49 protein-coding genes (1 of these 49 only partly in view) are annotated in these 57,151 nt (G+C 63.9%); 27 read left to right on the forward strand and 22 right to left on the reverse strand.

Translation table 11 applies throughout. The features are described 5' to 3' along the window. Positions 1-85: 85 nt before the first annotated feature. The gene (locus PVZ80_RS22120) at positions 86-706 is read right to left on the reverse strand and encodes a TetR/AcrR family transcriptional regulator (RefSeq protein WP_007922198.1); all 621 of its coding nucleotides are present in this window, start codon (positions 704-706) and stop codon (positions 86-88) included. A gap of 239 nt (positions 707-945) precedes the next feature. On the opposite strand from PVZ80_RS22120, the gene PVZ80_RS22125 reads away from it, so the two are divergent. The 3 genes from PVZ80_RS22125 to copD all read left to right on the forward strand — a co-directional run bounded on the left by PVZ80_RS22125 (position 946) and on the right by copD (position 2,709). Further along, positions 946-1,386, forward strand: a complete 441-nt coding sequence (locus PVZ80_RS22125; protein WP_016702787.1) for an acetyltransferase — start codon at positions 946-948, stop codon at positions 1,384-1,386. 93 nt (positions 1,387-1,479) lie between these two features. Beyond that, positions 1,480-1,842, forward strand: coding sequence for a copper homeostasis periplasmic binding protein CopC (gene copC, locus PVZ80_RS22130; RefSeq protein ID WP_009048416.1), 363 nt, complete (start codon positions 1,480-1,482; stop codon positions 1,840-1,842). Positions 1,843-1,845: 3 nt separating this feature from the next. Continuing rightward, the gene (gene copD, locus PVZ80_RS22135) at positions 1,846-2,709 is read left to right on the forward strand and encodes a copper homeostasis membrane protein CopD (protein WP_273864550.1); all 864 of its coding nucleotides are present in this window, start codon (positions 1,846-1,848) and stop codon (positions 2,707-2,709) included. A 119-nt stretch (positions 2,710-2,828) separates the two neighbouring features. On the opposite strand, the gene PVZ80_RS22140 is transcribed toward copD, so the two are convergent. Both PVZ80_RS22140 and PVZ80_RS22145 read right to left on the reverse strand, forming a co-directional pair. After that, complete coding sequence (locus PVZ80_RS22140) at positions 2,829-3,974, reverse strand: HlyD family secretion protein (protein ID WP_009048414.1); 1,146 nt, start codon at positions 3,972-3,974, stop codon at positions 2,829-2,831. Continuing rightward, a complete protein-coding gene (locus PVZ80_RS22145) occupies positions 3,971-5,644 on the reverse strand; it encodes an MFS transporter (RefSeq protein WP_273864551.1) in 1,674 nt (557 codons plus the stop codon). Before PVZ80_RS22145 ends, PVZ80_RS22140 begins: the two co-directional genes overlap by 4 nt. 300 nt (positions 5,645-5,944) lie before the next feature. On the opposite strand from PVZ80_RS22145, the gene dapF reads away from it, so the two are divergent. Together dapF and PVZ80_RS22155 are read left to right on the forward strand one after the other, a co-directional pair. Continuing rightward, positions 5,945-6,739, forward strand: a complete 795-nt coding sequence (dapF, locus tag PVZ80_RS22150; RefSeq protein ID WP_273864552.1) for a diaminopimelate epimerase — start codon at positions 5,945-5,947, stop codon at positions 6,737-6,739. A 222-nt stretch (positions 6,740-6,961) separates the two neighbouring features. Then, positions 6,962-7,903 (forward strand): polysaccharide deacetylase family protein, encoded by a 942-nt coding sequence (locus PVZ80_RS22155; protein WP_273864553.1) that lies wholly within the window; start codon positions 6,962-6,964, stop codon positions 7,901-7,903. A 158-nt stretch (positions 7,904-8,061) separates the two neighbouring features. Here PVZ80_RS22155 and bkdR read toward each other — a convergent pair whose 3' ends face one another. After that, positions 8,062-8,550, reverse strand: coding sequence for a Bkd operon transcriptional regulator BkdR (gene bkdR, locus PVZ80_RS22160; RefSeq protein WP_009048410.1), 489 nt, complete (start codon positions 8,548-8,550; stop codon positions 8,062-8,064). Between the two features lie 197 nt (positions 8,551-8,747). Between bkdR and PVZ80_RS22165 the strand changes: the two genes are divergently transcribed. The 5 genes from PVZ80_RS22165 to PVZ80_RS22185 all read left to right on the forward strand — a co-directional run bounded on the left by PVZ80_RS22165 (position 8,748) and on the right by PVZ80_RS22185 (position 15,064). Next, a complete protein-coding gene (locus PVZ80_RS22165) occupies positions 8,748-9,983 on the forward strand; it encodes a 3-methyl-2-oxobutanoate dehydrogenase (2-methylpropanoyl-transferring) subunit alpha (RefSeq protein ID WP_009048409.1) in 1,236 nt (411 codons plus the stop codon). 1 nt (position 9,984) lies between these two features. Continuing rightward, positions 9,985-11,043, forward strand: a complete 1,059-nt coding sequence (locus PVZ80_RS22170) for an alpha-ketoacid dehydrogenase subunit beta (RefSeq protein ID WP_028682773.1) — start codon at positions 9,985-9,987, stop codon at positions 11,041-11,043. Further along, positions 11,044-12,333 (forward strand): dihydrolipoamide acetyltransferase family protein, encoded by a 1,290-nt coding sequence (locus PVZ80_RS22175; protein WP_273864554.1) that lies wholly within the window; start codon positions 11,044-11,046, stop codon positions 12,331-12,333. It begins immediately after the preceding gene. An 18-nt stretch (positions 12,334-12,351) separates the two neighbouring features. After that, on the forward strand, positions 12,352-13,743 hold the full coding sequence (gene lpdA / locus PVZ80_RS22180) for a dihydrolipoyl dehydrogenase (protein ID WP_273864555.1): 1,392 nt from the start codon (positions 12,352-12,354) through the stop codon (positions 13,741-13,743). Positions 13,744-14,044: 301 nt separating this feature from the next. Next, entirely contained in the window at positions 14,045-15,064 is a 1,020-nt protein-coding gene (locus tag PVZ80_RS22185; RefSeq protein ID WP_009048405.1) for a branched-chain amino acid aminotransferase, read from the forward strand. Positions 15,065-15,145: 81 nt separating this feature from the next. Here the strand turns inward: PVZ80_RS22185 and PVZ80_RS22190 are convergent, their stop codons facing one another. The 4 genes from PVZ80_RS22190 to PVZ80_RS22205 all read right to left on the reverse strand — a co-directional run bounded on the left by PVZ80_RS22190 (position 15,146) and on the right by PVZ80_RS22205 (position 19,415). After that, complete coding sequence (locus PVZ80_RS22190) at positions 15,146-16,030, reverse strand: N-acetylmuramoyl-L-alanine amidase (protein ID WP_273864556.1); 885 nt, start codon at positions 16,028-16,030, stop codon at positions 15,146-15,148. 227 nt (positions 16,031-16,257) lie between these two features. Then, positions 16,258-17,055 (reverse strand): transglutaminase family protein, encoded by a 798-nt coding sequence (locus PVZ80_RS22195; protein ID WP_273864557.1) that lies wholly within the window; start codon positions 17,053-17,055, stop codon positions 16,258-16,260. Beyond that, entirely contained in the window at positions 17,052-18,002 is a 951-nt protein-coding gene (locus PVZ80_RS22200; protein WP_007925069.1) for an alpha-E domain-containing protein, read from the reverse strand. Before PVZ80_RS22200 ends, PVZ80_RS22195 begins: the two co-directional genes overlap by 4 nt. A 3-nt stretch (positions 18,003-18,005) precedes the next feature. Further along, complete coding sequence (locus PVZ80_RS22205) at positions 18,006-19,415, reverse strand: circularly permuted type 2 ATP-grasp protein (protein ID WP_009048402.1); 1,410 nt, start codon at positions 19,413-19,415, stop codon at positions 18,006-18,008. A gap of 215 nt (positions 19,416-19,630) precedes the next feature. Here PVZ80_RS22205 and PVZ80_RS22210 point away from each other — a divergent pair, with 215 nt between their 5' ends. Beyond that, entirely contained in the window at positions 19,631-20,167 is a 537-nt protein-coding gene (locus PVZ80_RS22210) for a hypothetical protein (protein WP_273864558.1), read from the forward strand. 212 nt (positions 20,168-20,379) lie between these two features. On the opposite strand, the gene PVZ80_RS22215 is transcribed toward PVZ80_RS22210, so the two are convergent. From PVZ80_RS22215 to PVZ80_RS22225, 3 genes are all read right to left on the reverse strand, one after another. Beyond that, complete coding sequence (locus PVZ80_RS22215; protein WP_273864559.1) at positions 20,380-22,959, reverse strand: autotransporter outer membrane beta-barrel domain-containing protein; 2,580 nt, start codon at positions 22,957-22,959, stop codon at positions 20,380-20,382. 645 nt (positions 22,960-23,604) lie between these two features. Further along, positions 23,605-24,102: an AAA family ATPase gene (locus tag PVZ80_RS22220; protein WP_273864560.1), complete on the reverse strand. Its 498-nt coding sequence runs from the start codon at positions 24,100-24,102 to the stop codon at positions 23,605-23,607. A 71-nt stretch (positions 24,103-24,173) separates the two neighbouring features. Continuing rightward, on the reverse strand, positions 24,174-24,947 hold the full coding sequence (locus PVZ80_RS22225; RefSeq protein WP_009048399.1) for an ArsR/SmtB family transcription factor: 774 nt from the start codon (positions 24,945-24,947) through the stop codon (positions 24,174-24,176). Between the two features lie 81 nt (positions 24,948-25,028). Between PVZ80_RS22225 and PVZ80_RS22230 the strand changes: the two genes are divergently transcribed. The 3 genes from PVZ80_RS22230 (at position 25,029) to PVZ80_RS22240 (ending at position 27,584) form a co-directional block, all read left to right on the forward strand. Further along, positions 25,029-26,171, forward strand: a complete 1,143-nt coding sequence (locus PVZ80_RS22230; RefSeq protein WP_273864561.1) for a cytochrome P450 — start codon at positions 25,029-25,031, stop codon at positions 26,169-26,171. Beyond that, positions 26,171-26,518, forward strand: a complete 348-nt coding sequence (locus PVZ80_RS22235; protein ID WP_273864562.1) for an antibiotic biosynthesis monooxygenase family protein — start codon at positions 26,171-26,173, stop codon at positions 26,516-26,518. The genes PVZ80_RS22230 and PVZ80_RS22235 overlap by 1 nt, the downstream gene beginning before the upstream one ends. A 91-nt stretch (positions 26,519-26,609) precedes the next feature. Next, complete coding sequence (locus PVZ80_RS22240) at positions 26,610-27,584, forward strand: alpha/beta fold hydrolase (RefSeq protein WP_103331057.1); 975 nt, start codon at positions 26,610-26,612, stop codon at positions 27,582-27,584. Between the two features lie 2 nt (positions 27,585-27,586). Here PVZ80_RS22240 and dmeF read toward each other — a convergent pair whose 3' ends face one another. The 3 genes from dmeF to PVZ80_RS22255 all read right to left on the reverse strand — a co-directional run bounded on the left by dmeF (position 27,587) and on the right by PVZ80_RS22255 (position 29,407). Further along, the gene (gene dmeF / locus PVZ80_RS22245; protein ID WP_135006428.1) at positions 27,587-28,543 is read right to left on the reverse strand and encodes a CDF family Co(II)/Ni(II) efflux transporter DmeF; all 957 of its coding nucleotides are present in this window, start codon (positions 28,541-28,543) and stop codon (positions 27,587-27,589) included. A 14-nt stretch (positions 28,544-28,557) separates the two neighbouring features. Further along, a complete protein-coding gene (locus PVZ80_RS22250) occupies positions 28,558-28,830 on the reverse strand; it encodes a metal/formaldehyde-sensitive transcriptional repressor (RefSeq protein WP_009048394.1) in 273 nt (90 codons plus the stop codon). A 238-nt stretch (positions 28,831-29,068) separates the two neighbouring features. Then, positions 29,069-29,407 carry an FKBP-type peptidyl-prolyl cis-trans isomerase gene (locus PVZ80_RS22255; RefSeq protein WP_273864563.1) on the reverse strand — a complete coding sequence of 113 codons (339 nt, stop codon included), beginning with the start codon at positions 29,405-29,407 and terminating at the stop codon, positions 29,069-29,071. Between the two features lie 270 nt (positions 29,408-29,677). On the opposite strand from PVZ80_RS22255, the gene PVZ80_RS22260 reads away from it, so the two are divergent. From PVZ80_RS22260 to PVZ80_RS22270, 3 genes are all read left to right on the forward strand, one after another. Next, positions 29,678-30,871, forward strand: coding sequence for an S-type pyocin domain-containing protein (locus PVZ80_RS22260; protein ID WP_273864564.1), 1,194 nt, complete (start codon positions 29,678-29,680; stop codon positions 30,869-30,871). An 18-nt stretch (positions 30,872-30,889) separates the two neighbouring features. Then, on the forward strand, positions 30,890-31,246 hold the full coding sequence (locus PVZ80_RS22265) for a DUF6572 domain-containing protein (RefSeq protein ID WP_009048391.1): 357 nt from the start codon (positions 30,890-30,892) through the stop codon (positions 31,244-31,246). Between the two features lie 121 nt (positions 31,247-31,367). After that, the gene (locus tag PVZ80_RS22270) at positions 31,368-31,619 is read left to right on the forward strand and encodes a bacteriocin immunity protein (protein ID WP_016702807.1); all 252 of its coding nucleotides are present in this window, start codon (positions 31,368-31,370) and stop codon (positions 31,617-31,619) included. Between the two features lie 91 nt (positions 31,620-31,710). On the opposite strand, the gene PVZ80_RS22275 is transcribed toward PVZ80_RS22270, so the two are convergent. Next, entirely contained in the window at positions 31,711-33,354 is a 1,644-nt protein-coding gene (locus tag PVZ80_RS22275; protein ID WP_273864565.1) for an ABC1 kinase family protein, read from the reverse strand. A gap of 280 nt (positions 33,355-33,634) precedes the next feature. Between PVZ80_RS22275 and PVZ80_RS22280 the strand changes: the two genes are divergently transcribed. Together PVZ80_RS22280 and PVZ80_RS22285 are read left to right on the forward strand one after the other, a co-directional pair. Then, entirely contained in the window at positions 33,635-34,231 is a 597-nt protein-coding gene (locus tag PVZ80_RS22280) for a LemA family protein (RefSeq protein ID WP_009048388.1), read from the forward strand. A gap of 24 nt (positions 34,232-34,255) precedes the next feature. Continuing rightward, a complete protein-coding gene (locus PVZ80_RS22285) occupies positions 34,256-36,208 on the forward strand; it encodes a M48 family metallopeptidase (RefSeq protein WP_273864566.1) in 1,953 nt (650 codons plus the stop codon). 52 nt (positions 36,209-36,260) lie between these two features. Here PVZ80_RS22285 and PVZ80_RS22290 read toward each other — a convergent pair whose 3' ends face one another. From PVZ80_RS22290 to PVZ80_RS22305, 4 genes are all read right to left on the reverse strand, one after another. Further along, positions 36,261-37,514 (reverse strand): OprD family porin, encoded by a 1,254-nt coding sequence (locus PVZ80_RS22290; protein WP_041986781.1) that lies wholly within the window; start codon positions 37,512-37,514, stop codon positions 36,261-36,263. A 100-nt stretch (positions 37,515-37,614) separates the two neighbouring features. Then, positions 37,615-38,919 (reverse strand): CitMHS family transporter, encoded by a 1,305-nt coding sequence (locus PVZ80_RS22295; RefSeq protein WP_273864567.1) that lies wholly within the window; start codon positions 38,917-38,919, stop codon positions 37,615-37,617. Positions 38,920-39,046: 127 nt separating this feature from the next. Then, positions 39,047-40,369 carry a C4-dicarboxylate transporter DctA gene (dctA, locus tag PVZ80_RS22300; protein ID WP_016702814.1) on the reverse strand — a complete coding sequence of 441 codons (1,323 nt, stop codon included), beginning with the start codon at positions 40,367-40,369 and terminating at the stop codon, positions 39,047-39,049. A 45-nt stretch (positions 40,370-40,414) separates the two neighbouring features. Then, the gene (locus tag PVZ80_RS22305; protein WP_009048383.1) at positions 40,415-41,491 is read right to left on the reverse strand and encodes a 4-oxalomesaconate tautomerase; all 1,077 of its coding nucleotides are present in this window, start codon (positions 41,489-41,491) and stop codon (positions 40,415-40,417) included. A 168-nt stretch (positions 41,492-41,659) separates the two neighbouring features. Here PVZ80_RS22305 and PVZ80_RS22310 point away from each other — a divergent pair, with 168 nt between their 5' ends. The 5 genes from PVZ80_RS22310 to PVZ80_RS22330 all read left to right on the forward strand — a co-directional run bounded on the left by PVZ80_RS22310 (position 41,660) and on the right by PVZ80_RS22330 (position 48,557). Further along, positions 41,660-42,550 (forward strand): LysR family transcriptional regulator, encoded by an 891-nt coding sequence (locus PVZ80_RS22310; RefSeq protein WP_009048382.1) that lies wholly within the window; start codon positions 41,660-41,662, stop codon positions 42,548-42,550. Positions 42,551-42,769: 219 nt separating this feature from the next. Continuing rightward, on the forward strand, positions 42,770-44,593 hold the full coding sequence (locus PVZ80_RS22315) for a monovalent cation:proton antiporter-2 (CPA2) family protein (RefSeq protein ID WP_016702815.1): 1,824 nt from the start codon (positions 42,770-42,772) through the stop codon (positions 44,591-44,593). 191 nt (positions 44,594-44,784) lie between these two features. Continuing rightward, positions 44,785-45,888 (forward strand): DNA alkylation repair protein, encoded by a 1,104-nt coding sequence (locus tag PVZ80_RS22320; protein WP_110175564.1) that lies wholly within the window; start codon positions 44,785-44,787, stop codon positions 45,886-45,888. Positions 45,889-45,905: 17 nt separating this feature from the next. Beyond that, the gene (locus PVZ80_RS22325) at positions 45,906-46,301 is read left to right on the forward strand and encodes a YybH family protein (protein ID WP_009048379.1); all 396 of its coding nucleotides are present in this window, start codon (positions 45,906-45,908) and stop codon (positions 46,299-46,301) included. Positions 46,302-46,676: 375 nt separating this feature from the next. Continuing rightward, positions 46,677-48,557, forward strand: coding sequence for a DUF3857 domain-containing transglutaminase family protein (locus PVZ80_RS22330; RefSeq protein WP_273864568.1), 1,881 nt, complete (start codon positions 46,677-46,679; stop codon positions 48,555-48,557). A gap of 125 nt (positions 48,558-48,682) precedes the next feature. On the opposite strand, the gene PVZ80_RS22335 is transcribed toward PVZ80_RS22330, so the two are convergent. Next, positions 48,683-49,588, reverse strand: a complete 906-nt coding sequence (locus PVZ80_RS22335; RefSeq protein ID WP_009048377.1) for a LysR family transcriptional regulator — start codon at positions 49,586-49,588, stop codon at positions 48,683-48,685. Positions 49,589-49,719: 131 nt separating this feature from the next. Between PVZ80_RS22335 and PVZ80_RS22340 the strand changes: the two genes are divergently transcribed. Beyond that, positions 49,720-51,366 (forward strand): GMC family oxidoreductase, encoded by a 1,647-nt coding sequence (locus PVZ80_RS22340; RefSeq protein WP_273864569.1) that lies wholly within the window; start codon positions 49,720-49,722, stop codon positions 51,364-51,366. A gap of 176 nt (positions 51,367-51,542) precedes the next feature. After that, complete coding sequence (locus PVZ80_RS22345) at positions 51,543-53,165, forward strand: MFS transporter (RefSeq protein ID WP_016702820.1); 1,623 nt, start codon at positions 51,543-51,545, stop codon at positions 53,163-53,165. A gap of 130 nt (positions 53,166-53,295) precedes the next feature. Here the strand turns inward: PVZ80_RS22345 and PVZ80_RS22350 are convergent, their stop codons facing one another. After that, positions 53,296-54,729 carry a serralysin family metalloprotease gene (locus PVZ80_RS22350; RefSeq protein ID WP_273864570.1) on the reverse strand — a complete coding sequence of 478 codons (1,434 nt, stop codon included), beginning with the start codon at positions 54,727-54,729 and terminating at the stop codon, positions 53,296-53,298. A 279-nt stretch (positions 54,730-55,008) separates the two neighbouring features. On the opposite strand from PVZ80_RS22350, the gene PVZ80_RS22355 reads away from it, so the two are divergent. Beyond that, positions 55,009-55,305, forward strand: a complete 297-nt coding sequence (locus PVZ80_RS22355; protein WP_041986800.1) for a hypothetical protein — start codon at positions 55,009-55,011, stop codon at positions 55,303-55,305. 173 nt (positions 55,306-55,478) lie between these two features. Here PVZ80_RS22355 and PVZ80_RS22360 read toward each other — a convergent pair whose 3' ends face one another. After that, positions 55,479-57,151 carry the 3' portion of a DNA polymerase II gene (locus tag PVZ80_RS22360; protein ID WP_162473259.1) on the reverse strand. It continues 688 nt past the right edge of the window, so only the last 1,673 of its 2,361 coding nucleotides appear in the window; its start codon lies beyond the right edge, outside the window; it ends in the stop codon at positions 55,479-55,481.

Consider the following 57,151-nt stretch of genomic DNA (forward strand, 5'->3'; position numbering starts at 1 on the left):
GGAGCGAGGCTTGCCCGCGATGGAGGTGAACGATAACGCATACTGTCTGGTGCTCCAGCGATATCGATAGCAATCTCAGGGACGCCTACGGCTCCAACCCAATCCCCCGCAGAATCACACTGGTCACCGTCTGCACCGCTTTTTCGAACTGCATGTCCGACAGCGGCTGGTGCTCGTTGATGATCATGATCTGGTGGTCGAAGTCGGCGTAGTGCTGGGTCGAGGCCCAGATCATGTACAGCAGGCTCGACGGCTCCACCGGCAGGATGCGTTGGTCTTCGACCCACTGACGAATCTTCGCTTCCTTCATCTTCGCCCAGTCGTACAGGCTGGCGTCCAGGGCCTCGCCCAGGGTCGGCGCGCCGTGGATGATTTCGTTGGCCCAGACTTTCGAGCCATAGGGCCGGCTGCGGGAATGGTTCATCTTGGCGCGGATGTAGCTGCTGAGCACCACCCGCGGGTCGTCGAACATCTCGAAGCACAGGGCGTCCTGCTTCCACAGTTCCAGCAGCTCCAGCAGCACCGCGCTGTACAGCTCGCTCTTGGTGCTGAAGTAGTAATGCAGGTTGGAGCGCGGCAATTGCACTTCGGCGGCGATATCGGCCATGGCGGTGCCGCTGAAGCCTTTTTCGGCGAATACCTTTTCCGCCGCCAGGAGGATCTTCTCGACGTTGCTGCGACGGATCTCGATCTTGTGATTGCCCATATGGGCTCCCTGAAAACAGTCTGCTGCAAGACTACCATTGGCCTTCGTACAAAAACGAAACTTCCTGAACCTGGCTTTTCCCGGCAAAAACGATTGGTTAGGATCCTTCCCGCCTTCTTCCCAGGCACCTGAAGTGTTCCGTCCAGGCGTTGATTCGCGACACGGACATGCAGGCAGGACTTTCGCCGCCGAACCCTGAGGGTTTCGGCCATCCTGCAACGCCGCCATGGATCATGCTCATGCACATTCGAAAACGCTGGCCCGCGGACGACCCGCAGCTCGCCGCCCTGTGGGAACGCTCGGTACGGGCCACCCACGACTTCATTAGCGAAGACGATATCCAACTGCTCTACCCCCTGGTGCGCGACACCTACCTGCCGGCCCTCGAGGTCTGGCTGCTGGAGGATGACGACGGCACCCCGGCCGGTTTTATCGCCAGCGCCGGCGAAAAGGTGGAAATGCTGTTTATCGAACCGGCCCGCCGTGGCCAGGGCGTCGGCCGACAACTGCTGGACCACGTGCGCAGCCGCCATCCGCGACTCACTGTCGACGTCAACGAACAGAACCCCCAGGCCCACGGTTTTTATCGGCACTACGGTTTCGAAGACATCGGCCGCTCGGAAACCGACGGCCAGGGCCGGCCGTTCCCGATCATCCATATGCGCCTGAAAACCCCTTGAACGCCGCGCCGATGTTTCATCCAGGGCCCCTGCCACGGTCCTTATACTCATAGGCCCAGCGACGACCCGACACTCATTGAACAGGTATTTCCCATGCTGAAAAAACTGCTGACCGCCAGCGCCCTGCTGGCCTCTCTCGTTGCCGCTTCCTCGGCCTTCGCCCATGCTCATTTGCAAAGCCAGGTCCCGGCCGCCGACAGCACGGTGAGCGCGCCGGGTGAACTGCGCCTGGTGTTCTCCGAAGGCGTCGAGGCGGCCTTCACCCAAGTCAGCCTGAGCAAGGATGGCGCGGCGGTCGCCGTTAAGACCCTGGCCACCGAAGGCGCGGACAAGAAGACCCTGATCGTGACCCCGGCGGCGCCACTGACAGCGGGCGCCTACAAGGTCGAGTGGCACGCGGTGTCGGTCGATACCCACACGAGCGAAGGCAGCTACAGCTTCAAGGTTGGCCAGTAACCGATGTCGACCCTGTTGGTGCTCTGCCGCTTTGTGCATTTCGCGGCAGTCCTTTTGCTGTTCGGGGCCTGGGTGTTCAGGCCCCTGCTGTTGGGGCGCGAGCCCTTCGCCGCACTGGATCGCAACCTGACCCGACTCGGCCGCTGGCTGGCCGGGATCGCCCTGGCCACGGGCGTCTGCTGGTTGCTGCTGATCACCGCCAGCATGGCCGGCAGCGGCGCCGCGGCCCTGGATCCGGCGACCTTGCAGCTGGTGCTGGGCAAGACCTTTTTTGGCCAGGTATGGAGCTGGCATCTGCTGCTCAATGGTGCGCTGATGGTTGTACTGCTGACTCGCCTGGGTGAGCGGCTGGCGCTACGGTTGATCCTCGCCGCCCTGCTGCTGGCCACCCTCGCCCCGGTGGGCCACGGCGCCATGCTCGACGGCCTCGGCGGCCAGTTGCTGATCCTCAACCAGATCGTCCACCTGGGCTGCGTCAGCCTGTGGCTCGGCGGTTTGCTGGTGCTGCTGATGACTCTGCGGCAGCCCGGCGAGCAGCCTCTGGAGCGGGTCCTACTGCGTTTCAGCGGCGTGGGTTACGGGCTCGTAGGTGGGTTGCTGGTCACCGGCCTGATCAATGTACGAGTGCTGACCGGCCAGCTGTGGCCGACACCCTTGCTGTCCGGCTTTGCCCTGATCCTGCTGATCAAGGTGCTGCTGGTGTGCGGCATGTTCGCCCTGGCCCTGTTCAACCGCCTGCGGATCGAGGACTGCCAGCAGCGCCTGGGCACCCTGCGTCGTAGCGTGCTGCTGGAATGGCTGCTGGGGATCGCCGCGGTGGCCGCCGTGTCCCTGCTCGGCACCCTGCCGCCCCTGAGCGCCGCCTGAGCGCATCTGTAGGAGCGAGGCTTGCCCGCGATGAGGCCCGCCCGGCCAATACAGATCCGAAGCTGGTGTCAGATTCAAGATCCTATCGCGGGCAAGCCTCGCTCCTACAAGGGAGCACATCACTCGATGTGGGCATCACCCTCGGCCGCCGTATCGATACTCACCACCACCGACATCCCCGGGCGCAGGCGTTCGCTTTCTGCCTGGTCGGGGTCGACGGTGATGCGTACCGGTATCCGCTGGGCGATCTTGACGAAGTTGCCGGTGGCGTTGTCGGCCTGCAACAAGGCGAACTCCGAACCGGTGGCCGGCGAGATGCGCTGCACGTGGCCGTGGAATTTGCGGTGGTTGAGCGCATCGACAGTGAAGCTCGCGGGCTGGCCGACGCGGATGTTGTCCATCTGGGTTTCCTTCATGTTGGCGATCACCCAGAGCTGGTTCGGCACCAGCGACATCAGTTGCGCCCCGGAATTGACGTAGGCCCCCAGGCGCACGCCGATCTGCCCCAGCTGGCCATCGCGCGGCGCGGTGACCCGGGTGTTGGACAGGTCGATCCGCGCCAGTTGCACTGCCGCCTCGGCATTGGCCACCGCGGCCTCCAGCGAGCCGCGATTGACGATCACCGTCTGCAGGTCCTGGCGGGCGATGTCCAGCTGTGCCTGGGCCTGGGCCACCGCGGCAAGGGTCTGGGCGTTGGCGGCGCGGGTCACGTCCAGGTCACGCTGGGACACCGAACCGTCGGCGATCAGTTCCTGGTTGCGCCGCAGGTCGGCGGCGCTCTTGCGCGCCTGGGCCTGGCTGTCGGCCAGCGCCGCCTGGCGCAGCTTGATGGTGGCTTCGGCGCTGTTGCGTTGCTGCACCACATTGGCCAGGGCCGCCTTCTGCGACGCCAGCTGGGCCAGGGACTGCTCCAGGCGCTGCTTGTAGATGCGGTCGTCGAGGCGCACCAGCAGGTCGCCGGCCTTGACGAACTGGAAGTCCTGCACCGGCACCTCGAACACATAACCGCTGAGCTGCGGGCCGATGATCGTCACCTGGCCCCGCACCAGGGCGTTCTCGGTGCTTTCGATGGCGCTGCTGAACGGCGGCAGCTGCCAGGCATAGAGCACGACCAGCACGCCGCTGATGGCGATCGCGGCGAACCCCAGGGACGAGATGATCCGCACCCGCAGCGAACGCGGCTCGGTGATCGGCATCGAGGGCGGCGCGCTGCCTTCCGGCGTCGAGGCAATGGCGTTGGTGGTGGTGATGGTCGGTTCGGTCATGAAGAAATGGCACCGCTGGGTTGGACGGGAGTCGGGGCAGAAGTCGAGGTGGCGGGCGTGACCGCCTTGGTCGTGCTCATCAGCCACAGGCTGCGAATGAAGATCCAGATCATGGTCAGCACGGCGATCACCGCGATCAGCATGAACACATCGTTGTAGGCCAGCACGTTGGCTTCGCGGGTGGCGGCGCTGGCCAGGCTGCGGATGCCTTGCAGCTCGCGGGCCTGCGGGTCGGCGATCACCCTGCCGACCGCCGCCCCGCCGCTCTGCACCCGGCCCAGCACCCGCGGGTCCATCAGCACCAGTTGCTCGACGATATGGCTGGAATGGTATTTCTCGCGGACGATCTGGAAGGTCCCCAACAGCGCCGAGCCGATCAGCCCGCCGAGGTTCTGGCAGATGCCGAACAGCACCGAGAAGCTCACCAGGTTGCGCGGGTTAGTCAGCACGTTGCGCGTGCCCAGAACCATGGTCGGGCCGAGAAAGAAGGTCCCGCCGAAGGCCAGCAGGAACTGGCTGAAGTACATGTTGGCCGGGCGCGTGAGGTTATTGGAGAAGCTGTCCATCACCGAGCCCACGGCCATCAGCGCCAGGGAGATGACCAGCGGCATGAACAGGTGCGCCGGGTTGATGGTCAGGGCGCTGGTGGCGAGACCCGCGATGCTGCCCAGCAGCATCACCCCATACAGCAGGCGCATCTGCTGGCTGCTCATGTTCAGCGCCTGGAGAAAGCCCACGGCGCCGGTGGACTGCTCGGACAGCACCATGCGGATCAGGATCACCGCCAGGGCCAGGCGGATCGCCGCCCCGCTTCCCAGCCAGCGGGTCATCAGCATCGGGTTGCTGCGGTTATGTTCGATGGCCAGGCCGGCGAGGATCAGCACGATGGAACCGGCCGAGGCGTAGCCGATCCACGGCGCCTCCAGCCACCAGTCGATGCGCCCCAGGGACAGCACCGCGCAGAGCAGCGCGACGCCGCTGGCGAGGATGGCGAAGGTCAGGAAGTCGAGTTTCTCGAAGGTGCGGAAACGGTCGCCGGGCGGCAGCTTGAGCAGGAACACGCAGCCCAGGGACGCCAGCGCCAGCCCCAGCTCGAACAGGTACAAGCCGCGCCATTCGGCGATCTGCAGCAGGTCTTCGGAAAACAGCCGGGCCAGGGGCAAGGCCAACTGCGAAGCCCCCAATCCGAGCACCAGGGCTTTCATCCGCCACTTGGCCGGGAACGCCTGGACCATGTAGTACAGGCCCAGGGAACTCAGGGCGGCGCCGACCATGCCGTGGGCCGCGCGCACGGCGATGGCCGAACTCAGGTCGTTGACGAACAGGTGGCCGAAGGTCACCAGCGCATAGAGCACCAGGAACACCTCGGTAAAGGCACGCAGGCCGAACTGTTGGCGAAACTTCACCAGCAGCAGGTTCATCGACACGTTGGTCATCACGTAGGCCGCCGGCAGCCAGGCCATTTCCGCCGTGGTCGCGCCCAGCGCCCCTTGCAGATACGGCAAGTTGGCGACCACCAGGGAGTTGCCGAGGCCGCCGGTGATCGCCACCAGCAGACCGACCAGGGCATAGGCCAGGCGCTTGTGCGTGGGGTGCAGCGGCGTCGAGGGGGAACCGGGCAAACTGGGCTTTTCGTGGGGTTGCCAGTTGCGCGGGGCGTAGCTATCCATTCAGTGACCTTGCCATTCGCTGACCTTGTTCCATGTCCGCCCGAGTGGCGGACGCTCCAGAGTTGTTCCGGGTTGCCCGGCAGTGTGCCGGAAAACCTCGGGATCCAGGCACACTGCCGGGCTCGATTGACGAACTTTATGCAAAGCTAATCACGGCGCAGAGGATTTTTTCAGCCCACTGCCGGCCGCCGGACGAAATACCCGTGGCGCTGACGCAAATCCGCCACAGGCCCTGCCTATCATTGCCGCTGCTCGCCCCCTAGAATCGGCCGTCACCTGTGCCTCCCGCGGAGCCCCGCAATGCCCCTGTCCTTTCAGAAGCTGCATGCCAATGGCGACGACTTCATGCTGGTCGATGCCCGTGGACGCGACAACCCGATCACCGGCGAGCTGGCCAGGACCCTGGGCGACCGCCATCGCGGCGTGGGTTTCAATCAGCTGGTGGTGCTCAGCCATTGCCCCGAGACAGCGGCGCAACTGACCTTCTGGAATGCCGATGGTTCCAGCCTGAGCACCTGCGGCAGCGCCACCCGCGGCGCGGCCGACCTGCTGATGCGCGAAAGCGGCGAAGACTCGGTGCGGGTGAAAACCGTCCGCGGCATCCAGCACTGCATGCGCCTGGAGGATCAGTCGGTGTCGGTGGAGATGGGTGTGCCGCAATTCGCCTGGCAGGAGATTCCGCTGGCGACGGCCCTCGACAGCCTGGCCCTGCCCCTGTCCGGCGAGCCGGCGGCGTGCAGCATGGGCAACCCGCACTGCACGTTTTTTGTCGAGGACCTGCACGCCATCGATGTGGCGACACTGGGCCCGCGGATCGAGGCGCACCCGCTGTTCCCGCAGAAGACCAATGTGCACTTCGTCCAGGTCATCGACCGCCAGACCATTCGCCTGCGCATCTGGGAGCGCAACGGCGCCATCCCCTTGGGCTCCGGCTCGTGCTCCTGCGGCGCGGCGGTCAACGGCATACGCCGCGGCCTGCTGGACAGCCCGGTCCGGGTACTGTGCGACGGCGGCCCGGTCACCGTCAGCTGGGACGGCCAGGGCAAGGTGCGGCTGGCCGGTGGGGTGGAGCGGGTGTTCAGCGGGGTGATCTGAGAGCGGCGGCGTTTGGTGGATCTGATCGCGAGCAAGCTCGCTCCTACAGGATTTGCGCAAACTCTGTAGGAGCGAGCTTGCTCGCGATGAGGCCAGCGGCAGCGACGCCCTCCCCGGACTCGATTGGTAAATTTTCTTTAAAGGTGATCTGGTTTCGAGGGGATTTTTCAAGCAGAAACCGGATGCCAGCCTATCGGCACTTTTTCCTCAAGGAGTGCCACCATGTCCCCCCACAAAAACTTGCGCTGGTTCAAGCGCCTGCTCGCCCTCAGCCTGCTGGCGCCGGCCCTGGCGTTCGCCCAGGAGCGCCCTTGGCCGGACGGCTCGCAGCTGGTGCTGTCGTTTTCCATGCAGTTCGAGACCGGTGGCCAGCCGGAGGGCGCCGAAAGCCCGTTTTCCGCAAGCCCGTTGCCCAAGGGCTACCCCGACCTGCCGGCCAACACCTGGTTCGACTACGGCCACAAGGAAGGCCTGTGGCGCCTGCTCGATCTGTGGGACCGCACCGGGATCAAGGTCACCTCGCATGTGGTCGGTGAAGCCGCGCTGAAACACCCGGAGCTGGTCAAGGCCATCGCCGAGCGAGGCCATGAGGTGGCGGCCCACGGCATGCGTTGGGCCGACTCTTACAACATGAGCTACGCCCAGGAAAAACAATTCATCGGCGATGGCGTGGACGCAGTGCAGAAGCTCACCGGCCAGCGTTCGGTCGGCTACAACGCCAACTGGCTGCGGCGCAGCCCCAACACCCTGAAGGTGTTGCAGGACCTGAATTTCACCTACCACATCGATGACGTCAGCCGTGACGAACCTTTCGTCACCCTGGTGCGCGGCAAGAAATTCGCCGTGGTGCCCTACACCCTGCGCAACAACGACATCGTGCTGATCGAGGGCCGACACTTCTCCGCCGAACAGTTCTATCAGCAGTTGGTGCTGGAGTTCGATCGCCTGTACGCCGAAGGCGTGAGCCGGCGGCGGATGATGTCGGTGAGCCTGCACGATCGTATCGGCGGTACGCCGGCGATGGTCGAAGCGGTGGAGCGTTTTATCCGCTACGCCCAGTCCCACCCAAAGGTCAGCTTTATGCGCAAGGACCGGATCGCGCAGATCGTGCTGACGGAGAAGGACCCGCTGATCGATAACAGCGAGGCGGCGTATAACGATTGAGGCGTTATGCGTTGGGCGGGTGGTCGGTGGGTCGATCCGAGAACAGCGGCGGCCTGCCGATTTTTATCGCGAGCAAGCTCGCTCCTACAGGGACTGCACGGGTCCTTGTAGGAGCGAGCTTGCTCGCGAGAGGCCGGGCCTGCGGTTCGCCCATCAAGTCAATTCCCCAGCGTCAGACCATTAGCCGGCAACGGCAGCGCGGTCTTGTAGCGCACCTGCTTGAGGGCGAAGCTGGAACGGATATTGGCCACGCCGGGCACCTTGGTCAGGAAGTCCATCATGAAGCGCTCCAGGGCCTGGATGGTCGGCACCAGCACGCGGATCAGGTAGTCCGGATCGCCGGCCATCAGGTAGCACTCCATGACTTCCGGGCGGTCGGCGATCGCCTCTTCGAAGTGCTGCAACGCCTCTTCCACCTGCTTCTCCAGGCTGACGTGAATGAACACGTTGACGTGCAGCCCCAACAGGTCGGCATCCAGCAGGGTCACCTGCTCACGGATCAGCCCCAACTCCTCCATGGCACGCACGCGGTTGAAGCACGGGGTGGGCGAAAGGTTCACCGAACGGGCGAGGTCGGCGTTGGTGATGCGGGCGTTCTCCTGGAGGCTGTTGAGAATGCCGATGTCGGTACGGTCCAGTTTGCGCATGAGACAAATCAACCTGTTTTTTATGTTTATGCAGTTTTTTTATCTGCAAATCGTCTTTAGCGCAACGAAACAGAGATAAATATTCTCCTTGGCCCGGCCTATGATTGTTGTAGGACAAGATTTCTTTTACCCAAAGAATGACTGTCAGCTAAGCGCGCCCACTACAAGAAATTCACAAGATCGAGCGTAGACAAGCCATGACCCAAGCGTACGAACCGCTGCGCCTGCACGTGCCTGAACCCTCAGGCCGTCCCGGTTGCAAAACCGACTTCTCCTACCTGCGTCTGACCGACGCTGGCACGGTGCGCAAACCCCCAATCGATGTAGAACCCGCTGACACCGCCGACCTGGCCCGTGGCCTGATTCGCGTGCTCGACGACCAGGGCAATGCCCTGGGCGAATGGGCCGAAGAGGTGCCCAGCGAGGTGCTGCGCCAGGGCATGCGCGCCATGCTCAAGACGCGGATCTTCGACAACCGCATGGTGGTCGCCCAGCGCCAGAAGAAGATGTCGTTCTACATGCAGAGCCTCGGCGAGGAAGCCATCGGCAGCGCCCAGGCCCTGGCGTTGAACATCGACGACATGTGCTTCCCCACCTACCGCCAGCAAAGCATCCTGATGGCCCGCGACGTGCCGCTGGTGGACATGATCTGCCAGCTGTTGTCCAACGAGCGCGATCCGCTCAAGGGCCGCCAGTTGCCGATCATGTACTCGGTCAAGGAAGCCGGCTTCTTCACCATCTCCGGCAACCTGGCCACCCAGTTCGTGCAGGGCGTGGGCTGGGGCATGGCCTCGGCGATCAAGGGCGATACCAAGATCGCCTCGGCCTGGATCGGCGACGGCGCCACCGCCGAGTCGGACTTCCACACCGCCCTGACTTTCGCCCACGTGTACCGCGCGCCGGTGATCCTCAACGTGGTCAACAACCAGTGGGCGATCTCCACCTTCCAGGCCATCGCCGGCGGTGAAGCCACCACCTTCGCCGGGCGCGGCGTCGGTTGCGGCATCGCCTCGCTGCGGGTGGACGGCAACGACTTCATCGCGGTCTACGCCGCGTCCCGCTGGGCCGCCGAACGCGCCCGGCGCAACCTCGGCCCGACCCTGATCGAATGGGTCACTTACCGCGCCGGCCCGCACTCCACCTCCGACGATCCGTCCAAGTACCGCCCGGCCGATGACTGGAGCCACTTCCCCCTCGGCGACCCGATTGCCCGCCTCAAGCAGCACCTGATCAAGATCGGCCAGTGGTCCGAAGAGGAACACGCCGCGGTCAGCGCCGAACTGGAAGCCGAAGTCATCGCCGCGCAGAAACAGGCCGAGCAGTACGGCACCCTCGCCGGCGGGCAGATCCCAAGCGCCGCGACCATGTTCGAGGACGTCTACAAGGAAATGCCCGAGCACCTCAAGCGCCAACGCCAGCAACTGGGAATCTGACATGAACGACCACAACAACAATATCCAGTTGGACACCGCCATGACCACGACCACCATGACCATGATCCAGGCCCTGCGCTCGGCCATGGATGTGATGCTAGAGCGTGACGACAACGTGGTGGTGTTCGGCCAGGACGTCGGTTATTTCGGCGGCGTGTTCCGTTGCACCGAAGGCCTGCAGGCCAAGTACGGCACCTCGCGGGTGTTCGACGCGCCGATCTCGGAAAGCGGCATCGTCGGCGTCGCCGTCGGCATGGGCGCCTACGGCCTGCGCCCGGTGGCGGAAATCCAGTTCGCCGACTACGTCTACCCGGCCACGGACCAGATCATTTCCGAAGCGGCGCGCCTGCGTTATCGCTCCGCCGGCCAGTTCACCGCGCCACTGACCATGCGCATGCCTTGCGGCGGCGGCATCTACGGCGGCCAGACCCACAGCCAGAGCATCGAGGCGGTGTTCACCCAGGTCTGCGGCCTGCGCACCGTGATGCCGTCCAACCCCTACGACGCCAAGGGCCTGCTGATCGCCTCCATCGAAAACGATGACCCGGTGATCTTCCTCGAGCCCAAGCGCCTGTACAACGGCCCGTTCGACGGCCACCACGACCGCCCGGTAACCCCCTGGTCGAAACACCCCTCGGCCCAGGTGCCGGACGGCTACTACAAGGTGCCGCTGGACGTCGCCGCCATCACCCGGCCGGGCAAGGACGTCACCGTGCTGACCTACGGCACCACGGTGTATGTCTCGCAAGTGGCCGCCGAGGAAACCGGGATCGACGCCGAGGTCATCGACCTGCGCAGCCTGTGGCCGCTGGACCTGGAGACCATCGTCAAGTCGGTGAAAAAGACCGGCCGCTGCGTGGTGGTCCACGAAGCCACCCGCACCTGCGGCTTCGGCGCCGAGCTGGTATCGCTGGTGCAAGAACACTGCTTCCACCACCTGGAAGCGCCTATCGAGCGCGTGACCGGTTGGGACACCCCCTACCCGCACGCGCAGGAGTGGGCGTATTTCCCTGGCCCGTCCCGAGTGGGCGCGGCTTTGCAACGGGTCATGGAGGTCTGAATGGGCACGCACGTTATCAAGATGCCGGACATCGGCGAAGGCATCGCGGAAGTAGAACTGGCGCAGTGGCACGTCAAGGTCGGCGACCTGGTGGTCGAGGACCAGGTGCTGGCCGACGTCATGACCGACAAGGCCATGGTGGATATCCCCTCCCCGGTGCACGGCAAGGTCATCTCCCTGGGCGGCCAGCCCGGCGAAGTGATGGCGGTGGGCAGCATATTGATCAGCATCGAGGTCGAAGGCGCTGGCAACCTCAAGGCGTCCGATCAGCTGGTCAAGGAACCTGCCCCTATTAAAGAAGCAGCACCAGCAGTAGCAGCGCCCAAGGTCGAAACCGCGCCAGTGCTGGAAAGCAAACCCGCCGCCGCGTGCCGCCCCGCGCCACAGGCGCCGGTGGCCCGCGACGCCGACGAGCGCCCGCTGGCCTCCCCGGCCGTGCGCAAGCATGCGCTGGACCTGGGCATCCAGCTGCGCCTGGTGCAGGGCAGCGGCCCGGCCGGACGCATCCTCCACGAAGACCTGGACGCCTACCTGGCCCAGGGCACTCAGAACGCACGCAGCGGCTCGGCGCCGTCCGGCTACGCCGAGCGTCACGACGAGGAGCAAATCCCAGTGATCGGCATGCGTCGCAAGATCGCCCAGCGCATGCAGGAAGCCACCCAACGCGCCGCCCACTTCAGTTACGTCGAGGAAATCGACGTCACCGCCGTGGAAGAACTGCGCGCGCACCTCAATGAAAAACACGGCGCCACTCGCGGCAAGCTGACCCTGCTGCCGTTCCTGGTGCGGGCCCTGGTCGTGGCCCTGCGCGACTTCCCGCAGATCAACGCGCGTTACGACGACGAAGCCCAGGTCATCACCCGCCACGGCGCGGTGCATGTCGGGGTGGCCACGCAAAGCGACGTCGGCCTGATGGTGCCGGTGGTGCGCCACGCCGAAGCCCGCAGCCTGTGGGACAGCGCCGCGGAAATCTCGCGCCTGGCTACAGCCGCGCGCAGCGGCAAGGCGGCCCGCGACGAACTGTCCGGCTCGACCATCACCCTGACCAGCCTCGGCGCCCTGGGCGGCATCGTCAGCACGCCGGTGCTGAACCTGCCGGAAGTGGCGATCGTCGGGGTGAACAAGATCGTCGAACGGCCGATGGTGATCAAAGGCCAGATCGTGGTCCGCAAGATGATGAACCTCTCCAGCTCCTTCGATCACCGGGTGGTCGACGGCATGGACGCGGCGCTCTTCATCCAGGCCATTCGCGGCCTGCTCGAACAACCCGCCAGTCTCTTTGTTGAATAGGCATTTCTGGAGTAAGGCATGCAACAAACTCTGAACACTACCTTGCTGATCATCGGCGGTGGCCCCGGCGGTTATGTGGCGGCGATCCGCGCCGGCCAGTTGGGCATCTCGACCATCCTGGTGGAAGGCCAGGCGCTGGGCGGCACCTGCCTGAACATCGGCTGCATCCCGTCCAAGGCGCTGATCCATGTCGCCGAACAGTTCCAGCAGACCCGCCATCACAGCCAGGGCTCGGCCCTGGGCATCAACGTCTCGGCGCCGACCCTGGACATCGGCAAGAGCGTGGAATGGAAAGACGGCATCGTCGACCGCCTGACCACCGGCGTCGCCGCCCTGCTGAGAAAGCACAAGGTCCAGGTGATCCAGGGCTGGGCCAGGGTCATCGACGGCAAGACCGTGGAAATCGAAGGCGCCGACACCCGCATCCAGTGCGAACACCTGCTGCTGGCCAGCGGCTCGAAAAGCGTCAACCTGCCGATGCTGCCGCTTGGCGGGCCGATCATCTCCTCCACCGAAGCCCTGGCGCCCAAGGCCCTGCCCAAGCGCTTGATCGTGGTCGGTGGCGGTTATATCGGCCTGGAGCTGGGCATCGCCTACCGCAAGCTTGGCGCCGAAGTCAGCGTGGTCGAGGCCCAGGAGCGCATCCTGCCGGCCTATGACGCCGAACTGACCCAACCGGTGCTCGAATCGGTGAAGCAACTGGGGATCAAGCTCTACCTCAAGCACAGCGTCGAAGGTTTCGATGCCGGGACCCACACCTTGCAGGTGCGCGACCCGAACGGCGACAGCCTGCAGTTGGAAACCGATCAGGTGCTGGTGGCGGTCGGGCGCAAGCCGAACACCCAGGGCTGGAACCTCGAAGCGCTGAACCTGGACATGAACGGCTCGGCCATCCGCATCGACAACCGTTGCCAGACCAGCATGCGCAATGTCTGGGCCATCGGCGACCTCGCCGGCGAACCGATGCTCGCGCACCGGGCCATGGCCCAGGGCGAGATGGTCGCCGAGCTGATCGCCGGCCAGCACCGGGAATTCAACCCCACGGCCATTGCCGCGGTGTGCTTCACCGACCCGGAACTGGTGGTGGTCGGCAAGACCCCGGACGAGGCCAAGGCCGCCGGCCTGGATTGCATCGTCTCGAGCTTCCCGTTCGCCGCCAACGGCCGCGCCATGACCCTGGAATCGAAAAACGGTTTCGTGCGGGTGGTGGCACGCCGTGACAATCACCTGATTGTCGGCTGGCAGGCGGTGGGCGTCGGCGTGTCCGAACTGTCCACGGCCTTCGGCCAGTCCCTGGAAATGGGCGCGCGCCTGGAAGATATCGCCGGCACCATCCACGCCCATCCGACCCTGGGCGAGGCGGTGCAGGAAGCGGCATTGCGGGCCCTGGGCCACGCGCTGCATCTATAAACACCGGGTCTGTAGGAGCGAGGCTTGCCCGCGATAGGGCCAGTGAGCACGGCAGGGATATCAAGCCGTCTATGCCGACGCTATCGCGAGCAAGCTTCGCTCCTACAGAAACAGCTCGCCGCAGCCTTTGGGGTTCGCGCCACAGGACGACAGGAGGGTTCATGAGCAGGCTAAGTTTTTTTGCTTCCCCTCCCATCGCCCGGGATGCGGTGGCCCCCCGGAATGCAGTATTGTTGTGCCCATCCAAAAAACGTCAGAAGCCTTGAGCCGTTGCGACGGTTGTTAAGCGATAGAGGGTGTCATGGGTAACGAAAGCATCAATTGGGACAAGCTGGGTTTTGACTACATCAAGACAGACAAGCGCTATCTGTCGCACTGGCGTAACGGCGAGTGGGACAAAGGCACCCTGACCGAAGATAACGTGCTGCACATCAGCGAAGGCTCCACCGCCCTTCACTATGGCCAGCAGTGCTTCGAAGGCCTGAAGGCCTACCGCTGCAAGGACGGTTCGATCAACCTGTTCCGCCCGGACCAAAACGCCGCCCGCATGCAGCGCAGCTGCGCGCGCCTGCTGATGCCGCAGGTGTCCACCGAGCAATTTGTTGCCGCCTGTCAGGAAGTGGTTCGCGCCAACGAGCGCTTCATCCCGCCTTACGGCACCGGCGGCGCGCTGTACCTGCGCCCGTTCGTGATCGGCGTGGGTGACAACATCGGCGTGCGCACCGCCCCCGAGTTCATCTTCTCGATTTTCGCCATTCCGGTCGGCGCCTACTTCAAGGGCGGCCTGACCCCGCACAACTTCCTGATCTCCAGCTACGACCGCGCGGCGCCACAAGGCACCGGCGCGGCCAAGGTCGGTGGCAACTACGCCGCCAGCCTGATGCCAGGTTCGGAAGCCAAGAAGAAGCACTTCGCCGACTGCATCTACCTGGACCCTTTGACCCACTCGAAGATCGAGGAAGTCGGTTCGGCCAACTTCTTCGGCATCACCCACGACGACAAATTCGTCACGCCGAAGTCGCCGTCGGTACTGCCGGGCATCACCCGCCTGTCGCTGATCGAGCTGGCCAAGACCCGCCTGGGCCTGGAAGTGATCGAAGGCGACGTGCTGATCGACAAGCTGTCGGACTTCAAGGAAGCCGGCGCCTGCGGTACCGCTGCGGTGATCACGCCGATCGGCGGCATCGAGTACAAGGACAAGCTGCACGTGTTCTACAGCGAAAAGGAAGTCGGTCCGATCACCCAGAAGCTCTACAAAGAGCTGACCGGTGTACAGACCGGCGACATCGAAGCGCCAGCGGGCTGGATCGTCAAGGTCTGACCCCAGCCACCAGGTGCTGAAAAGCCCGCCCTTCGCCACCGCGAACGGCGGGCTTTTTCATGGGTGCCGAAACCTGTGCCTCTAGCCGAGCGCCGCCACTTCCGGCGGCAGCAGAATGGCGCTCGCCTTGTCCTTGCCGTGATATTTGTCGATCAGGGAAAACAGGATGGCCGCCGTGCGGATATCCACGATCCCGCTGACATTTTCCTGGTTGAAGCGCATCTGGAAGGCTTCCACCACCCTTTCCGGTTGTTGGTCCAGATAGCCATAACCATAGGTTTGCAGCGCCTTCGTGACCTGGACCATGCTCGGCGGCGACACGCTGAAGCGAGCCAGGTAGTCGTCGAGGGTGCGCTCGTCGGGCCAGGCGCCAATGCCGGCTTCGGCAAGCCGTTTCCAGGGAAAGAACGGCCCCGGATCGATCTTGCGCCCGGGGGCGATATCCGAGTGCCCGACGATGTCCGTCGGCTGTATGTCGTACTTACTGACCAGGTCGCGGGTCAGGCTGATCAGCAGTTCTATCTGCTGCTCGTTGTAGGGCTCGCCCAGCAACTGGCCGGTGTCCTGGTCCCAGCCAGCGTTGACGATCTCGATCCCGAGCGAGGTGTCATTCAGGTTGCTGCGGTTCTTCCACTGGCTCACTCCCGCGTGCCAGGAGCGGTCGTGGTCATCGACCAACTGGTCGGCCACCGGCAGGCCCTTGTGGGTCTTCGGCCGATCGGGAATCAGGTAGTTGGCGCTGACGTGTTCCGATCGCGTCAGCGTTTCGAAGGACTGCACCTGGTCGAGCGCGGTGTAGTGCAGGACCAGGAAACGGATCCGGTGATTCTTCGCCACCGCCCTTTCGCCTTTCGAAAGGACGTAGCCGTCTTTCTCCGTGAGCGTGGCCTCGGAGGTGTCTTGGTGGCTGCTGGTACAACCGGTCATCGCCAGCAAGAGGCTTAAGACCGTGGTGTATTTCTTCATGACTTGCCCTTGAACGTTGCTTTCCTTTCCCCGCCTGGCTTGCTGCGTTGCAGGCCTGCGGAGCGGCGCATGCTAGGGGCCGGGGGGAAAGACTGTCTTTAGGAAAAGTCCGAAAGTCGCTGAGAAAGTCGACGACAGAAAGCGCAGATGGGCCACGCAGGGCTACTGCGCCCCAAGGGGTGGGCATGCCGGGGCCGGCATGCCCGATGGTGCGGGAAAGGTCGCGGCTACTGGTGCTGGACCTGGAACATCGAGTTCACCTGGACCTGTGCCAGCATGTGCTCGGCGCCGCCGCCGCGACGCATGCCGCGCACCGGGCAGGCGTCGAGGTAGTCGAGGCCGACCGCCAGCTTCAGGTGCCGTTCCGGCCGCGCCAGGCGGTTGGTCACGTCGAAACTGTACCAGCCGCCGTCGATCCAGGCCTCGGCCCAGGCGTGGCTGGCCAGGTGGCTTTCGTCTTCGGTGCACAGGTAGCCGGAGACATAACGCGCGGGAATCCCCAGGCCGCGGGCGCAGGCCAGGAACGCATGGGTGTGGTCCTGGCAGACCCCGACCCGGCCGGCGAAAGCCTCGGCCGCGGTGGTGTCCACCGTGGTCGCGCCCGGGCTGTAGACCATGTGCGCGGCCAGGGCGTGCATCAGTTCGATCAGCGCCGCGCGGTCGCGCCGGGTGCCGCAGTGCTGCGCGGCGAAGGCGCTGAGGGCGGCGTCGGCCTTGGTCAGCGGGCTGCTGCGCAGGAACGGCAGCGGCGACTGGCTGTCGTGTTCCACCTCCCGGGCCTGGTCGATTTCCACCTGGCCATAGGCGCTCAGGACCAGGGCGCCATGGGGCTCGTCCATGGTCAGCACGTGCAGGATATTGCCGTAGGGGTCGAGCTGGCTGCGCACCAGGCGCGGCAGTTCCAGATGCCATTCGAGGATGTGCTGGCGCTCGCTGTTCTGCGGGGTCAGGCGCAGGAACTGGATGCTGGTGCAGACTTCATCGGCGTAGCTGTAGGTGGTGTCGTGGCGTATGGAAAGTTTCATACAACCTCCAGATAGGATTCGTGGACGGTCTGCCCCAGGTGACGGATCTGCGCGATGAAATCGCTCAGCCACAGGTGCAGGCCCGACGCGAGGATCTCGTCGATCCCGGTGTAGCGCAGGCGCGCGTTCAGCTCGGCGGCCAGGCGCTGGGCCGGACGGCCGTTATTGCCCGGCAGGCTGGCGAGGATCTGGTCCAGCTCCTCGACGCAGGCGTGCAGCGAGCGCGGTACGTCGGCACGCAACAGCAGCATCTCGGACACCTGCTCGGCTCCCGGTGCATTGCGGTAGATCTCGTTGAACGCCTCGAACGAGGACAGGGCACGGAGCAAGGCGCTCCACTGGTAGTAGCCACGGGCCGAGTTGTCGCTGACCTCCTCCGACTCCTCGCCGAACATTTCGTAGCGCGCGTCCAGCAGGCGCAGGGTGTTGTCGGCCCGCTCGATAAAGGTGCCCAGGCGAATGAAGCAATAGGCATCGTTGCGCATGATGGTGCCCGAGGTCGCGCCACGGAACAGGTGCGAACGCTCCTTGACCCATTCGCAGAAATGGCTGATGCCGTAGCGTCCCAGGCCACTCTTGGCGATGTTGCGCATCTCCAGCCAGGTGGCGTTGATGTTTTCCCACATGTCGGCGGTGATCCGCCCGCGCACCGCATGGGCGTTGGTCCGCGCCGCCCGCAGACAGCAATAGATGCTGCCGGGGTTGGTCTCGTCGAGGGCGAAGAAGTGCAGCATGCGCTCGGTGTTCAGTTCACCGTAACGCTGGTTGTAATCGTCCAGGGTGCCGGCGGCCAGCAGCGACATCGCCAGCTCGGCATGGCCATCGCTACGCCCCGCCTGGGGCATCAGCGACAGCGAGTAACTGACTTCGAGCATGCGCGCCAGGTTCTCGGCGCGCTCCAGGTAACGGGACATCCAGTAGAGGTCTGCAGCGGTTCTTGAAAGCATCGGTCAATCCTCCACGACCCAGGTGTCTTTGGTGCCGCCGCCCTGCGACGAGTTCACCACCAGCGAGCCTTCGCGCAAGGCCACGCGGGTCAGGCCGCCCGGCACCAGGCGGGTTTCGCTGCCCGACAGCACGAACGGACGCAGGTCGATATGCCGCGGCGCGATGCCGTTCTCGACAAAGGTCGGGCAGGTCGACAGGCACAGGGTGGGTTGGGCGATATAGGCTTCCGGACGGGCCTTGAGCCGGGCGCGGAAGTCTTCGATCTCCGCTGCGGTGGCCGCCGGCCCTACCAGCATGCCGTAGCCGCCGGAGCCCTGGGTTTCCTTGACCACCAGGTCCGGCAGGTTGGCCAATACGTGGGACAGCTCCGCGGGTTTGCGGCATTGCCAGGTCGGCACGTTCTTCAGGATCGGTTCCTCGCTCAGGTAGAAACGGATCATCTCGTCGACATAGGGGTAGATCGATTTGTCGTCCGCCACCCCGGTGCCCACCGCGTTGGCCAGCACCACGTTGCCGGAACGGTAGGCGGCGATCAGCCCGGGCACACCAAGCATGGAGTCGGGGTTGAACGACAAGGGGTCGAGGAAGGCGTCGTCGAGGCGACGGTAGATCACATCCACCGCCTGGGCGCCGGAGGTGGTGCGCATGAATACGCGGTCGTCGCGCACGAACAGGTCGGCGCCTTCCACCAGTTCCACGCCCATCTCCCGGGCCAGGAACGCATGCTCGAAATAGGCGCTGTTGAAACGCCCCGGGGTCAGCACCACCACCGTCGGGTTGTCCAGCGGGCTGGAGCTTTTCAGGGTATCGAGCAGCAGATTCGGGTAGTGGTCGATGGGCGCCACCCGTTGCGCGGCGAAGAGCTCGGGGAACAGGCGCATCATCATCTTGCGGTCTTCGAGCATGTAGCTCACGCCGCTGGGGGTGCGCAGGTTGTCTTCCAGCACGTAGTAGCTGCCGTCGCCGTCACGCACCAGGTCGACGCCGGAGATGTGCGAATAGATATTGCGATGCAGGTCCAGGCCGCGCATCGCCACCTGGTAACCCTCGTTGGCCAGCACCTGCTCGGCCGGGATGATGCCCTCCTTGAGAATGCGTTGCCCGTGGTAGATATCGGCCAGGAACATGTTCAATGCCTGGACCCGCTGGATGCAGCCGCGCTCGACGTTCCGCCATTCGCTGGCCTTGATGCTGCGCGGGATGATGTCGAAGGGAATCAGCCGTTCAGTGCCTTGCTCGTCACCGTACAACGTGAAGGTGATGCCAGCGCGGTGGAACAGCAGGTCGGCTTCGCGCCGACGCTGGTCCAGCAGCTCCACGGGGGTGTCCGCCAGCCAGCGGGCGAACTCCTGGTAATGTGGGCGACAGCCACCACTCGCATCATACATTTCGTTAAAAAAAGCACGGGACATACCCCAACTCCTCGCCGTGGTTTAAACGGCTTTTTTATTTAAACTCTCTGTTTCAATAAATCGGGCCTTACGCTGAGCGATAGAAACTGTTCTGTTGTGCACCTCATTGTGCGGCTTGAATATTCCGCTCGATGCCGACGGAAATACCCCCACTTATTGACGCCAGTCGTTTGGCGAAACTTCCCGTATGGATTTTCGGCAATGGATCGCCCGCGATGACGTCCATTGGTTGTGGAACTCGTCACCTCCTTTTTCGTTTTAATGTGAACTTTCAAACTGAAAGTTTTCCGAAACTTCAACAGCACACTTCGTTGGATTTCAAAGGCTGTCTATCTGCTTTAGCAATCGCTGTGCCCAAATCCCGTCTCCCCGCGAATAAAGTCCCCAAGGGTGGAAAAACGACAGTTTGGCGACACTTTTCACTCAACCAGGGGGCTCCACTCCCTGTTGATGCTGAAACGTTTTATCCGGAAGGCCGCCGGAACGGCTTTGCACAACACTGGCGCGAACGAAAAAAGTGCAGAAACTGTCGAGGAAGGTTTTTTTGCCCTGACACGGGGATTTTTGGCAAAGCAGCTGTTATCGCTTTGCACAAAGCAAGAGTTGACGCGGCCTGCCGAGAGAAAGAACAGCGCACCATTAGCGGTCCGGAAAACGCACCAACGGCGAACGAAACACCCAATAGCGCCAACTATTGGCGCAATTTCGGCTTTTCGCCAGCGCTACTTTGTAAAAGTGCCAGGAAACATTGAACCGGCTATTCCCGGCTTTGCGTGGTTCGCGACACCAGGATTAATGTTCACCGAAGTTACCCGCCGAATGCTTCATTCCATTGATTATCGATTCAGCGCAGATATTCACGACTTACCGCTGCCCCTGTAGGGGGGCAGCTTGCACGCAATACAGGCGCCGCAGTGAATCAGGCACACCGCCATCGCGGGCAAGCCTCGCTCCTACAGCCCCCTCAGAAATTGAAGCGATAGCCGACATTGGCCGCCCAAGGACGGTCGATGTTCGAGCTTTCGCTGGTCTCGGCCTCGACATACAGCTGATGGTTTCGAGTCAGTTGTCCGCTGATACCAGCGCCGGCGTACCAACCGCCACCGCTGCCATCCGGACGGCTACCGATGCCATTGGTACGGACCTTGTTCTGCGCCGAAAGATCCTCGATCCAGCCAGCCTTGAGGTAAGGCTGCAAGCGTGTGCCGTTGTCCAGTTGCAGGTTGCGGCCGATGCGAACACCTGCGCGTACCTGGGTCGACAACGCGGCACCGGGCTCCACTTGCAGTCCATTGCCCAGCTGGTAACTGTCCGAACGGGCGTAGAGCATGGAGACCTGCGCCTGAGGCTCGACGAACCAGTGGTTGTCGAGGTCGATCTGCTTGCCGGCTTCCATCGACAGACCTGCGCCCTTGCTGCGGAAGTGCCCCGAAACCTTGGCACCGTCGGTGCCCCACAGGTCCAACCCGGTGGACCAACGGTTCAACGTCAGCAAGCTGTCGACGTACCAACCGGAGTCATCCAGATACGTGGCATAACCGCCCAGGTGGTAGCTGTCGAGCTGGCCGCTGCCCTCATTCTTGAAGTTGCGGTCGGCCTGGCTGTAACCGGCGAGCGCGCCCACCACGAGTTCACCTCCAGCCGTATCGATCCGGGTATCGATCCCCAGTTGCGTACCCTGCACCCGCTGGGAAAAATCGCGGCCGACGCCGTTGTCCAGGGACTGCTGCTGGCCGAATCCACGTATCCATAATCCCTGCTGCCCCGTGCTTTGACGCAGCTCGCCGACCCGCTGCACCAGAGTCGCGCGCTCGGCGTCCCACGTGGCGCGCAGGGAGGCGATGGCGCTGCTGTTGATCGCCGCGCTGGCACCGGTGGACAGGTTGTCCGGACCCGGCTCTGGATCAGGCTTCAGATCGGACTCTGGATCAGGCTTCAGATCGGACTCTGGATCAGGCTTCAGATCGGACTCTGGGTCAGGTTTTGGATCAGGCCCCGAGTTGAAATTCACTAGACTCCAGTTGCCCTGGTCATCGCCTTTCAGTTTGTAGCGATAGGTCCCGGCATCCACCACCCCGCCCCGGTTGGCCAGGGTGAACGAACCCGGGCCACCGCTGCTTTGCACCAGGCTCAGGCTTTGCCCCTCGGCGTCGGGTTCGGCGCCGGAGTTGCGCACCAGGATATCGTTGTTACCGGTGACCTGGCCGTCGACAAGCAGGCGGTCGCCCTGCAACCGGCCCAGGTCAGTGTTCATTACGTAGTGGCCATCGCCGGACAGATCACCCTTGACCCGCAACTGCTTGAAGGCCCCCGACAACCCGGGGTCGGCGAACTCCACCCTGCCGTTGTTGGTCATCCGGGTGAGTACCGAATCCCCGCGCACGGTCCAGTTGCTGCTGTCGTCCAGGGTCAGTTGGGTATCCTGGTCCAGGCTCTTGATCGCCCCCTCCAGGCTGGAATGATCCGTCAGTGACAGTTGCAGGCTGCCGGCATCCACCCGCACATCACCCGACAACCGGGACCTGGTGGCATCGAGTTTCACCTCCCCCGCCGGCACCGGCACCGTACCCTCGTACTCGATCTCGGTGATCCATAGCGCCGTGCCCGCCTCACCGCCAGTGCGACCGATCAAGGTGCTGTCGGTCAAGTGCGCGTCCAAGCCGCCAGCTTCGACTTTGATGCCCGCGCCGTCCTGGGTTTCGATGCTGCTGCCAATGACCTCGAGAGTGTTCACCGCTCCGGGGTCGAAGCCTCGGCTGACGAAACTGTAAATGCCGTCAGCACCCGCGCCATCGGTGCGCACGCGGGAGCCCTGGAGCAATACGCTGGCGGTATTGAAAGCCAGGCCATAGCTCGTCGTACCGGCGGTCAGTACCTCGCTGTCGATCAACTGAACACTGGCGCCATTGACAGCCATCAGGCCAAAAGCGTCATCACCGTGGGTGACGACGCGGCTGTCGGCGAGGGTGACTTTAGTCCCCAGCATCTGTGCCCAAACACCTACCGCGCCGAGTCCCGAGGTTTCGATCAGGGTCCTGCTGACGTTGGATACGGTACTCCCGCCATTGAAGGAATTCGCCGATGCGTACAGGGCGTGCCCCCCTATGCCCCGGGTGATGATGGAGCCACCGTCCATGGAGAACACACCGCCAGCGTTCTCGACACCCTTCGCATGTTCGCCCTGGGCTTCCAGGATGCCGTTCTTGACGTCCACTCGGGTATTGAGCCCGCGCATCCGGATCGCCGAACCCTCGTCTCCCAGAGTGGTGATATTCAGATTCGACAAGTGAACCTTGCCGCCGCCCTCTGCTTGCACTCCCACCGCCGAACTGCCCGTGGCCAGGATGTCGTAGCCGGTGCCTTGCAGCTCGTTCTGTTCGCCGCTCACGCGTACTGCCGCGTCCGTACCGGAATAGTCGATGCTCACCTCATTCAGGGTCAGGGATTCACCTTCGGGCGAGGATAGATCGATTTTTTCATAGTCGGCGGCCGAAACGGACTGCATGGAAATGGCCATCAGCGACAGCGCCGAACTGACGGCCACACTTGTCGCCTTTTTAACAAACCTCATAACTTAAAAGCCTTTTCGCCAGATAAAAAGGCCTACAACATTGACTAAACCGGCAAACTGACCAATAAGAAAAATCTTAATCCAGGAGAAATTAAGAACCACCTTAAAAATAATATTAATTAGCCATCATTAAAAATCTAAAAAACAATTCAGAAAGTGTTCATCAATATGAGCCCATGCACAAAAAACCATCCATCATCTACCACCTGCCTCTCCATGCCCTGAAGTTCATGGCCTCGTCACGCCTGCCCCTGTTCAATCCGCCACCCTGAGTGCTGATCACTTCAGGTTATCGACTCATTAATCACTGTGTGATTTTCTCTCTGACCACCAATCAACGACATGAACTTTCGATCTTTAGCCAACAATAGAACCCTCACTTGAACAGTCCATCTTATCCAGACCACTTCCCTTCAGCCTTGCACACTCGCGGCATTAGCAGAGCACCCGATGAAGGTGTCCAGAATTATCAGGTCAGTTCAAACTTGTTCGCGATGCAGGCGCCACGGTGAATCAGGCACACCGCCATCGCGAGCAAGCTCGCTCCTATAAACAGCTATCTCACGCGCGCGCCCAAAACGTGTGAGAGCGGCGATCGGCGCCGCTGTGGGTCAGGTACTACAAGGTTTCCAGGTGTTCGAGGATGATCCGCACCGCCGCTGCCGGCGCCAGCACAGCGCTGTCCAGCCTCAAGCGCTCGCCGCTCCAGGCCAGGTAGTCGTGATCGAGCACCGACTGCCAGCTCGGCGGACGCAGGCCGGGCACATCCGCCTCACGGCTTTCCACCCGGCGCCGATGCTCGGCGATGTCCGTGCACACCACCTCGACATTCAGCAAGGGGCTCTGCTCGGCCTCGGCGATGCCCTGCCAGGCCTGGCGGCTCTCGGCGAGCGGATTGACGCAGTCGGCCACCACCCGGTTGCCCAGGGCCAGGTTGCTGCGGGCCAGGGCATTGGCGACCTCGTACCCGGCCTTGCCGACCTCCGCCAAGCCGCCGTTGCGCAGCGCCTGCTCGATAGTGTCGATGCGCAGATAGGCGGCCCGCAGATGGCTGGCCAGTGCCCGGGCGATGGTGGTCTTGCCGCTGCCGGGCAGGCCACTGAAGACGATGAGCATAGGGAGAACTCCAAGCAAAGCACTGCATGCGCAGGCTGACAGCAGCGCCAGCCATGGGGTTGTGGACCGGCCTATGAAGCCTGGGTAACGGATGGCCGATCCGGTTTGGCAGCGCTCCCGACCCGCAGGGTTGGGCTGTCGGGCTCTTCGAGCTGGACCGCGAACCGAGTGGCAAGCTCCTTGCGCCCCAGGGCGGTCAATCCCAGCGCCCGGCTGTCCAGGTCCTGGGTCAGCCATTTGCGCCGGATCGCCTCCTGCAACAACGCGGCTCCCAGCGCACCACCCAGATGCGGGCGGCGCATGCTCCAGTCCAGGCACGGGCAGGCAAAGCGTCGACGCAAGGTCGCCAGGGCCTGCACATCGATACCCAATCCGGCGAAAAACCCTTCGCCGGCCGGGCTCAGGCTGTACTCCTGGGCGCCCTCCTGCGGCTCCTGCAACCAGCCGGCGTCGAGCATGCGGTCATGCAACTGCACCGCCAGGGTGCCGGCCATATGGTCGTAGCAGGTACGGGCGAACTGCAGGCGGTCCGGGGTGCGCGGGCTGAAAGCTGGCATGGCGTTGCGGCCGATCACCATCAGGGCCTCCAGGGCCTGGGCCACGCGCTGGTCGGCCAGGCTGTAGTAACGATGGCGGCCCTGCACATGCAGGCGCACCAGGGCCAGGTCCTTGAGCTTGCCCAGGTGCGCGCTGGCGGTGGAGGCGCTGACATCGGCGATCGCCGCCAGCTCGGTGCTGGTGCGCGCATGGCCGTCCATCAACGCGCAGAGCATCTTCGTCCGCGCCGGCTCGGCAATGGCCGCGGCGACCTGGGATACGGCGTTGTCGTGCTGTTGTGCATTCATATTTCGCTCCCGAACGAATCGTGCCCTTCGCAGGTTGCCGATAGTAGCAACACTTCTCCCCCGCGAATAAGGCCGCCCGTCATGGACCCGATCACCGCCGTCACCCACGCCGATCCCTACCCTTACTACGCCAGCCTGCGGGTCCGGGATGGGCTGGCCTTCGACCCCAGGCTGGGGATGTGGCTGGCCAGCAGCGCCGCAGCGGTGGCCGCGGTGCTGGCCCATCCCGAGTGCCGGGTACGTCCCGCCCACGAGCCAGTGCCCCGGGCCATAGCCGACGGCGCCGCCGGCACAGTGTTCGGCCAACTGATGCGGATGAACGACGGCGAACGCCAGCGTTGCCCGCGGGCCGCGGTCGAGCCGGGCCTGCAACAGGTATATGCCGAGGAAATCCAGCAGCGGGTCGCCGCCCTGCTGCTGGGCCTGCCAAGGGATACCACTGCCAGGCTGCACGATTGCCAGTTCCGCCTGCCGGTGGCGGTGGTCGCCGGGCTGCTGGGCTTTGCCGCGCACCAGTTGCCCGAGATTACCGGGCTGACCCGGGACTTTGTCGCCTGCCTGTCGCCGGCCAGCAATCAGGCACAACGGGAGGCCGCCCACCGGGCAGCCGAAGCGTTGAGCCGACACTTCGAGGCCCTGCTCGATCAGGCCCCCGCCAGCCCGCTGTTGCAGCGGATCGTCAACGGCTTCGACAGGCAGGGTCACGACAGCCTGATCGGCAACCTGATCGGCCTGTTGTCCCAGACCTTCGAGGCCAGCGCCGGGCTGATCGGCAACAGCCTCTGCGCCCTGCTGAACAATCGCCAGTTACTCGCGGACCTGCGGGCGACGCCCAACCGGATCGCCGACCTGCTGGCCGAAGTGCAGCGTCACGACCCGCCGGTGCAGAACTCCCGGCGCTTCGTCGCCGCCCCTTGCAGCATCGCCGGGGTGACGCTCAAGCCAGGCGATGTAGTGCTGGTGCTACTGGCCTCGGCCAACCGCGACCCGCAACTGAACCCGGAGCCGGATCGCCTGCTGCTCGAACGTGAGGCCCGGCGCAGTTTCAGCTTTGGCAACGGCCGCCACCAATGCCCCGGCCAGCCCCTGGCCCTGAGCATCGCCAGCGCGGTGGTCGGTGCACTGCTGCCACAATCGACCCTCGACCAGCCCATCGCCTGGACCTACAAGCCCTCGCTCAACGGGCGCATCCCCCTGTTCACCCCCCTGCCGGAGTCGCACTGATGATCGCCGTGATATTCGAAGCCCTGCCGCACCCGGAACATCGCCAGCGTTACCTGGATATCGCCGCCGCGTTGAAACCGCTGCTGCTGGAGATCGACGGCTTCATTTCCATCGAACGTTTCCAGAGCCTGAGCGAGCCGGACAAGCTGCTGTCCCTGTCGTTCTGGCGCGACGAGCAGGCGGTCGAGGCCTGGCGCACCCTGGAGCGCCATCGCACCGCCCAGGCCCTGGGACGGACCCAGGTGTTCGCCGACTACCGGCTGCGGGTCGCCGAGGTGGCGCGCGACTACGGGCTGACCCGGCGCGACCAGGCCCCGGCGGACAGCCGCCAGGCCCATGCCGGGTAAAACTGCTGGGCGCCTATTCGACCAATGAATGGTGGTCAGAGGGTCATCGGGCTTCTGCTAGGGTCAGGCCTGGACTTGGGAGGACACCATCATGAGCCAGATCACCCAACATGCCCTGAAGCTCAACGGCATCGAATTGCACCTGCATGCCGACGGCCCGCTGGACGGCCCGCCGGTGTGGCTGCTGCACGGTTTTCCCGAGTGCTGGTATTCGTGGCGCCGGCAGGTCGCGCCATTGACGGCCGCCGGCTACCGGGTGCTGATCCCGCAGATGCGCGGCTACGGCGACAGCAGCGCCCCAGAGGATGCAGCCGCCTATGACGTGCTGACCCTGTGCGCGGATATCCAGCAGGCGATGGATGCCCTGGGCCAGGAGCAGGCCTGCATCGTCGGTCACGACTGGGGTGCCGTGATCGCCTGGCACCTGGCGCTGCTGGAACCGCAGCGGGTCAAGGCCCTGGTGGCACTCTCGGTGCCTTTCGCCGGCCGCCCCAAGCGCCCGGCCGTGGAGATCATGGCCGAGCTGTTCGCCGAGCGTTTCAACTACATCCTGTACTTCCAGGAGCCCGGCGTCGCCGAGCGGGAACTGGACGCCGACATCGACCGCAGCCTGCTGCATTTCATGCACGACTGCGAACACCTGCTGGATGAGAAGAGTCCGTCGGCCCTGCTGTTCGACGGCATGCCGCCGCACCAGGCACCGCCCGTCTGGTGCACGCCGGAGGACTTTGCGGTGTACCGGCGCACCTTTGCGGGGCGCGGTTTTCGCGGCGCCTTGAACTGGTACCGCAACTTCGAGCGCAACTGGCAGCGGACCGAACACCTGGGCGAACGCCAGGTGAGCCAACCCACGCTGTTCATGATCGGCGACCGCGACCCGGTGGGTCAGTTGGAAGCTCGCACTATGGAGCGCATGCCCGGCAAGGTGCCACGCCTGGAACAGCATCGGCTGGCGGATTGCGGGCACTGGATCCAGAGCGAACAGGCCGCAGAGGTCAATCTGCGGTTGCTGGATTTTCTTGGGAGAAACTACCCCTGCCCGCCTGCCGTGCAGACAGGGGCCTAGCGTTACAGGCTGCGATATTCGAGGGTGAGGTGCGCCAGTTCGTGGACCGGCGCCAGGCGCTGGCGGATGGTTTCGGCGCTGACGCCGGCAGCCGCCACCACACTGACGATCGCCGCCCGCGCCTGCGGGCCCACCTGCCACACATGCAGGTCGGTGATGCGCGCATCGCCGGCGGCTTCCACCGATTGGCGAATCTCGCCGGCCAGGTGTTCGTCCGTGGTGTCGAGCAGCACCGCCGCGCTGGACTTCATCAAGCCATAGGCCCAGCGGCCGATGACCAGCGCGCCAACCACACCCATCACCGGGTCGAGCCAGACCCACCCCAGATAACGCCCCGCCAGCAAGGCGGCGATGGCCAGGACCGAGGTCAGGGCATCGGCCAGCACATGGACGTAGGCCGAGCGCAGGTTGTTGTCGTGGTGATGGCCGTGCCCGTGTGAATGCGGATGCGGATGCTCATGAGCAGGCTGATGAGCGTGATCATGGCCGTGATGGGCATGGCCGCCGGAAAGCAGCAAGGCGCTGACAATGTTCACCAGCAGCCCGACCACGGCGATCACGGTCGCCTCGGTGAACGCCACCTGGGTCGGCTGCAACAGCCGCAGCAACGACTCGCCGGCGATGCCGATGGCCACCAGGCCGAGGATCAGCGCCGAGGCGAACCCCGCCAGGTCGCCGACCTTGCCGGTGCCGAAACTGAAGCGCGCATTGTCGGCATTGCGCCGGGCGAAACCATAGGCCGCCGCCGCGATGCCCAGGGCCCCGGCATGGGTCGCCATATGGAAGCCGTCGGCCAGCAAGGCCATGGAACCGGTGAGATAACCGGCGGCGATTTCGCCGATCATCATGATGAAGGTCAGCGCCACCACCCACAGCGTGCGTCGGGCGTTTTCATCGTGGGCGGCACCGAGGAAGTGGTGGTCGTGGGTCAAGCCTGCAGAGGGCAAGGTGGGGCGCATGGGGTGGTCTCCGGTCAGGAATAACGGCGAATGGCTTCGAGCAATTCGTTCACGCCCTTGGCCCGCTCTTCATCACTGAGCTCAGGGTGAGCCACATGCTCCAGGGCGTGGGCCTCGATGATTTCCCCCATCAGGCCGTTGATCGCACCGCGGGTGGCCGCCACCAGATGCAGGGTCTTGGCGCACTCCGCGCCGGACTCCAGGGCCCGCTCCACGGCCTGCACCTGGCCAAGAATGCGCCGGACCCGTTTGAGCAGATCGTCTTTCTGTGCGTGCGTGTGCGACATACCTATACCCCCTATACCTATATGGCACCCATCCTGGCCGATGACTGGAACAGACGCAAGAGGCCAAAGCCCGCTGCGTTTCAACCAGCCACAACCTGGCCCCGCCTGGCGAAAGCACGGAAGCACGATTTCAAGGGAGATCTAGGGAGCAAGGGCGTGGCGATTCTGTTCGAGCCCACGCCCAGCCCGGGTAACGCGGCCCGATCAGGCAGAGCCCTGATCTGGCCAATAAGCGAAATCAGTCGTCGCGAGTCAGGACTTCCAGCAACTCGATCTCGAACACCAGATCGGAATTCGGCGGGATCTTGCCCATCGAGCGCTCGCCGTAGCCCAGGTGCGCCGGCACCAAGAGCTTGCGCTTGCCGCCGACCTGCATGCCCATCAGGCCCTGGTCCCAGCCCTTGATCACCCGCCCGGTGCCGATCACGCACTGGAACGGCTTGCCACGCTCCCAGGACGAATCGAAGGGCGTGCCGTCTTCCAGGAAACCGCGGTACTGGGTGGTGATCAAGGCACCCTTGACCACCGCCTTGCCCTCGCCCACTTCGATATCGATCACCTGTAACTGGTCGCTCATCCACTCACTCTCTGCTTGGCGGCAGCCGACAGTGGCGGCCGAGGGTGCGGAAAATAGCAAATTTTCGGCCTCGCGACTTGTCAGGCATGCTCCTGGAAGGGGCTGAGGCAGGGCACATTATCGATGCCTCCTGGCCCAGCCACCATTTTTCAGATTGTCCCTACAGACCTTCCATAGCCGCATCCACTAGCGTCCCTAAGCCAACTGCAAATGCTCTTCGCTCCCCTCTGACGGGGGCTTTCTTTATGGACAATGTGGACGCGAACACGGATGAGTGGCTACGTACCGAACGCCCCGAAGGGCTATCGCAACAAGGGTGTAGAGCCCGTCGATCTTGGCGCCCAGCGCTGGGCGGAATACAAGGACCTGCCGCCAAAGGCAGAAGACAAACCCGCCACCATGGGTTGTGTCTTTGCCAAAAGCTGCAACCTGCCTGACGGTGTGATCGATCACAAGAATCCGGCCGGATTTGTGCCTGTTGAGAAGCTAGCTGATTACGGGCTATGGGCTGTATTAGCTACCGGGACGGCAATCACAGCGCAAGGTTCCTCTCTCCAATTGGTGGGCGGCTCTGCCACTGGCAGCGCCATTGCCAAACGTCTTGGCGGATCATTGGCTCTCACATTGCTGGAAGGGTCAGGTGTTGTTGCTACTGGCGCTGTAGTGGGCACTGTTGCGTTGCTGATTCCAAACACCAGCATTTCGCCTGACAGTGCCTTCTATAAGAATGAGCAGTACGCAATGCTCAAGACAGGCCGCACACGTGTTCGTGTCAATGTGAAGACCTTGCCGGATGGCTCCGTTAACGCCTATGGCTTCTACACGGGCGGCAAGACGGATTGGGAAAATGTCCCAGTCATTGAGGGCAGGAAAGACGGTGAGAAGTTTATCGCCGACATTGGCAACGGGATCGGCCTCACTTGGACACCAGCGGCAAGCGGTGACGGTGTACTGGGTATTCCTGCACTGGAAGGCGCGTCACAGTTGCCACCTGTTTGGGTGTATCCACCTACAGCACAATCTGACACGGTGTTGGCGAACCCCGCACATCCACCTGAATTCCGAGATGCAATTATCTGGTTCCCTGACTCGGGGATTGAGCCAATCTACATTGTGCTCAGTACACAGTTGGAGAAGAACAAGACGGCTGGCGCTGCTTTTGAAGATAAGGCTTACCCTCCATTTGCCGAAGAAATGGACGAGTCAACTCAACAGGTAACGCTGAAAACAAAGAGCGGCACCAGAACTCGTCTCGATATGATTGGCAGGGACGCGAACGGAGACATTGCGTGCGTCGAATGCAAAGCCTCCGACACAGCACCACTTACACGCAATCAAAAGCTGGCGTTCCCGGAAATCGAAGAGAGCGGCGGAGTCATTGTTGGTAAAGGTAAACCTGGCTTCCCCGGAGGAACGGTTATACCGCCAACCCGAGTACAAATCTTGCGACCGAAAATAGACTAACGCAATCAAGGAACAGCTATGTCAGTTACAGATACCGAAGTCATCGACATGTGGGGAATCCCAAAATGGGATCACAACAAAATAGTTCTCGGGATCACAGACCATCTTGGGTGGGCTGACAAAACCGAACAGGGCGAGCACCTTCTTGCGCTTCAAGAAAAGCTGAATGCGTACATCGCTTTCATCGAAAGCGGCGACATCTACACCGAGATTCCCGGCGCCCTTGGTAAGTCCCCCATCATCCGCATCATCGGGAAGTATGAGCTTTCAGAGCAAGGTGAACTCCTTGTTGATCGCGCTACCGAGGTGTTAAAGGAAGTAGGCATTGGCCTAGAGTTCGTGCTTAAACAAGACGATGTGACAGACAACGAGTGACCGGCGATGCGCTCCAGCTTAGGGGAGAGGGCAAGGCGCCAAAGCTCTGGCTACAGGGATCAAGAACTGACAGAAAAAGAAAAGCCCATTCAATGTGGGCTCTCATAGGGGGAGTTGAGTAATGGAATTGAAGAGCCATTTGGCTTACTACACCGAACAGGAATTCAAGGCCCTGATCCAAGCGATTGAAAATGCACGAACTGAGGAAGAGCGAGCCGAGCTTGTCGATCACTTCAACAAGATCGTTCCCCATCCAGCAGGGAACGATTTAATGTTCTATCCAGAGGCTGGGGAAGACGATTCAGCCGATGGCGTAACGCGGACTGTCAGCAGCTATTGCCGTGACAAGGGCCTACCGGGTTTCAAGATCTGATCAAAGGTGCTGAACGCAAACACCAAGGAGGAACTCAGGCACATCTGGAATGTGCAGCACCGGACATGATCCCCACGCTCAACCTCCCCCCTCAAGACCGCTTGAACAAACTCCAGACAAACGCCAGCAACCCACCCACAGTCGCCACTCCCGCCAGCCAGCCCACCACCGACAGCCCCTGCCAGGCCGGTCCGGCCGCGGCGATCTGTGGGCCGAAGGCGATCAGCAGTGCGCTGATCAGCAGGGCCAGGGACACGCGGGTCGAGGCCAGGCGCAGGGATTTTTCCAGGCGCTCGACGCCCGGCATGTCGAGGCGCAGGTCGACCATGCCGTGTTTCAGGCGGTTGATCAGCAGACGGGTCAACTGTGGCAGTTCGACGGCGACGCCGCGGCCCAGCTCCAGGCCGTCGAGGCCCAGGCGGCGGGCGAGTTTCCAGCTGAACTGCTGCTTGAGCATCTGGCTGATGGCCGGGCGCGCGGTGGCCACCAGGTCCAACTGAGGATCGAGACGGGTGAGCACGCCATCGGCGGTGATCAGCGCCTTGAACAGCACCAGCAGGTCAGCCGGCAGCAACAGTTGGTATGCGCGCATCAGGCCGAGGAAGTCCTCGATCATCGCACTCATGTTCAGCGCCTTGCCGCCGTGCCGGCCCATGAATTCCCGCGCAGCCTGTTCGATGGCGGACAGGTCGCGCACCTGCTCGCCGCTCCAGTCGATCAGCACCGCCACCAGCGCTTCGGTACTGCCCTCGGTCATGGCCCGCATAAAGCCCATGACCTCCAGGCGCCGGCGCTCGTCGAGGCGCCCGACCATGCCGAAGTCGATAAAGCCGACGCGGTTGTCGTCCATGGCCCGCAGGTTGCCGGGGTGCGGGTCGCCGTGGAACAGGCCGTCTTCCAGCAGCATCTTGATAAAGGCCTGGGCCCCGCGCTGCGCCAGCAGGCTCGGGTCCAGGCCTTGCTCGATCAGGGCCTGGCGTTCCAGTGGTGTATGGCTGGGGAGGAATTCCTGGACCAGCAGGCGCTCGCTGCTGTGCTGCCAGTGGATACGCGGAATGGCGATCTGCGGATGCTCGGCGAAATTCGCCGCCACGGTGTCGCAGTGCTGGCCTTCCTGGGTGAAGTCCAGTTCTTCGAGCATGGCCCGGGCCAATTGCCGGACCATCTGCCGCGGCTGGTAATGGGCCAGGGCGACGTTCTCTTCCACCAGCATCGCCACGCCTTCCAGCAGTTGCAGGTCGGCGCTCATCTTGCGCCGCAGGCCGGGGCGCTGCACCTTGACCACCACCGCCTCGCCGCTGAGCAGGCGCGCGCGATAAACCTGGGCGATGGAGGCCGCGGCCAGGGGCTCGGTGTCGAACTCGGCGAACACCTGGGCCAGCTCGCAGCCCAGGTCGTCGCGTACCTGGTCCTCCAGCTCGCTCCAGGGCAAGGTCGCGGCGCTGCTGTGCAACGACTCCAGTTCGCTGATCCAGTGCGGCGGCAGGATATCGCTGCGGCTGGCGAGGATCTGCCCGAGCTTGATAAAGGTCGGCCCGAGTTTTTCCAGGGCCAGGCGCACCCGTTGCGGCGTCGAGTCCTGCGGCTGCGTTTCAGTACCGGCTTGCGACTCGCCCAGCAGGCGCCCCAGGCCCAGGCGCAGTAGCACGTCCTGGGCACCGAAGGCCGCGAGCACGGCGACTATCTGATGCACCCGCTTATGGTGTTTGAGTGCCGTCCAGGTGGGTTCGAGCATGGTCGGGATGATCCTTCACAAGGTGACGCCCGCGGCGTGGCCGGCGGGCTCAAGGTTGGGTGGCGCGCCTGCCGGGGACTCCGGCACCGACAACGCACCCTGCAAGGTCCGACCACAACGAGCGGCAATCATTCAGAACGCGGCAGCGCCGATTGCACGCGCCTCCTCGTCCGAGGTGCTGCCGAAGACCGCATGCCGGCGGTTGCCCATGGCGGCGCCCGCGATAAATTCGGTTACCATGGCGCCCCCCTGAAATCCGCACGCCGATAAGGACATCCGTATGGCTGTTTCAACTATTGTGGTTCTGCTCGTTCTGGCCCTGCTGGTGGTCTACGTCATCACCGTCTACAACGGCCTGGTGGCCCGCCGGAACCGCTTCAAGAACGCCTTCGCGCAGATCGAAGTCCAGCTCAAGCGCCGTTACGACCTGATCCCCAACCTGGTGGAAACCGCCAAGGCTTACCTCAAGCACGAGCGCGACACCCTCGAAGCCGTGACCGCGGCGCGCAACGCCGCGCTGGCGGGTCTCAAGGCTGTCGCGGCCGAGCCCGGCAACCCGCAGCACATGGCCCAGTTGGGCCAGGCCGAAGGCGCGCTGTCCAGCGCCATGGGCCGGCTGAACCTGAGCATGGAGGCCTACCCGGACCTCAAGGCGTCGCAGAACATGCAACAGCTGAGCGAAGAGCTGACCAGCACCGAAAACAAAGTGTCCTTTGCCCGCCAGGCCTTCAACGACACGGTGATGGATTACAACAGCTACAAGCAGAGTTTCCCGCCGGTGATCCTGGCCGGCCTGTTTGGCCATGGCGCCGACGCCAGCCTGCTGCAATTCGCCGACAGCGCCCTGATCCAGGAAGCCCCCAAGGTCGCCTTCTAAGCCCCTGTCACCATGGATGGTCCGATGAATTTTTTTGAACACCAGGCCCGGGCCAAACGGCGTACCGGCACCCTGGTGCTGCTGATGATCCTGGCCGTGCTGTGCCTGGTGACGGTCACCAGCCTGGCGCTGAACCTGCTCTGGCTGCAATTTCTCAAGGAGATGAAGCAGTCGCCGAGCTTCGACTGGCAGCTGACCGCGATGATCGCCGCGGTAGTGTTCCTGGTGGTGATCGGCAGCAGCATGGGCAAGCACTCCGAACTGAAAGCCGGCGGCAAGGTGGTCGCCAAGCGCCTGGGTGGCCGGCTGATCAACCTGCACCCGGACGGCCTGGAAGAACAACGGCTGCTCAATGTGGTCGAGGAAATGGCCCTGGCCTCGGGCACGCCGGTACCGCAGGTGTACGTGCTGCCCGATGCCGGGATCAATGCATTCGCCGCCGGCTTTACCCCACAGGAAGCGGTGATCGGGGTCACCCGCGGCGCCATCATGGTGTTCAACCGTGAGGAACTGCAGGCGGTGATCGCCCATGAGTTCAGCCATATCTACAACGGCGACATGCGCCTCAACACCCGGCTGGTGGCGATTGTCCACGGCATCCTGGTTATCGGCTTGACCGGCGAGGCAATGGCCAACGGGGTCAACCAGGCCGGCCGGCTGGCACAGAATCGGGTCGGCGGGCTGGCGATGTGGAGTGGCCTGGCGCTGATCCTGCTGGGCTCGGTCGGGACCTTTTTCGGCAATATGATCAAGGGCGCCATCAGCCGCGAGCGCGAGTTCCTCGCCGATGCCTCGGCGGTGCAGTTCACCCGCAACCCGGCCGGCCTGGTCGGCGCGCTGAAAAAAATCGGCGGTTATGCCGCCAGCTCGAAACTCGACAGCGCTTTCAGCTCCGAATACAGCCACTTGTATTTCAGTGAAGGGGCCACCCTCTCCGTCTACGGCCAGTCCGCGACCCATCCGCCCCTCTCGGCGCGGATCCGCCGCCTGGAACCCGGCTGGGACGGCCGCTTGCCCACCGTCGAAGCCGTCGAACTGCCGGCCGAGCCCGCCCGCGCCGGCCTGGACAGTTCCGGGGAGTTCAGCCGCCAGTCGCAAGCGACCAGCGCCCTGGTCTTCGACCTGAATGCGATCAAGCAGTCGATTGCCAGCATCGGCAGCCCGAACGCGCAACATCTGCTGGCGGCACAAGCGGCGCTGGTCAGCCTCGACCCGGCGCTCCAGCGCAGCGCCCACAGCACCACCGGCGCCCAGGCGCTGGTCTATGGCCTGCTGCTGTCCGCCAACGATTCGATACGCCGCCGGCAACTCGCGCAGCTGGAGGCCAACAGCCCCACCGAGGTCTTCGGTTGCCTGCAAGCCCTGCAAAAACAGCTGGCGGCCCTCGACCCGAACCTGCGCCTGCCGCTGCTCGACCTGTCGATTCCGGCCCTGCAGCAGCTGGACAAGAAAGCCTGCAAGCCGTTCATGGACAACCTGCGACAACTGATCGACGCCGACGACCAGGTCGAGCTGCTGGAGTGGACGCTGCTGCGCATCGTGCAGCGCAATGTCGAAGGCCTGCCGGCGCCCGAATACAAATGGGGGCTGTTCCAGCGCAGCGAAGAACTGGCGATCCTGCTCGGCGCCCTGGCCAGCGCCGGGCAAAAGACCGCGCAGCAGGCCCAGCTGGCCCTGGCCCATGCCTGGACCGGCCTGCCCTTCGCCCAGCCGCAACCGGCGGAGGTCGACCTCGAACACCTGGATGCCGCCCTGGTGCGCCTGCGCCAGCTGATGCCCGAGGAACGGCCGACGCTGCTGCAGGCCATGGCCCGTTGCGTCTGCTACGACGGCCAGGTCACCGTGGCCGAAGCCGAGCTGATGCGTGCCGTGGCCGATGTGCTGGATTGCCCGATGCCACCGCTGCTGTCCTCGGCAGTCGCCGAACCCGTGTCTTCCCCGGCATCTGCCAGCGCCCCCCAGACCGCCACGCTCTGAGTACCGGTCAAGCATGCCTGCCCAGCGCCAGCCTGGGCAGGCACCGCCATCCTTACCAGAGCGCGATCTCGTAGGTGAAATAGAGGCGGTTGCTGTCGCGTCCCCGGGCGAATTCGGAACGGTACACGTAGTTGCGCAGCTTCACCCCCAGCCCCTTGAAGCGGCCTTGCTGCACCACATAGGCCAGTTCGGCATCGCGCTCCCATTCCTTGATCGCGGTGTTCGAGCGGCCGTCGCTGCCGCTCAGGTAGCGGGTGGAAAACGCCAGCCCCGGCACCCCGAGCGCGGCGAAGTTGTAGCCGTAGCTGAGCATCCAGGTTTTCTCGTCTTCCTCGATGAACTTGCCAATGCCCACGTTGCTGAATGAGTACACCGTGGCGCCGCTGATGTAAGGCAACCCGGCATCCCCGTTGAGCACCTGGTAGCCGCCGCCCAGGGTATGGCCGGCAATGGCATAGGACAGCAGGCCGCTGAGCATATCGTTGTCGATGTTGCCGCCGTAGGCCGAACCGCTGTCGCTGCTGTGGAAGTAACGCAAGTCACTGGTCAGTACGCCGGCGCCCAGCTTCAGGTCGTGCTGGATACCGGCGAAGTGCTGCCGGTAGAAGTTCTCGAGCTCGCCGTAGAAGTAGCTCAAACGCAGGTTCTTGCCGAGCTTGTAGTCGCCCCCGGCATAGGTGAAGTCCCCGGACTTGTCGCCGGCATAACCGTCCGCAACGATCGGCACGCTGTCGCTGGAATCGCGCAGCTTGAAGCGATCCAGCCGGCCAGCGGTGAGCGTCAGGTTGTCGATGTCGCTGCTGGTGAGCTGCGTGCCCTGGTAGGTCTGCGGCAGCAGGCGCGCGTCGTTGTAGATCAGCACCGGGTTCCTGGGTAGCAAGGTGCCGTACTTGAGCGTGGTCCCGGCCAGCCTGGCCTTGGCCGTGACACCGGCACTGGCGAACTCGTCGGCGGCGCGACCGTCGTCATGCACCGGCAACAAGCCGGTACCGCTGCGGCCCCGTCCCGAGTCGAGCTTGACCCCGACCAGGGCCAGCCCGTCGACGCCCAGGCCGAGGGTGCCGGGGGTGAAACCCGACTGGAAATCCAGCAGCAGGCCCTGGGCCCACTCCGTGCGCTCGCTCTTGGCCGTGCGTGCCGCCCGGGCACTCAGGCCATGCTCGTCACGGAAGTTCTCATTGAAATAGACATTGCGCAGTTGCAGCTTGAGCGTGCTGTCGTCGCCGAAACCTGCCGCGCCAACGGTTGTCAGCGGCAACAGCGCGGCCAGGGGCAGCAACGCCCCACGGGTGATCGAAAGGGTCATATCGGACTACTCATTGTTGTTATTCGAGGTGTTGCGCGCGCCACGCCCGTGGCGCGCCGGGGAACCCTTGGTGGTTCAGGGATGGCCCAGGAGAACGGGCTCAGGAAAACAGGGTCAGCGCGCCGGTCAGCAGGGCCAGGGCGGTAATCACCAGGGAGGTCAGCACCGCCCATTTGACGGTGGCTCTCTGGAAGTCGCCGATGTCGCGATCGACCATGCCCACCAACAGCAGGGTCGAGGCCACCAGCGGGCTCATCAGGTGCACCGGCTGGCCGAGGATCGAGGCCCGGGCGATTTCCAGCGGATCGATGCCATAGGCCGCCGCGGCATTGGCGAGGATCGGCACCACGCCGAAGTAGTAGGCATCGTTGGACAGCACGAAGGTCAGCGGCATGCTGGTGATGGCCACCACCAGCGGGAACAGGTGCCCCCACGACGGCGGGATCCACTCCACCAGGGTCTGTGCCAGGGCATCGACCATCTTGGTTCCGGAGAAGATCCCGGCAAAGATGCCAGCGGCGAACACCAGCAGCACCACCGTCATGGCATTGCCCGAATGGGCGAGGATCCGCTCTTTCTGCAGCTCCAGCTGCGGGTAGTTGATCATCAGCGCCAGCACGAAGCCGATCAGGAACAGGATCGCCGAATGCATCAGCCCCATCACCAGCGCCACCATCACCGCCACCACCAGCATCAGGTTGACGTAGGCCAGCTTCGGTCGCTTGCAGGGTGTGTCCTCGACTATGGCCTTGATGTAGCAGTTGCCTCCACCGCTCTGCAGTTGAGTGTTGCCGATGCGCTTGCGCTCGGCGCGGCCCAGCAGAAAGGCGCTGAACACCACCCAGGCCGCACCGCCGATCATGGTCGGCAGCAACGGCACGAAGTACTCGCCGGCATCCAGCCCGAGGGCGGCAATGGCCCGGGTGGCCGGACCGCCCCAGGGGGTCATGCCGCTCATGATGCTCAGGGAGAGCATGGCGATGGTGGCAAGGATCATCGGGTTCATGCCGATGCGCTTGTACAGCGGCAGCATCGCCGCGCAGGTGATCATGTAGGTGGTGGTGCCGTCACCGTCCAGGGCCACCAGCAGCGACAGCAACGCGGTGCCGACGGCGATCTTCACCGGGTCGCCGTTGACCCGCTTGAGGATCTTGCGAATCAGCGGGTCGAACAGGCCCGCGTCGATCATCAGGCCGAAGAACAGAATCGCAAACAGCAGCAGTGCCGCGGAGGGGGCGACCATTTTCAGGCCGTCGAGCATCATTTTTCCGGTGCTGCCGGCAAATCCGCCGAGCACCGCGAAGACGATCGGCACCAGGGTCAGGGCAACGATCGGGGACAAGCGCTTGGTCATGATCAGGAACGTGAACACGACCACCATGGCCAGGCCGAGTAATGCAAGCATGTGGGATTCTCTTGTTGTTATGGACAAGCATGGCCGACGCCCAGGCGCACGGCCCCCTTACCCGCCAGGCGGAGCCTGGCGAGGGTTGCAACCGGGTCGAACGGTGTTGTGAGGGCGCCGCGAACGGCTAGAGGTGTTTGCCGGTCTGCACCGGCTCCCAGGCTTCGTCACTGGCCTGGGTATTATTCGCCGCCTGGCCATCCAGGGCCTGCAGCAGCACCTGGCGTTCGCAGGCGTTTTCCGACAGCGAGATCACGACCGTGGCCACGGCATTGCTGGCCAGGCTGGTGAGCGCCCGGGCCTCGGACATGAAGCGATCGATGCCGATCAACAGCGCCAGCCCCGCCAAGGGGATGTCGTGGATTACCGTCAGGGTCGAGGCCAGCGCGACGAAGCCGCTGCCGGTGACACCCGCCGCGCCCTTGGACGACAGCAGCATGATCGCCAGCATCGTCAGCACCTGCCCCAGGCTCAAGTCGATGTTGCAGGCCTGGGCAATGAAAATCGCCGCCAGCGACAGGTAGATGGCCGTGCCGTCGAGGTTGAACGAGTAGCCGGTGGGCAGTACCAGGCCTACCACGCCTTTCTTGCAACCCAGCGCCTGGAGCTTTTCCAGCATGCGTGGCATCACCGGCTCGGTGGACGAGGTACCCAGCACCACCAGGAATTCTTCACGCAGGTAGCGCAACAGCTTCCACAGGCTGAACCCGTGGGCGCGACAAAGGCCGCCCAGCACCACGAAGACGAAGAATCCACAGGCGATGTAGAGGGTCATGATCAGCTTGGCCAGGGCGCCCAGGGAGGTAATGCCGTACTGGCCGACCGTGAAGGCCAGCGCGCCGAACGCTCCGATCGGGGCAAAGCGCATCAGGTAGGAGAAGATCTTGAACACCATGTGCGAGGCGGCTTCCAGCACATCCAGCACCGGCTTGCCGCGCTCGCCCAGGGACGACAGGGCAAAGCCGCAGAGCACTGCGATGAACAAGACCGGCAGCACCTCACCCTTGTTGAAGGCGCCGATAAAGGTCTCGGGGATGATGTGCATGAAAAACTCCACCACACCCAGCTTGGCCGCCGACTCGGTGTACTGCGACAGGCCCTGGGTACTCAGCTGGGTGGGGTCGATGTTCATCCCCGCGCCGGGCTTGAACAGGTAGACCGCCACCAGGCCGATGATCAGGCTGATCACCGTCAACGCCAGGAACAGCAGCAAGGTCTTGCTCAGGAGGCGCCCCAGGGAGCGCTTGTCGTTCATCCCGGCGATCCCGGTGACGATGGTGCAGAACACCACCGGCGCGATCATCATCTTGACCAGCCTGATGAAGGCATCGCCCAGAGGCTTGAGGGCAATGGCCTGCTGGGCCCAGAAGTGCCCGACCACCACGCCCAGCAGCACGGCACAGATGATCTGGAAGTAGAGCGATTTAACGACTTTCATGGCATCACCCATTTTTAGAATTGTTCTGATGCGAACGACTGTCACTGCGGTGCAGGACTATCCGGCCAGGCGTTGTGACGCCGGGGCGTAGACGAAACCGGAGAACAGCCTTCGCGCGGTGCGCACCACCGAGGCGCGAATGGTCTCTCCCTGGTTGCCGGTGTAGGACAATACGACATCGATCCCGCCACTGGGGTGCTCCAGGCGCACTTGCTTCAGTTGCGTGGCTCCGCCCAGCAGTTCGGCGGCGACACTGCCCGCGCTGACACAGGCGGTGGCCAGGCCGATGGACCCGGTGATAGCCAGCGCGCGATGGCAACTGTGGGGCATGAAATAGCGCACCTGCAAGGTTCCGCCCGCCTTGGCCGGGGAAACCAACACCGGTTTGGGAATCACCTTGTCACTGACGTCGCCCAGTCCCATGGCCAGGCCGGCCTGCAAGCGCAAGGACTCCAGCCGCTCCAGAAAGGCTTTGTCGGCGTCCAGCTCGGCGGGAGACTCATCGCCGCGCTTGCCCAATTGCCCTGCCTCGACGATCAGCATCGGCATGGCCATGTCGATGCAAGTCACCGGTACGCCATCGATCAGGTCCAGGGTGTTCCCGGTGGGAAAGAGTTTGCCGGTCTTGCTGCCCGCGGCGTCGAGGAACGTCAGTTGCACAGGAGCGGCGGTGCCGGGCACGCCATCGATGGCGGTATCGCCTTCGTAGCTGACCTTGCCCGCCGGCGTCTGCACCAGGGAGTGGACGAAGGTGCCGGTATTGAGATTGCGGATCCGCACCTGGGTCTGCTCGCCAGTGGCCTTGACCAGGCCTTGCTCGACGGCGAAGGGGCCGACCGCGCACAGCATGTTGCCGCAGTTGGGCGCCGTATCGACCCGGCGCTGGGACACCATCACCTGCACGAACAGGTAGTCGACATCGGCCTCGGGGTGCAGCGACGGGCTGACGATCGCGACCTTGCTGGTCTGCGGACTGCCACCGCCAATGCCGTCGATTTCCAGCTCATGCCCCGAGCCCATCAGGTCGAGCAGCAGCTCATCGCGCTGCTCGATGGACACCGGCAGATCCCAGGCGAGAAACACCGGTCCCTTGGAGGTACCGCCGCGCATGAGCACACAAGGAATTCGTTGCATGGACATAGACTCTTGTTAATCAATCGGGTTAATTGATGTTCTGGGCACAAGAGTGTCAGGGAACGAACGATGTTTCCAATGCAAAGATCGTAGCGATTATTGCGTTTCACACATGAAAATTCTAAAGTGGCAGCGCCTGCCTTCCTGCCCTCGCCTGAGACGAAAAACATGGAATATGAGCTCCAGGACATAAGATCCTTCGTGAAAATCGCCGAACTCGGCAGTTTCCATGAAGCCGCCGATGCCCTGCACTTGTCCCAACCGGCCCTGAGCCGCCGGATCAAGAAGCTGGAGGAAGGCCTGGGCACCGCCCTGCTCGACCGCACCACGCGCAAGGTCAGCCTGACCAGCGTCGGCCGGGATTTCCTGCCCAAGGCCCGGCGCCTGCTGGATGACTTCGACGACTCGATCCTCAATATCCGCGAACTGGCGGAACGGCAGATCGGCCAGGTGACCCTGGCCTGCATTCCCACCGCGGCCTTCTACTTCCTGCCGTCGGTGATCCGCCTTTATAACGAGCGCTATCCGAAAATCCGCATCCGCCTGCTCGACCTCAGCGCCAATGAAGGGCTGGAAGCGGTGCTGCGCGGCGAGGCGGACTTCGGTATCAACATGATGAGCGGCCAGCACCCGGACATCGAGTTCGTGCCCCTGGTCAACGAGCCTTTTGTACTGGCGTGCCGGCGTGACCATGAGCTGGCGAAAAAGACCTCAGTCACCTGGTCGGAACTCAGTGATTACCGGCTGATCGGCGTCGGCCGCCTGAGCGGCAACCGCATGCTGCTGGACCACGCCCTGTCCGGCCTGAGCTGGCGTCCCCAGTGGTTCTACGAGGTGCAACACCTGTCCACCTCGCTGGGCATGGTCGAGGCCGGGCTCGGCGTGTCGGCCATGCCCAGCCTGGCCATGCCCGCAGCCGACCACCCGACCCTGGTGAGCATTCCGTTGAGCGAACCGGTGGTCAACCGCACCCTGGGCCTGGTCTACCGGCGCGGCGCCTCGCTGTCGCCCGCCGCGGAAAAGTTCGTGTCGATCCTGCTTGAGCAGTGGCCGCATTGACGGTTCGTGGCGCAGGCAAGCTGGCGTGGAAGAGCACGAACACCTGAAACCTGCGCCTGACAACCTGCGGCGTATCGGCCATTAACGGCTGACTGCGCCGGGCCCAGACTTTATGCTGCACAGCCATCCCCCCATGGAACCTGCGGGCCAAACGGTTGCCTGAGGCGCAGCCGTTTTTTCCGTGCACCACCCAATACCCGTTTTCCCAGGAGTAAGCCCATGCCCCATGAAGGCAACCTGTTGCAAGCCGCTGTCGTGTTCCTGTTCGCGGCGGTGCTGACCGTCCCCCTGGCCAAGCGCCTGCAACTGGGGGCCGTGCTTGGCTACCTGCTGGCCGGGGTGATCATCGGCCCGGCGGTGCTGGGGCTGGTGGGCAACCCGCAGAGCATCAGCCATGTGTCGGAGCTGGGCGTGGTGTTGCTGCTGTTCATCATCGGCCTGGAGCTGTCGCCACGGCGCTTGTGGGTGATGCGTAAATCGGTGTTCGGCGTCGGCCTGGCCCAGGTGCTGCTGACCGGGGTGGTGATCGGCTGCGTGGCCCTGTTCCTGTTTGGCCAGCCGCTGAACAGCGCCATCGTGCTGGGCCTGGGCCTGGCGTTGTCGTCCACCGCCTTCGGCCTGCAAAGCCTGGCCGAACGCAAGGAGCTGACCAGCCCCCACGGGCGCCTGGCCTTCGCCATCCTGCTGTTCCAGGACATCGCGGCGATTCCATTGATCGCCATGGTCCCGGTGCTGGCCGGGGTCGACCACAACACCAGCAGCGCCGAAGACCTGCGCCATGGCCTGCAAGTGCTGGGCAGCATCGCCGTAGTGGTGATTGGCGGACGTTATCTGTTGCGCCCGGTGTTCCGCGTGGTGGCGCGCACCGGCCTGCCGGAAGTATCTACCGCCACCGCCTTGCTGGTGGTGATCGGCACTGCGTGGCTGATGGACATGGTGGGCGTGTCCATGGCCCTTGGCGCCTTCCTTGCCGGCCTGCTGCTGGCAGACTCGGAATACCGCCATGAACTGGAAGCGCAGATCGAACCCTTCAAGGGCCTGCTGCTGGGGTTGTTTTTCATCAGCGTCGGCATGGGCGCCAATATCGGCCTGCTGTTCAGCGCGCCGATCGCGGTGCTGGGCCTGACCCTGCTGCTGATCGCCATCAAGCTGCCGCTGCTGTTCGTGGTCGGGCGCCTGGCCGGTGGCCTGGGGCGCTTGAGCGCGGTGCGCCTGGGCGTGGTGCTGGCGGCCGGCGGTGAGTTCGCCTTCGTGGTGTTCAAGATCGGCCGCGACCAGGGCCTGTTCGAGGCGCGCCTGTATGACCTGCTGGTGCTGACCATCACCCTGTCCATGGCCCTGACCCCACTGCTGCTCCTGGCCTGCGCACGCTTCTTGCAGCCCAAGGCCAAGCCCGTGGAGATGCCCGCCGAGTACCGCGAGATCGAAACCGACGCGCCACGGGTGGTGATCGCCGGCATGGGCCGGATGGGCCAGATCGTCGCGCGGATCCTGCGGGCGCAGAAGATCCCCTTCGTGGCCCTCGACACCTCGGTCGACACCATCGAGCTGACCCGCAGCTTCGGCGGCATGCCGGTGTTCTACGGCGACCCGATGCGTGCGGAAATCCTCAAGGCGGCCAAGGTCGGCGAGGCGGAATATTTCGTGATCGCCACCGACGACCCGCAGACCAACATCAACACCGCCGCGGTGGTGCGCAAGCTCTACCCGCACATCAAGATCATCGCCCGCGCCCGTAACCGCCAGCACGTGCACAAGCTGGTGGACCTGGGTGCCGAGGCGGTGCGGGAAACCTATTACTCGAGCCTGGAAATGAGCCGCAAGGCGCTGATCGGCCTGGGCCTGACCCACGCCCAGGCCGACTCGCGGATCAAGCGCTTCACCGCCCACGACGAACAGGTGCTCGAAGCCCAGCACGCGATCTACGACGACCACGCCAAGATCCTGCAATCGGCCCAGGAAGCCCGGGCCGAACTGGCGCGGCTGTTCGAGGCGGATGAGCAGGACGAGCAGGCCGAAGGCGTGTTGCCGCCACCGCGCTGAGCATCGAGCTATGCGGTGCGGCTGAGATCTTTCGCGAGCAAGCTCGCTCCTACAGAGAAGCACCACGATCCCTGTAGGAGCGAGCTTGCTCGCGATGGCGTCGGGCCTGACTCCATCCCCTGGGCTCCTGACACCATCTGTCAGTCAGTTGCGCTACAGTGCTCGACGCCCCGTCCCGAATGGATACGCCGATGACCGCAGCCAGCCCCAGCGCCCCCGCCCTCAAGGAAATCTTCAACGTCGAACGCCTGGAACACATCGCCCGGGAAATGCTCGCGGTGTACCCGGCGTTCGACCACCGCGGCTTTCTCGCCCAGGCGAAACAGGGCCTCGCTGACCTCTCGGTGATGCAACGCCTGGCGCGGGTCAGCGAAAGCCTGCAGGCGGTACTGCCGGCGGATTACGAGGCCAACCTCGCACGGCTGTACGACCTGGCCCCGCGCCTGAACAGCCGCTTCGTCTGCATGTTCCTGCCGCACTATGTGGCCAGCTACGGCGGGCACGCCTTCGAGCGCTCGATGCAGGCGCTCAAGTATTTCACCGCCTTCGGCTCCTCGGAGTTCGCCATCCGCCCGTTCCTCGCCAATGACCTGCCGCGCACCCTGGCGGTGATGCGGGACTGGGCCCGGGACGACAACGAACATGTGCGCCGCCTGGCCAGCGAAGGCAGCCGCCCGCGCCTGCCCTGGTCGTTCCGCCTGGAGCGGATCCAGGCCGACCCGAGCCTGGCGGCGCCAATCCTCGAACGCCTCAAGGCCGACCCCAGCCTGTATGTGCGCAAGTCGGTGGCCAATCACCTCAACGACATCACCAAGGACCATCCCGACTGGGTCCTGGCGCTGATCGAAGGCTGGTCCCTGGACAACCCGCACACCGCCTGGATCGCCCGCCACGCCTTGCGCAGCCTGATCAAGCAGGGCAATCGCCGGGCGCTGGCGATCGTCGGCGCCGGCCAGGCGCCGCAGGTGAAGTTGCAGGGTCTGCGGGTCGAGCCGGCGGTGATCCGCCTGGGGGAACGGATCAATCTGTCCTTTGCCCTGGAGTCCACCGCCGACGCCAGCCAGCGCCTGGTGGTGGATTACGCCATCGACTACGTCAAGGCCTCGGGCGGCACCAGCGCCAAGGTGTTCAAGCTCAAGGCCTTCACCCTGCCCGCCAAGGCCCGGGAACAGCTCGGCCGCGCCCAGCACATCCGCGAACTGACCACCCGCCGCCACTATCCCGGGCGTCATGAGCTGCATATCCTGGTCAACGGCGAGCGCCTGGGCAGCACGGCGTTCGAGATCCACAACTGAAACCGCAAGGAGCGACCATGCAGCCCCATCCGCTGAAAACCCTGATCGAAGCCGCCGACCGCGCGATCACCGCCGAAGACTTCGACAGCCTGATGGATTTCTACGCCGAGGACGCCACGCTGGTGGTCAAGCCGGGCCTGGAAGCCCGGGGCAAGGAACAGATCCGCCGGGCCTTCGTGGCCATCGCCGAGCACTTCAACCACAGCATGGTGGTCCGGCAAGGCGCGATGCAGGTCATCGAAGGCGCCGGCACCGCGCTGGTGATCATGCACACCCTGCTCGACACCCTGGACCGGGACGGCATCGCCAGCACCCTGGAACGGCGCGCCACCTATGTCTTTCGCCATGAGCCGTCGGGCGCCTGGCGCTGTGTGATCGACAACTCCTACGGCACCGACCTGCTCGACGGCTGAGCCCGCGGGCGGCGATCTCGTAACAAATTGTTTCGCAAAATCCGCCGAGCGACTTCTTGCGAAAACAACGGAAAACCGCCTGGAAGCGTTCAGCTTGCAGATATGGCTTTGCGCCATATCTGCGGGGACGAAAACCCTGTTTCGAGGAAAAATTCCAGCGCTGCGAACGCCCTCTCCCGCCGTCCAACGATCTCGACCGAATCGAAGAAACCACTCTATCTCGGGCCTTACAGCCGAAACGAATTGTCAGACAATGCTGTAAATCCGTATTGCGATAAATTATCATTTGGCGCCTCCCCCGCTAGCCACCCCGCCTGTCACGCGCGATTCGCCGTGTGCGAGGTGGCTGATTTCAATGATTCACCCGAGGCGCTCATGTACCGTTTTCCGCTTTACCGTCCCCTGATCTGCGCCGGTCTCGGACTGCTCTCCTGGCAAGCCCTGGCTGCCTATCAACCGCAATCGGAAGCTGCCCTGGCCGCCGACGCCGTGATGGAATGCCAGTTCAACGCCGACCACAGCAGCGACTGCACCACCACCCAGCACTACACCATCCTCACCCCGGCGGGCCGGGAAATGCTTTCGCGCATCGACTTCAGCTATGCCGAAACCGATGGCTTCGAACTGCGCAAAGCCGAATTCACCCAGCCGGGCGGCAAGCCCGTGGCGCTGGCGCCGGCGCAGATCGATACGCGTACCGCACCGAATCCGGAACAGGGTTTCCTGCGCGAAAAGCAGACGTCCCTGGCCTTCCCCAACCTGCGGGTCGGCACCCGGCTCAGCTATACCGTGCAGCAGCACTACGCGGCCAAACCGCTGCTGGGGCAGTTCCACTCGGTGCTGCAGTTCGGCCCCAAGCCGGTGCGCCAGGACAGCTTCAAGATCACCTACCGCGCCACGCGCCCGATCATCTGGCGCAGCGAGCAGATGGACGACTACCGCTTTACGGCCTCCAGCGATCGGAAAAAACTCACCATCGAGCAGAAGGCCCCGGTCTTCCTCAACTACATCAATGAACCCTCGATCGGCTTTATCCGGCAGGTGCCGCGGGTCGAGCTGGGCAGCAGCACCGAGGTGCAGGACTATTTCGGCCCACTGGCCCAGCGCTACCAGCAGATACTCGCCACGCCCCTGCCGCCGGCCAGCGCCAAGGCCGTGGCCGCCTTGCGCGAGCTGCCGCCCGCCGAGAAAGTCGCCGGGCTGATGCAGCACATCAACGACAACTACCGCTACCTGGGCGACTGGCGCGCCACCGAACGCGGTTACGTGCCGTTCGAGCTGGAGCAGATCGAACAGCGCGGCTATGGCGACTGCAAGGACCTGGCGGTGCTCCTGGCCGCCATGCTAAAGGCCAGCGGGATCAAGGCCGAGCCGGCCTGGGTCAGCCGCGAGAACGTCGTCGCACCGCTGTTGATCCCTGGCACCCACGCGCCGAACCATGCCATCGTGCGGGCCGAGGTCGACGGCAAAGTGTGGTGGCTGGACCCGACCAACCCGGTGTTCGACCCGGGCCGCAGCATGCCGGACATCCAGGAGCGCTGGGCCTTTGTCAGCGACGCCAACGGCCAGGTGCGCCAGGACTACATTCCGCTGGAAGCGCCGGACACCAGCATCGTGCTGGACAAGCAGGAGCACTTCGACCGCGCCGGCCAGGCTCGGGTCAACGCCCGTATCGAATTCAGCCACATGGAGCTGATGCGACTGATGGTGTCCGACAACCAGAACGGCATCGCCAGCAACGACCAGAGCCTGTGCGAGCGTTTCACCCGGGAACTGCGCGACTGCCAGATCGATCGCGAGCCGACCGCCTTCGTCGCCCCCAAGACTTACCGGGTCAAGGCCTCCCTGACCGACCTCAAGCCACTGGAAAACATCTCCGGCAGCTACTTCTACAAGAGCCCGGCCCTGGAGGGCGACTGGGACTTCCTGGTCAACTATCGCCGCAACGGCCAGCTGGCGGACCTGTACATCGGTGACGCCAATACCCTGCGCTACACCATTACCCTCTCCGGCGCCCAGCTGGACAAGGACGTCAAGGCCTGCAACGTGCGCTCGCCCTGGTTCGACATGGACCTGCGCAGCGAACGGGTCAAGGGCGAGTACCGCTACCACTACCGCCTGAGCCAGAAAAAACGCTGGCTGAGCCATGAGGACATCGTCAGCGCGCCGTTCGAGGCCATGGTCAGCCAGGCCAAGGACTGCTCCGAGCAAGCGCGGCAGTTGGTGCAGCTCAAGGGTGCAGCGAAAAAGAGCTGATCCGCCCCCCTCTGTAGGAGCGAGCTTGCTCGCGATGAACGCAAAAGCAACGCGCTCATCCAGGTGATACGCGTCATCGTTGACGCCCATCGCGAGCAAGCTCGCTCCTACAAAAAACAATTGCCCTAGCCGGTTTCCGGCGTCGACTCGGCGAGCAGCAAGCCTTGCTCGGCCGCGCACAGCTCGACCAGGTAATCCCACACCACCCGCAGGCGCACGGATTTGTGCAGGTCGCGCCGGGTGCTGATCCAGTAGGCGCGCTGGATGCTCTCGCCGGGCAGCAAGGGCACCAGCTGCGGATCGCCGGCGGCCATGTAGCACGGCAGCACGGCAATGCCCAGGCCGGAGCGCGCGGCCTGTTGCTGGGCGATCACACTGGTGCTGTGGAACACCACCTGGGGGTTGCGGCAGAAACTGTTGAGGAACTTCAGTTCCTGGCTGAACAGCAGGTCGTCGACATAATCGATCCAGGCATGTCGCCCCAGGTCCTCGCGGCTGCGCAGCGGCGGCGCGCGGTCCAGGTACGCCTGGCTGGCGTACAGGGCCAGGCGGTAGTCGGTGAGCTTGCGAGTCACCAGCATGTCGGCGTTGGGCCGCTCCAGGTGGATGCTGATCTCCGCCTCGCGGTTGAGGATGCTGACAAAACGCGGCACCGCCACCAGTTCCACCTCCAGCCCCGGATAACGCTCGAACAGACCGCGCAGGCGGCTGGCGAGAAACATGATGCCCAGGCCCTCGGTGACGCCCACGCGGATCTTGCCCAGGGGCGCGGTGGACTGAGTGATTTCCTCCTGGGCCAGCAAGGCCACGTTCTCCATGGCCTCGGCATGCTTGAGCAAGGCTTCCCCGGCCGGCGTCAGTTCGTAGCCCTGGGCATGCTGGACAAACAGCGCGGTGCCCAGGCTTTTCTCGATCGCCTCGATATGCCGGGCCACCGTGGCGTGGGTGGTCTTCAGCCGCTGGGCCGCGGTCAGCAAGCGACCGCTGCGTTGCAGCTCGAGAAAAAACCGCAGGTCGTTCCAGTCGAACATGACTCTTCCTTGCAGATGCCGGGGGAAGCCACTGTTTAAAAACGCACAGCGGCTGAGCAAAAACTAACATTCTTTTAACGAAAGCTAACAACTAGGATGAGCCCAACAAGAACGATAAAGCGAGGTCATGGATGCTGCCTGCCTTCGATCCATACGACTACATAGTGGTCGGCGCCGGCCCTGCCGGTTGCCTGCTGGCCAATCGGCTGTCCGCCAACCCGGCCCACCGCGTCCTGCTGCTGGAAGCCGGTGGCCGCGACAACTACCCCTGGATTCACATTCCCGTCGGCTACCTGTTCTGCATCGGCAACCCGCGCACCGACTGGTGCTTCAAGACCGAAGCCGAACCCGGCCTGCAAGGCCGCAGCCTGAGCTACCCGCGCGGCAAGGTGCTGGGCGGCTGCTCGTCGATCAACGGCATGATCTATATGCGCGGCCAGGCCGGCGACTATCAGCGCTGGGCCGCCGACGGCAATCCCGGCTGGAACTGGCAGGACGTTCTGCCGCTGTTTCGCAAAAGCGAAAACCACTTTGCCGGCGACTCGCAGTTCCATGGCGCCGCCGGCGAATGGCGGGTCGAGCGCCAGCGTCTGTCATGGCCGATCCTCGATGCCTTCCGCAGCGCCGCCGAACAGAGCGGCATCGCCAGCATCGACGACTTCAACGACGGCGACAACGAAGGCTGCGGCTACTTCCAGGTCAACCAGAAAGCCGGGGTGCGCTGGAACGCCGCCAAGGCCTTCCTCAAGCCGATCCGCCAGCGGCCCAACCTTACCGTGCTGACCGGGGTCGAGGTCGATCGCGTGCTCCTGGAAAACGGCCGCGCGGCCGCGGTCAGCGCCCGTCACCAGGGCCAGCCGCAGACCTTCAAGGCCCGCCGCGAAATCATCCTCAGCGCCGGCGCCATCGGCTCGCCGAGCATCCTGCAACGTTCGGGAATCGGCCCCGCCGCGCTGCTGCAACGCTTAGGCATAGGCGTCGCCCACGAGCTGCCGGGGGTTGGTGGCAACCTGCAGGATCACCTGCAACTGCGGCTGATCTACAAGCTGGAAAACGCCCGCACCCTGAACCAGATCGCCGGCAGCCTGTGGGGCAAGCTGGGCATGGGCCTGCGCTACCTGTACGACCGCAGCGGCCCGCTGTCCATGGCGCCGAGCCAGCTGGGGGCCTTTGCCCGCTCAGGGCCGGAGCAGACTTCGGCCAACCTCGAATACCATGTGCAGCCACTGTCGCTGGAGCGTTTCGGCGAACCGCTGCACGCCTTCCCGGCCTTTACCGCGTCGGTCTGCGACCTGCGTCCACAAAGCCGTGGCCGGGTGGAAATCCGCTCCGCCGACCCGCAGGCGGCGCCGCTGATCCAGCCCAACTACCTGAGCCACCCGGAAGACCTGCGGGTCGCCGCCGACGCCATTCGCCTGACCCGGCGCATCGTCGCCGCGCCGGCCCTGCAAGCCTTCAAGCCCACGGAGTACTTGCCGGGGGCCGAGTTGCAGAGTGAGGAACAACTGCACCAGGCCGCTGCGCGCATCGGCACCACCATCTTCCATCCGGTGGGCACCTGCCGCATGGGCCAGGGCACGGATGCGGTGGTCGATGCCGAGCTGCGGGTGCATGGCATCCCCGGCCTGCGCATCGCCGATGCCTCGATCATGCCGTACATCACCTCCGGCAATACCTGTTCGCCGACGCTGATGATCGCCGAGAAGGCCGCCGAGCTGATTCTCACTACCTCGACCAGGAGCCCTGCCGCCGAAAAACAAACCGTTACCCCCGCCTGATCGTTGAACCCTTGTAGGAGCGAGCTTGCTCGCGATGATGGCCGCAAGAGCGATGCAAGGTTCAAGGGCCTATCGCGAGCAAGCTTCGCTCCTACAGAGGCAGGCACAGAAGATAGCGACGCCACGCCGGCGCCGACAGTGGAACAACAAAAACAATCACTGTGAGGGATATCGATATGTCGGAACATGCTCAATCGCTGGACGCGGCCGCCGCCGCGCCCACCAGCCAGGAAAGCCAGAAAGTCATCTTCGCCTCGTCCCTGGGGACGGTCTTCGAGTGGTATGACTTTTTCCTCTACGGCGCCCTCGCGGCGGTCATCAGCAAGCAGTTCTTCGCCGGGGTCAACGACACCACCGCCTTTATCTTCGCCCTGATGGCGTTCGCCGCCGGGTTCGTGGTGCGGCCGTTCGGCGCCCTGGTGTTCGGTCGCCTGGGGGACATGATCGGGCGCAAGTACACCTTCCTCGCCACCATCATTCTCATGGGCCTGGCGACCTTCGCCGTGGGCCTGCTGCCGACCTACTCGAGCATCGGCATCGCCGCGCCGATCATCCTGGTCGCCCTGCGCATGCTCCAGGGCCTGGCCCTGGGCGGTGAATACGGTGGCGCCGCGACCTACGTCGCCGAGCACGCGCCCCAGGGCAAGCGCGGTTTCCACACCAGCTGGATCCAGTCCACCGCGACCCTCGGCCTGCTGCTATCGCTGCTGGTGGTGCTGGGCTGCCGCTACTTCACCGGCGACCAGTTCGAAGTCTGGGGCTGGCGCCTGCCGTTCCTGCTGTCGATCGTGCTGCTGGGCATTTCCACCTGGATCCGCCTGAGCCTGCACGAGTCGCCGGCCTTCCTGAAGATGAAAGAAGAAGGCAAGGCCAGCAAGGCGCCGATCCGCGAGTCCTTCGGTAAATGGGAAAACCTCAAGGTGGTGCTGATCGCCCTGTTCAGCATCAACGCCGGGCAAGCGGTGACCTTCTACGCCGCGCAGTTCTACGTGCTGTTCTTCCTCACCCAGTTCCTCAAGATGGACCCGGCCCTGGCCAACATGCTGCTGATCATCAGCGTGGTGATCGGCGCGCCGTTCTTCATCTTCTTCGGCTGGCTGTCGGACAAGGTCGGCCGCAAACCGGTGCTGATGGTCGGCCTGTTGCTGGCCACCGCGCTGTACTTCCCGATCTTCAAGTCCCTGGCCCACTACGCGAACCCGGCCATCGACCAGGCCAGCCGCCAGGCGCCGATCAGCGTGCTGGCCGACCCCGCCACCTGCACCTTCCAGTTCGACCCGGTGGGCAAGGCGCGTTTCGACAGTCCGTGCGACAAGGTCAAGACCTTCCTGGTCAAGCAGGGCCTGCCCTACACCAGCATCGCCGCGCCAGCCGGCAGCCCGGTGCAGGTCAACGTCGGCGAGGTGCAGATCGACGGCTTCGACGAAGCCGCCCTGCGCGGTGCCGTGACCCTGGCCGGCTACCCGCAATCGGCCGACATCCAGAACGTCAACAAAACCATGGTCGTGGTGCTGATCGTCGCCCTGATCCTGATCGCCGCCATGTGCTACGGCCCGCTGGCGGCGCTGATGGTCGAGCTGTTCCCGACCCGCATCCGCTACACCTCCATGTCTCTGCCCTACCACATCGGCAACGGCTGGTTCGGCGGCTTCCTGCCCACCGTGTCCTTCGCCCTGGTGGTGTACACCGGCGATATCTTCTACGGCCTGTGGTACCCGGTGGTGATCACCGGGGTCAGCCTGCTCGTCGGCCTGACCTGCCTGCGGGAAACCCGCAACGTCGATATCGACAAGAACTGAAAAGCCCCGGAAAACCCTCGCTGGCGATAGCGCCCCAAGGATGGTTGCAGGCCTTGGGGCCATCATCGTCAGCCAAGGGTAGCGGCCAAAAAAACGGCGCGCCATGGCGCGCCGTTTTCGTTGCTGTCGATCAGGCCACGATATCGGTGGTCGCCGCCTGGCCGATGGTGCCCACGGCGAAGTCCACCGCGCCAAGGCCAGTGAGGTCGACCAGCAAGCTGGTCTGGTCGGTCTCGGCGTAGTAGGTCAGGATCGCGTCGCCGGCGTGGCCGGTGAAGCCGCTGACGAAGTTCAGGGTCGCCTGGCCCGAGGCGAACTGCGCCAGGCCGCTGAGGTCGATCTTGTCCTGGCCACTGGTGAAATCCATGATCCAGTCGGGCTCATCGAAGGTCGAATCGGATGCCGCGCCGAACACGAAGGTGTCCGCCCCTGCCCCGCCCCACAGCGTGTCGCGACCACCGCCGCCGTAGAGGATGTCGTTGCCGGCACCGCCTTCGAGGATGTTGGCCGCGGCGTTGCCGATCAGCAGGTCGTTGCCCGAGCCGCCAATGGCGTTTTCCAGGGTCACGCCATGGGCCACGAACACGTTGCCCACCAAGCCGCCGACGTCGGAGAACGAGCCCTCGTTGAGGTTGATCTTCTGGTTCTGGGTGAAGCCGGAGAAGTCCAGGGTGTCGTTGCCGCCGCCGTCCCACACCGAGAACACCAGCTTGGAGGCGGATGAGCTGGCGCTGTAGAAATCGCGCCCGGTGTTGGAGTTGAAGCCGTACACGGTGTCGTCGGCGCGGGTCTCGTGGTTGGCACCGTAGAGTTTCTGCACCGCCACGATGTCGTCCATCAAGGGGGCCGAAGCGTAGGCGCCACCGCCGTCCTTACTGAAGTTCTGCCCGGTGTTGCTCTCGCTCCAGTAGCTCATCAGGCTGTAGCCGCGCGTGTCCTGGGCGTAGGTGGCATCGTTGTAGGTCGGGTTGCCGTTGCCGGCGTTGTAGGCGCCCGGATGGGACAGGCCCAGGCTGTGGCCGATTTCGTGGGTCAGGGTCTGGCGACCGTAGTTGCCGTTGCCCGGGGTTTCGTTGACCCGGTACTGATCGTTGATCAGGTACCAGGACTGGCCGTCATAGCTGCTGCCCGAAGGCAGGTAGGCGAAGGCCGCGCCACCGGTGCTGACGTTGTAGTTGCCGAAACTCAGGTGCCCGTCACCGCCGCTCGCCGCTTCGTTGAAGCTCACATTGGCCACGTCCGACCAGGATTGCAGGGCCAGGAACGCCTGGGCTTTCTGCAACGCGCTGAACTCGCTGAAGGTACCCAGCTTGGGGTTGTAGTTGGCCGGTTCGCGGGTGAGGAAGCTATAGCTCAGCTCGATCTTGCCGTCGCCGTTCTGGTCGTGCCAGGACAGGTTCTTGCGCAGGATCTGGTCGGCGGCCTGGTCCGCGGTGTACGACGGCTTGCCATTCACCAGCTCTGCGCCGCCACGATCATAGGCATGGCTGAAGGCAGTGATCAGTTGGTAGGCATCGCTGCCTGGAGCTGCCGAAAAACCGGCATTTTCTTTGGCTTTTGACATCATTTACATCCTTGTTCAACGCTGAAAATTTCCGATAGACCACGGCGACCTGTTAGCGAGATCGTCCTATCACTCGCCCTATTCAAGGCGGGGAAAAACTGACACAGAGATCGGCGCCTCGTCCACGATTTTTATTGTCCGACAATATGCCCAGACAACCTTTCATATCATTAAAATCGCCGCCAATCCCTTACCCAAGCACGCCATACGCTAAGCTTCAGCGCTAACGGAGCCCCCTGCTGCACCCGGGCTTCTGCCTGTTTCCTGAAGGAGTCCACGATGAAAAAAATCCTCCTTAGCTGCGCCCTGTCGCTGGTCGCCAGCGCCGCCCACGCCGAAGGCATCCCGCTGTTTAACGTCGACTGTCCGGGCAATATTCCAGTCAGCGCGGAGGAAGGGGGACCGGTGTTCATCAACGGCAAAGAGGCCCAGACCAAGACCGTCAACGAGCGTTATTTCGAGGCCAAGGGCGCGGGCATCATGGTGTCCATCAGCGTGGAGGATGACGATTCGGTGGTCGTGACCTACAGCGGCAAGCAAGGCGCCAGCGGCATTTGCACCTCGGTCGACGACTGAGCCCTTCCCTGTAGCCGCTGCCGAGCCCGCGAGGCTGCGATCGGCCGCGAAGCAGCCGTAATGGGGGACATCGCGATTATCCAGACTCAACGCGTTCTCAGGTTTGCGCCTGCTGCGTCGGAATGCCGCCCAAGTCGTTCGCAGCCTCGGCAGCGGCTACGACGAGATGCCTCCTAGAACAACCCCATCTGCCCACCCACCAGGGTGCTGAAGTCGTCCTGCACGAACGGCAGGATGGCATCCGCCACCGGCTGCAATTGGCGGGTCACGTAGTGATCGTAATCGATGGCCGCGGTGCGGTTTTCCAGGGGTTCGGGACCGGCCAGGGTGATCACGTAGCTGATCCAGCCGCCGTTCTGATAGCGCTGGGGCCGGCCGTGCTGCTGGTTGTATTCGTCGGCCAGGCGCGCGGCGCGTACATGGGGTGGCACGTTGCGTTCGTAGTCGTCCAGCTGGCGGCGCAGGCGCTTGCGGTACACCAGTTGCTCGTCCAGCTCGCCGGCCAGGGTGCGCCGCACGTAGTCGCGCACATAATCCTGGTACGGCTGGCGATGGAAGATCCGCTGGTACAGCTCCTGCTGGAACTGCTGGGCCAGCGGCGACCAGTCGGTGCGCACCGCTTCCAGGCCCTTGTAGACCATCTCCTGGGTGCCGTCGGCGCGGGTCACCAGGCCGGCGTAGCGCTTCTTGCTGCCCTCCTCCGCGCCACGAATGGTCGGCATCAAAAAGCGGCTGAAGTGGGTTTCGAACTGCAGTTCCAGGGCGCTTTCCAGGCCGTATTCATCGCGCAGGTGATCGCGCCACCACTGGTTGACGTGCTGCACCAGGGCGCGGCCGATGCGCGCGGCATCCACCTCGGCGTGGGCGCTGCCGAGCCAGACGAAGGTCGAGTCGGTGTCGCCGTAGATCACCTTGTGGCCCTGCGCTTCGATGAGCTGGCGGGTGCGGCGCATGATTTCGTGGCCGCGCATGGTGATCGACGAGGCCAGGCGCGGATCGAAGAAGCGGCAGCCACTGGAACCGAGCACGCCATAGAAGGCGTTCATGATGATCTTCAGCGCCTGGGACAGCGGCGCATTGTGTTCGCGCTTGGCCACTTCGCGGCTCTCGGCGACCCGGGCGACGATCGACGGCAGGCAATGCCGGCTGCGGGAAAACCGCGCGCCGCGAAAGCCCGGCACCGACTCGTCGTCCGCCGGGTGGCGCAAGCCTTCCACCAGCCCCACCGGGTCGATCAGGAAGCTGCGGATGATCGACGGGTACAGGCTCTTGTAGTCCAGCACCAGCACCGACTCGTACAGACCCGGCCGCGAGTCCATGACAAAACCGCCGGGGCTGGCCTCCGGCGGCTTCTCGCCGAGGTTCGGCGCGACGAAGCCCTGGCGGTGCATCAGTGGCATGTACAGGTGGGTGAAGGCCGCCACCGAACCGCCGCTGCGGTCGGCCGGCAGGCCGGTGACCGTGGCCCGCTCGAGAAGAAAGGTGAGCAGCTCGGTCTTGGCGAAAATCCGCGTCACCAGCTCGCAGTCCTTGAGGTTGTAGCGCGCCAGGGCGGGCTTGTCCTCGGCGAACATACGGTTGATTTCGTCCATGCGCTGGTAAGGGTTGTCGATCGACTTGCCTTCGCCGAGCAGGGTCTGGGCGACGTTTTCCAGGCTGAAGGACGGGAAGCTCCAGGTCGCCGAGCGCAGGGCTTCGATGCCATCGATGATCAGGCGCCCGGCGGCCGCGGCGAAATAATGGGTACGGCTGCCGTGTTCGCGCCACTGCATCTCCTCGCCACCACGCCCCAGGCGCAAGGGCACCGCCAGGCGGCGCGCGTGTTCGTGCAGCACCCGCAGATCGA

Origin of the sequence: Pseudomonas sp. B3G-3, from assembly GCF_028640915.1 — a bacterium.
Lineage (GTDB): Bacteria > Pseudomonadota > Gammaproteobacteria > Pseudomonadales > Pseudomonadaceae > Aquipseudomonas > Aquipseudomonas chlororaphis_I.

Coding starts and splice junctions, on each gene's coding strand:
- PVZ80_RS22120 (WP_007922198.1), bottom strand. CDS start 706: ATGGGCAATCACAAGATCGAGATCCGTCGCAGCAACGTCGAGAAGATC.
- PVZ80_RS22125 (WP_016702787.1), top strand. CDS start 946: ATGCACATTCGAAAACGCTGGCCCGCGGACGACCCGCAGCTCGCCGCC.
- copC (WP_009048416.1), top strand. CDS start 1,480: ATGCTGAAAAAACTGCTGACCGCCAGCGCCCTGCTGGCCTCTCTCGTT.
- copD (WP_273864550.1), top strand. CDS start 1,846: ATGTCGACCCTGTTGGTGCTCTGCCGCTTTGTGCATTTCGCGGCAGTC.
- PVZ80_RS22140 (WP_009048414.1), bottom strand. CDS start 3,974: ATGACCGAACCGACCATCACCACCACCAACGCCATTGCCTCGACGCCG.
- PVZ80_RS22145 (WP_273864551.1), bottom strand. CDS start 5,644: ATGGATAGCTACGCCCCGCGCAACTGGCAACCCCACGAAAAGCCCAGT.
- dapF (WP_273864552.1), top strand. CDS start 5,945: ATGCCCCTGTCCTTTCAGAAGCTGCATGCCAATGGCGACGACTTCATG.
- PVZ80_RS22155 (WP_273864553.1), top strand. CDS start 6,962: ATGTCCCCCCACAAAAACTTGCGCTGGTTCAAGCGCCTGCTCGCCCTC.
- bkdR (WP_009048410.1), bottom strand. CDS start 8,550: ATGCGCAAACTGGACCGTACCGACATCGGCATTCTCAACAGCCTCCAG.
- PVZ80_RS22165 (WP_009048409.1), top strand. CDS start 8,748: ATGACCCAAGCGTACGAACCGCTGCGCCTGCACGTGCCTGAACCCTCA.
- PVZ80_RS22170 (WP_028682773.1), top strand. CDS start 9,985: ATGAACGACCACAACAACAATATCCAGTTGGACACCGCCATGACCACG.
- PVZ80_RS22175 (WP_273864554.1), top strand. CDS start 11,044: ATGGGCACGCACGTTATCAAGATGCCGGACATCGGCGAAGGCATCGCG.
- lpdA (WP_273864555.1), top strand. CDS start 12,352: ATGCAACAAACTCTGAACACTACCTTGCTGATCATCGGCGGTGGCCCC.
- PVZ80_RS22185 (WP_009048405.1), top strand. CDS start 14,045: ATGGGTAACGAAAGCATCAATTGGGACAAGCTGGGTTTTGACTACATC.
- PVZ80_RS22190 (WP_273864556.1), bottom strand. CDS start 16,030: ATGAAGAAATACACCACGGTCTTAAGCCTCTTGCTGGCGATGACCGGT.
- PVZ80_RS22195 (WP_273864557.1), bottom strand. CDS start 17,055: ATGAAACTTTCCATACGCCACGACACCACCTACAGCTACGCCGATGAA.
- PVZ80_RS22200 (WP_007925069.1), bottom strand. CDS start 18,002: ATGCTTTCAAGAACCGCTGCAGACCTCTACTGGATGTCCCGTTACCTG.
- PVZ80_RS22205 (WP_009048402.1), bottom strand. CDS start 19,415: ATGTCCCGTGCTTTTTTTAACGAAATGTATGATGCGAGTGGTGGCTGT.
- PVZ80_RS22210 (WP_273864558.1), top strand. CDS start 19,631: ATGACGTCCATTGGTTGTGGAACTCGTCACCTCCTTTTTCGTTTTAAT.
- PVZ80_RS22220 (WP_273864560.1), bottom strand. CDS start 24,102: ATGCTCATCGTCTTCAGTGGCCTGCCCGGCAGCGGCAAGACCACCATC.
- PVZ80_RS22225 (WP_009048399.1), bottom strand. CDS start 24,947: ATGAATGCACAACAGCACGACAACGCCGTATCCCAGGTCGCCGCGGCC.
- PVZ80_RS22230 (WP_273864561.1), top strand. CDS start 25,029: ATGGACCCGATCACCGCCGTCACCCACGCCGATCCCTACCCTTACTAC.
- PVZ80_RS22235 (WP_273864562.1), top strand. CDS start 26,171: ATGATCGCCGTGATATTCGAAGCCCTGCCGCACCCGGAACATCGCCAG.
- PVZ80_RS22240 (WP_103331057.1), top strand. CDS start 26,610: ATGAGCCAGATCACCCAACATGCCCTGAAGCTCAACGGCATCGAATTG.
- dmeF (WP_135006428.1), bottom strand. CDS start 28,543: ATGCGCCCCACCTTGCCCTCTGCAGGCTTGACCCACGACCACCACTTC.
- PVZ80_RS22250 (WP_009048394.1), bottom strand. CDS start 28,830: ATGTCGCACACGCACGCACAGAAAGACGATCTGCTCAAACGGGTCCGG.
- PVZ80_RS22255 (WP_273864563.1), bottom strand. CDS start 29,407: ATGAGCGACCAGTTACAGGTGATCGATATCGAAGTGGGCGAGGGCAAG.
- PVZ80_RS22260 (WP_273864564.1), top strand. CDS start 29,678: ATGAGTGGCTACGTACCGAACGCCCCGAAGGGCTATCGCAACAAGGGT.
- PVZ80_RS22265 (WP_009048391.1), top strand. CDS start 30,890: ATGTCAGTTACAGATACCGAAGTCATCGACATGTGGGGAATCCCAAAA.
- PVZ80_RS22270 (WP_016702807.1), top strand. CDS start 31,368: ATGGAATTGAAGAGCCATTTGGCTTACTACACCGAACAGGAATTCAAG.
- PVZ80_RS22275 (WP_273864565.1), bottom strand. CDS start 33,354: ATGCTCGAACCCACCTGGACGGCACTCAAACACCATAAGCGGGTGCAT.
- PVZ80_RS22280 (WP_009048388.1), top strand. CDS start 33,635: ATGGCTGTTTCAACTATTGTGGTTCTGCTCGTTCTGGCCCTGCTGGTG.
- PVZ80_RS22285 (WP_273864566.1), top strand. CDS start 34,256: ATGAATTTTTTTGAACACCAGGCCCGGGCCAAACGGCGTACCGGCACC.
- PVZ80_RS22290 (WP_041986781.1), bottom strand. CDS start 37,514: ATGACCCTTTCGATCACCCGTGGGGCGTTGCTGCCCCTGGCCGCGCTG.
- PVZ80_RS22295 (WP_273864567.1), bottom strand. CDS start 38,919: ATGCTTGCATTACTCGGCCTGGCCATGGTGGTCGTGTTCACGTTCCTG.
- dctA (WP_016702814.1), bottom strand. CDS start 40,369: ATGGGTGATGCCATGAAAGTCGTTAAATCGCTCTACTTCCAGATCATC.
- PVZ80_RS22305 (WP_009048383.1), bottom strand. CDS start 41,491: ATGCAACGAATTCCTTGTGTGCTCATGCGCGGCGGTACCTCCAAGGGA.
- PVZ80_RS22310 (WP_009048382.1), top strand. CDS start 41,660: ATGGAATATGAGCTCCAGGACATAAGATCCTTCGTGAAAATCGCCGAA.
- PVZ80_RS22315 (WP_016702815.1), top strand. CDS start 42,770: ATGCCCCATGAAGGCAACCTGTTGCAAGCCGCTGTCGTGTTCCTGTTC.
- PVZ80_RS22320 (WP_110175564.1), top strand. CDS start 44,785: ATGACCGCAGCCAGCCCCAGCGCCCCCGCCCTCAAGGAAATCTTCAAC.
- PVZ80_RS22325 (WP_009048379.1), top strand. CDS start 45,906: ATGCAGCCCCATCCGCTGAAAACCCTGATCGAAGCCGCCGACCGCGCG.
- PVZ80_RS22330 (WP_273864568.1), top strand. CDS start 46,677: ATGTACCGTTTTCCGCTTTACCGTCCCCTGATCTGCGCCGGTCTCGGA.
- PVZ80_RS22335 (WP_009048377.1), bottom strand. CDS start 49,588: ATGTTCGACTGGAACGACCTGCGGTTTTTTCTCGAGCTGCAACGCAGC.
- PVZ80_RS22340 (WP_273864569.1), top strand. CDS start 49,720: ATGCTGCCTGCCTTCGATCCATACGACTACATAGTGGTCGGCGCCGGC.
- PVZ80_RS22345 (WP_016702820.1), top strand. CDS start 51,543: ATGTCGGAACATGCTCAATCGCTGGACGCGGCCGCCGCCGCGCCCACC.
- PVZ80_RS22350 (WP_273864570.1), bottom strand. CDS start 54,729: ATGTCAAAAGCCAAAGAAAATGCCGGTTTTTCGGCAGCTCCAGGCAGC.
- PVZ80_RS22355 (WP_041986800.1), top strand. CDS start 55,009: ATGAAAAAAATCCTCCTTAGCTGCGCCCTGTCGCTGGTCGCCAGCGCC.